General features: G+C 65.2%; 48 protein-coding genes (2 of these 48 only partly in view). 13 read left to right on the forward strand and 35 right to left on the reverse strand.

What is annotated here, in order from left to right; translation table 11 throughout:
- Positions 1–1238, forward strand: the 3' portion of a protein-coding gene (locus H0S73_RS05310) for an HAL/PAL/TAL family ammonia-lyase (RefSeq protein ID WP_181051186.1). It extends 394 nt beyond the left edge of the window; 1238 of the gene's 1632 nt are visible here — the last part of the coding sequence; the start codon falls outside the window, past its left edge; the stop codon is at positions 1236–1238.
- Between the two features lie 45 nt (positions 1239–1283).
- Here the strand turns inward: H0S73_RS05310 and H0S73_RS05315 are convergent, their stop codons facing one another.
- Positions 1284–1592 (reverse strand): hypothetical protein, encoded by a 309-nt coding sequence (locus H0S73_RS05315; RefSeq protein ID WP_181051187.1) that lies wholly within the window; start codon positions 1590–1592, stop codon positions 1284–1286.
- An 80-nt stretch (positions 1593–1672) separates the two neighbouring features.
- Between H0S73_RS05315 and H0S73_RS05320 the strand changes: the two genes are divergently transcribed.
- On the forward strand, positions 1673–2188 hold the full coding sequence (locus H0S73_RS05320) for a GNAT family N-acetyltransferase (RefSeq protein ID WP_202049774.1): 516 nt from the start codon (positions 1673–1675) through the stop codon (positions 2186–2188).
- Between the two features lie 163 nt (positions 2189–2351).
- Here the strand turns inward: H0S73_RS05320 and H0S73_RS05325 are convergent, their stop codons facing one another.
- From H0S73_RS05325 to H0S73_RS05365, 9 genes are all read right to left on the reverse strand, one after another.
- Positions 2352–2795, reverse strand: a complete 444-nt coding sequence (locus tag H0S73_RS05325; protein ID WP_246388735.1) for a GNAT family N-acetyltransferase — start codon at positions 2793–2795, stop codon at positions 2352–2354.
- A 7-nt stretch (positions 2796–2802) separates the two neighbouring features.
- Positions 2803–4041 carry an allantoate amidohydrolase gene (locus H0S73_RS05330; RefSeq protein ID WP_181051188.1) on the reverse strand — a complete coding sequence of 413 codons (1239 nt, stop codon included), beginning with the start codon at positions 4039–4041 and terminating at the stop codon, positions 2803–2805.
- Between the two features lie 115 nt (positions 4042–4156).
- A complete protein-coding gene (locus H0S73_RS05335) occupies positions 4157–5200 on the reverse strand; it encodes an NAD(P)/FAD-dependent oxidoreductase (RefSeq protein ID WP_181051189.1) in 1044 nt (347 codons plus the stop codon).
- Positions 5201–5269: 69 nt separating this feature from the next.
- Entirely contained in the window at positions 5270–5584 is a 315-nt protein-coding gene (locus H0S73_RS05340) for a 2Fe-2S iron-sulfur cluster-binding protein (RefSeq protein WP_181051190.1), read from the reverse strand.
- Positions 5585–5690: 106 nt separating this feature from the next.
- Positions 5691–6407 carry an ABC transporter ATP-binding protein gene (locus H0S73_RS05345; RefSeq protein WP_181051191.1) on the reverse strand — a complete coding sequence of 239 codons (717 nt, stop codon included), beginning with the start codon at positions 6405–6407 and terminating at the stop codon, positions 5691–5693.
- Complete coding sequence (locus tag H0S73_RS05350) at positions 6404–7180, reverse strand: ABC transporter ATP-binding protein (RefSeq protein ID WP_181051192.1); 777 nt, start codon at positions 7178–7180, stop codon at positions 6404–6406. The genes H0S73_RS05345 and H0S73_RS05350 overlap by 4 nt, the downstream gene beginning before the upstream one ends.
- The gene (locus H0S73_RS05355) at positions 7177–9024 is read right to left on the reverse strand and encodes an ABC transporter permease (protein ID WP_181051193.1); all 1848 of its coding nucleotides are present in this window, start codon (positions 9022–9024) and stop codon (positions 7177–7179) included. The genes H0S73_RS05350 and H0S73_RS05355 overlap by 4 nt, the downstream gene beginning before the upstream one ends.
- Positions 9025–9027: 3 nt before the next feature.
- Complete coding sequence (locus H0S73_RS05360; protein WP_181051194.1) at positions 9028–9456, reverse strand: endonuclease domain-containing protein; 429 nt, start codon at positions 9454–9456, stop codon at positions 9028–9030.
- A 94-nt stretch (positions 9457–9550) separates the two neighbouring features.
- Positions 9551–10756 (reverse strand): ABC transporter substrate-binding protein, encoded by a 1206-nt coding sequence (locus H0S73_RS05365; RefSeq protein ID WP_181051195.1) that lies wholly within the window; start codon positions 10754–10756, stop codon positions 9551–9553.
- A 157-nt stretch (positions 10757–10913) separates the two neighbouring features.
- Here H0S73_RS05365 and H0S73_RS05370 point away from each other — a divergent pair, with 157 nt between their 5' ends.
- The 4 genes from H0S73_RS05370 (at position 10914) to H0S73_RS05385 (ending at position 14337) form a co-directional block, all read left to right on the forward strand.
- The gene (locus tag H0S73_RS05370) at positions 10914–12107 is read left to right on the forward strand and encodes an amidase (protein ID WP_181051196.1); all 1194 of its coding nucleotides are present in this window, start codon (positions 10914–10916) and stop codon (positions 12105–12107) included.
- Positions 12108–12183: 76 nt separating this feature from the next.
- Positions 12184–13065, forward strand: a complete 882-nt coding sequence (locus H0S73_RS05375) for an SMP-30/gluconolactonase/LRE family protein (protein ID WP_181051197.1) — start codon at positions 12184–12186, stop codon at positions 13063–13065.
- 6 nt (positions 13066–13071) lie between these two features.
- Entirely contained in the window at positions 13072–14073 is a 1002-nt protein-coding gene (locus H0S73_RS05380) for an aldose epimerase family protein (RefSeq protein WP_181051198.1), read from the forward strand.
- Between the two features lie 87 nt (positions 14074–14160).
- Positions 14161–14337, forward strand: a complete 177-nt coding sequence (locus H0S73_RS05385; RefSeq protein WP_181051199.1) for a hypothetical protein — start codon at positions 14161–14163, stop codon at positions 14335–14337.
- Between the two features lie 34 nt (positions 14338–14371).
- Here H0S73_RS05385 and H0S73_RS05390 read toward each other — a convergent pair whose 3' ends face one another.
- Both H0S73_RS05390 and H0S73_RS05395 read right to left on the reverse strand, forming a co-directional pair.
- On the reverse strand, positions 14372–16450 hold the full coding sequence (locus H0S73_RS05390) for a M3 family metallopeptidase (protein WP_181051200.1): 2079 nt from the start codon (positions 16448–16450) through the stop codon (positions 14372–14374).
- A 45-nt stretch (positions 16451–16495) separates the two neighbouring features.
- A complete protein-coding gene (locus H0S73_RS05395) occupies positions 16496–17287 on the reverse strand; it encodes a dienelactone hydrolase family protein (RefSeq protein ID WP_246388736.1) in 792 nt (263 codons plus the stop codon).
- A gap of 196 nt (positions 17288–17483) precedes the next feature.
- Here H0S73_RS05395 and H0S73_RS05400 point away from each other — a divergent pair, with 196 nt between their 5' ends.
- Positions 17484–19508 (forward strand): AI-2E family transporter, encoded by a 2025-nt coding sequence (locus H0S73_RS05400; RefSeq protein ID WP_181051201.1) that lies wholly within the window; start codon positions 17484–17486, stop codon positions 19506–19508.
- Positions 19509–19521: 13 nt separating this feature from the next.
- Here H0S73_RS05400 and H0S73_RS05405 read toward each other — a convergent pair whose 3' ends face one another.
- From H0S73_RS05405 to bcsN, 18 genes are all read right to left on the reverse strand, one after another.
- Positions 19522–20349 carry an ABC transporter ATP-binding protein gene (locus tag H0S73_RS05405; protein WP_181051202.1) on the reverse strand — a complete coding sequence of 276 codons (828 nt, stop codon included), beginning with the start codon at positions 20347–20349 and terminating at the stop codon, positions 19522–19524.
- Complete coding sequence (locus H0S73_RS05410) at positions 20346–21203, reverse strand: ABC transporter ATP-binding protein (protein WP_181051203.1); 858 nt, start codon at positions 21201–21203, stop codon at positions 20346–20348. The genes H0S73_RS05405 and H0S73_RS05410 overlap by 4 nt, the downstream gene beginning before the upstream one ends.
- 2 nt (positions 21204–21205) lie before the next feature.
- A complete protein-coding gene (locus H0S73_RS05415; protein ID WP_181051204.1) occupies positions 21206–22120 on the reverse strand; it encodes an ABC transporter permease subunit in 915 nt (304 codons plus the stop codon).
- Positions 22117–23127: an ABC transporter permease subunit gene (locus H0S73_RS05420; protein WP_181051205.1), complete on the reverse strand. Its 1011-nt coding sequence runs from the start codon at positions 23125–23127 to the stop codon at positions 22117–22119. Before H0S73_RS05420 ends, H0S73_RS05415 begins: the two co-directional genes overlap by 4 nt.
- Before the next feature lie 65 nt (positions 23128–23192).
- Positions 23193–24794, reverse strand: a complete 1602-nt coding sequence (locus tag H0S73_RS05425) for an ABC transporter substrate-binding protein (RefSeq protein WP_181051206.1) — start codon at positions 24792–24794, stop codon at positions 23193–23195.
- Between the two features lie 218 nt (positions 24795–25012).
- Positions 25013–26911, reverse strand: coding sequence for a response regulator (locus tag H0S73_RS05430; RefSeq protein WP_246388737.1), 1899 nt, complete (start codon positions 26909–26911; stop codon positions 25013–25015).
- A gap of 14 nt (positions 26912–26925) precedes the next feature.
- Positions 26926–28650, reverse strand: a complete 1725-nt coding sequence (locus H0S73_RS05435) for a response regulator (RefSeq protein WP_181051208.1) — start codon at positions 28648–28650, stop codon at positions 26926–26928.
- Entirely contained in the window at positions 28647–29723 is a 1077-nt protein-coding gene (gene cheB, locus H0S73_RS05440; protein WP_181051209.1) for a chemotaxis-specific protein-glutamate methyltransferase CheB, read from the reverse strand. The genes H0S73_RS05435 and cheB overlap by 4 nt, the downstream gene beginning before the upstream one ends.
- A gap of 10 nt (positions 29724–29733) precedes the next feature.
- Positions 29734–31947 carry a response regulator gene (locus H0S73_RS05445; protein ID WP_181051210.1) on the reverse strand — a complete coding sequence of 738 codons (2214 nt, stop codon included), beginning with the start codon at positions 31945–31947 and terminating at the stop codon, positions 29734–29736.
- 27 nt (positions 31948–31974) lie between these two features.
- Complete coding sequence (locus H0S73_RS05450; protein ID WP_181051211.1) at positions 31975–33651, reverse strand: methyl-accepting chemotaxis protein; 1677 nt, start codon at positions 33649–33651, stop codon at positions 31975–31977.
- A gap of 1 nt (position 33652) precedes the next feature.
- Positions 33653–34183 (reverse strand): chemotaxis protein CheW, encoded by a 531-nt coding sequence (locus H0S73_RS05455; RefSeq protein ID WP_181051212.1) that lies wholly within the window; start codon positions 34181–34183, stop codon positions 33653–33655.
- Positions 34184–34254: 71 nt separating this feature from the next.
- Entirely contained in the window at positions 34255–35694 is a 1440-nt protein-coding gene (locus H0S73_RS05460; protein WP_181051213.1) for a CheR family methyltransferase, read from the reverse strand.
- Positions 35694–36200, reverse strand: coding sequence for a chemotaxis protein CheW (locus H0S73_RS05465; RefSeq protein ID WP_181051214.1), 507 nt, complete (start codon positions 36198–36200; stop codon positions 35694–35696). The genes H0S73_RS05460 and H0S73_RS05465 overlap by 1 nt, the downstream gene beginning before the upstream one ends.
- A gap of 99 nt (positions 36201–36299) precedes the next feature.
- Positions 36300–38432 (reverse strand): tetratricopeptide repeat protein, encoded by a 2133-nt coding sequence (locus H0S73_RS05470; protein ID WP_181051215.1) that lies wholly within the window; start codon positions 38430–38432, stop codon positions 36300–36302.
- Positions 38408–39508: a family 8 glycosyl hydrolase gene (locus H0S73_RS05475; protein ID WP_181051216.1), complete on the reverse strand. Its 1101-nt coding sequence runs from the start codon at positions 39506–39508 to the stop codon at positions 38408–38410. The genes H0S73_RS05470 and H0S73_RS05475 overlap by 25 nt, the downstream gene beginning before the upstream one ends.
- Positions 39509–39516: 8 nt before the next feature.
- Entirely contained in the window at positions 39517–42093 is a 2577-nt protein-coding gene (locus H0S73_RS05480) for a cellulose biosynthesis cyclic di-GMP-binding regulatory protein BcsB (RefSeq protein WP_181051217.1), read from the reverse strand.
- 9 nt (positions 42094–42102) lie between these two features.
- The gene (gene bcsA, locus H0S73_RS05485) at positions 42103–44298 is read right to left on the reverse strand and encodes a UDP-forming cellulose synthase catalytic subunit (protein WP_181051218.1); all 2196 of its coding nucleotides are present in this window, start codon (positions 44296–44298) and stop codon (positions 42103–42105) included.
- Between the two features lie 158 nt (positions 44299–44456).
- On the reverse strand, positions 44457–45248 hold the full coding sequence (gene bcsN / locus H0S73_RS05490; RefSeq protein WP_181051219.1) for a cellulose biosynthesis protein BcsN: 792 nt from the start codon (positions 45246–45248) through the stop codon (positions 44457–44459).
- Between the two features lie 521 nt (positions 45249–45769).
- Here bcsN and H0S73_RS05495 point away from each other — a divergent pair.
- The gene (locus tag H0S73_RS05495; RefSeq protein WP_181051220.1) at positions 45770–46957 is read left to right on the forward strand and encodes a multidrug effflux MFS transporter; all 1188 of its coding nucleotides are present in this window, start codon (positions 45770–45772) and stop codon (positions 46955–46957) included.
- Here the strand turns inward: H0S73_RS05495 and H0S73_RS05500 are convergent.
- Positions 46948–47850: a LysR family transcriptional regulator gene (locus H0S73_RS05500; RefSeq protein ID WP_181051221.1), complete on the reverse strand. Its 903-nt coding sequence runs from the start codon at positions 47848–47850 to the stop codon at positions 46948–46950. The two genes, H0S73_RS05495 and H0S73_RS05500, sit on opposite strands and share 10 nt — an antisense overlap.
- Positions 47851–47984: 134 nt before the next feature.
- On the opposite strand from H0S73_RS05500, the gene H0S73_RS05505 reads away from it, so the two are divergent.
- The 3 genes from H0S73_RS05505 to H0S73_RS05515 are packed head-to-tail and all read left to right on the forward strand — an operon-like array spanning position 47985 to position 51183.
- On the forward strand, positions 47985–49181 hold the full coding sequence (locus H0S73_RS05505) for an acyl-CoA dehydrogenase (RefSeq protein WP_181051222.1): 1197 nt from the start codon (positions 47985–47987) through the stop codon (positions 49179–49181).
- A 17-nt stretch (positions 49182–49198) separates the two neighbouring features.
- Positions 49199–50005, forward strand: a complete 807-nt coding sequence (gene dapB / locus H0S73_RS05510; RefSeq protein WP_181051223.1) for a 4-hydroxy-tetrahydrodipicolinate reductase — start codon at positions 49199–49201, stop codon at positions 50003–50005.
- A 5-nt stretch (positions 50006–50010) separates the two neighbouring features.
- Positions 50011–51183, forward strand: a complete 1173-nt coding sequence (locus tag H0S73_RS05515) for a CaiB/BaiF CoA transferase family protein (protein WP_246388738.1) — start codon at positions 50011–50013, stop codon at positions 51181–51183.
- A gap of 12 nt (positions 51184–51195) precedes the next feature.
- Here the strand turns inward: H0S73_RS05515 and H0S73_RS05520 are convergent, their stop codons facing one another.
- A complete protein-coding gene (locus H0S73_RS05520; RefSeq protein WP_181051225.1) occupies positions 51196–51768 on the reverse strand; it encodes a TetR/AcrR family transcriptional regulator in 573 nt (190 codons plus the stop codon).
- Positions 51769–51932: 164 nt separating this feature from the next.
- On the opposite strand from H0S73_RS05520, the gene H0S73_RS05525 reads away from it, so the two are divergent.
- Both H0S73_RS05525 and H0S73_RS05530 read left to right on the forward strand, forming a co-directional pair.
- Positions 51933–53066 (forward strand): efflux RND transporter periplasmic adaptor subunit, encoded by a 1134-nt coding sequence (locus H0S73_RS05525; protein ID WP_181051226.1) that lies wholly within the window; start codon positions 51933–51935, stop codon positions 53064–53066.
- Positions 53067–53075: 9 nt separating this feature from the next.
- Positions 53076–56159 carry an efflux RND transporter permease subunit gene (locus H0S73_RS05530; protein WP_181051227.1) on the forward strand — a complete coding sequence of 1028 codons (3084 nt, stop codon included), beginning with the start codon at positions 53076–53078 and terminating at the stop codon, positions 56157–56159.
- Between the two features lie 108 nt (positions 56160–56267).
- Here H0S73_RS05530 and H0S73_RS05535 read toward each other — a convergent pair whose 3' ends face one another.
- The 3 genes from H0S73_RS05535 to H0S73_RS05545 all read right to left on the reverse strand — a co-directional run.
- On the reverse strand, positions 56268–56720 hold the full coding sequence (locus H0S73_RS05535) for a Fur family transcriptional regulator (RefSeq protein WP_009763185.1): 453 nt from the start codon (positions 56718–56720) through the stop codon (positions 56268–56270).
- Positions 56721–56922: 202 nt separating this feature from the next.
- Positions 56923–57333, reverse strand: a complete 411-nt coding sequence (locus H0S73_RS05540) for a Fur family transcriptional regulator (RefSeq protein WP_246388739.1) — start codon at positions 57331–57333, stop codon at positions 56923–56925.
- Between the two features lie 111 nt (positions 57334–57444).
- Positions 57445–57671 carry the 3' end of a Gfo/Idh/MocA family protein gene (locus H0S73_RS05545; protein WP_181051228.1) on the reverse strand. 949 nt of this gene lie beyond the right edge of the window, so 227 of the gene's 1176 nt are visible here — the last part of the coding sequence; the start codon falls outside the window, past its right edge; the stop codon is at positions 57445–57447.

The raw sequence follows: 57671 nt of genomic DNA on the forward strand, positions 1-57671 counted from the left end.
TCCTCAATGCGGGCCTGCATCCGGTCATTCCGCAGAAGGGTTCCGTGGGAGCCTCGGGCGACCTTGCGCCGCTTGCCCATATGGCCGGGGCGGTCTGCGGTTTCGAGGAGGCCGAGATGGTCTATCGCGGCCGCCGGATGCCGGCGCGCGAGGCCATCAGGGAGGCCGGCTTCGATCCCGATTTCGAGCTCGGCGCGAAGGATGCCTCCGCGCTCATCAACGGTTCGACCACGTCCCTCGCCCTCGGGGCTCTCGCCACGCACGATGCGCGGCGTCTGCTCAAGCAGGCCGACATCGCCATGTGCCTGTCGCTGGAAGCCATGCGCGGCGAGCTCGCGGCCTTCGATCCGCGCGTGCACAAGGCGCGGCCGCATCCGGGCCAGGCGCGCACGGCGCGCAACCTGCTGCGCATTCTCGAGGGCACGAAGCGCTGCTCGCAGGATGCGCGCGACATCGTCTTCCCCGACGAGCCGCGCCAGCCGGGAACGCCCGCTTCTCCCCGCGTGCAGGACGTCTATTCCCTGCGCTGCACGCCGCAGGTTCACGGACCTGCCGTCGAGGCGGTCGAGTATGTGGAGCGCATCATCGGCACGGAGATGAACTCCGCCACCGACAACCCGCTGATCTTCGACGATGGCCAGAGCGGCTACGTGTCGATCTCCGGCGGCCATTTCCACGGGCAGTACATGGCGCAGGCCATGGACTTTCTCGCCATCGCCATGGCGGATCTCGGGGCGATTTCTGAGCGCCGCCTCGCGCGCCTCATCGATCCCACCATGTCCTACGGGCTGCCTCGCAACCTGCTGGCCGGCAAGCGCGGCCTCAACACGGGCTTTGCCACGGTACAGTGCTCCATGTCGGCGCTGGTCATGGAGAACCGCGGGCTTGCGACGCCGGGATCCGTCGATTCCATTCCCGGTAAATCCAATGCCGAGGACCACGTTTCCAACTCCACCTGGTGCGGGCGCAAGGCCCGCATGGTGGTCGAGAACGTGGAGCAGATCGTGGCCGGGGAATTGCTGATGGCCGCGCAGGCGCTCACCCTCGTGGAGCCGCTTGCCAAGGATCATCCGCTGGGCAAGGGCTCACGCGCCGCAATCGACGCGATCCGCAACCTTATCCCGCCGGCGCTCGACGGCGACCGCTGGTACGCGGCGGAAATGCGGCAGGCTCTCGACCTCGTGCGCTCGGGTGCCGTGGTCGAGGCCGTCGAGAGCGCCATCGGCGAGCTGGAATGAAAAAGGGCCCGGTCATCCCGGGCCCTTTCTTTTGGCTAAGCTCGATTAGCGGCAGCGGCGGATGTCGCGATACACCACGCGGCCGTTGGGACGCACCACGCGTTCGCGCACGATGCGGCAGCGTTCCACACGGCGGTTCCAGCCCGGCCGTACGCCGCAATCCCGCACGGTGCGATAGACCACGCTGCCGTTCGGGCGCACGGTCCGCACGCGCCGCGTCACGCAGGCGACATCGTCCACAAGGCTTGGCGCCTGCAGCTGCTCGGCGCCGAAGCGGGCCTGGGCTTCTTGCGGTGCGGCGAAGAAACCTGCGCCGAGGGCAAGGGCGAATGCGGGGAGAATGATGGCTCGCATGGTCCATTCCTTATGTTGTGAGGAGGGGCTGACGACAACGGCATGTCTATGCCATGGTTCCTGAAGATGGGATGAACTTCATGTTGCCACGGGTTGTGATTCGTCTCGTTCACGCCTCGGACGCCACCGAGCTGATCGCCGCCAATCTCGCCAGCATTGATCTGCACGAGCCCTGGGTCTCGCCCTTCCGCGACCATGCGAGCTTCCAGGGCTATCTCGCCCGCTGCGACGGCGACCGCTCCATCGGGTTCATCGCCCGTGAGCGGGAGACCGGCAGGATCGTCGGCATCGTCAACCTGAGCGAGATCGTGCGCGGCTTCTTCCAGAGCGCCTATATGGGCTATTACGGCATGGCCGGCATGGCCGGGCGCGGGCTGATGAGCGAAGCGGTGAGTCTCGTGGTATCGCATGCCTTCGATGAACTCGGGCTGCACCGCATCGAGGCCAATATCCAGCCGGGCAACGAGCCGTCCCGCGCTCTGGTCAAGCGTCTCGGTTTCCGCCAGGAAGGCTACTCGCCGCGCTATCTCAAGATCGGCGGCGAATGGCGCGACCACGAGCGCTGGGCCGTGCTCGCGGAGGAATGGCGTAGATAAAGCATCGAGCGCAAAAGTGGGAACCGGTTTTGCGTGGAAAGATGCAAAGACCAGAGCATCGAGCGCAAAAGTGGAAACCGGTTTTGCGTAAAAAGATGCGGGAATTCGAAAAATTGAAGCATCGGACCTGCGTTCGGATTTCCATCCGATGCTTCAAGGCGGTTCAGGCGACGGGCCCGAGCTTCTTCTGCAGGAAGAAGCGGCTGCTACCGACGGGATAATCCTTCAACTCGCCGAAGACCTCGTATCCCAAGCGCCGATAGAGCGTGAGCGCCTTGGGATTGAGCGTGTCGATCCAGGCCGAATGACAGCCTTTGTTGCGCGCCTCTTCCTCGGCCATCGCGATCAGCCGCGTCGCAAGCCCCATGCCGCGGAAGGCCTCGGGTACGAAGAGAAGCTCGATGGCAAGCCAGCCGCCATTCATGCGGCCGCAGAGGCCCCCGACCGGCTCATCGCTGTCGGGATCGCAGATGGCGATGGAAAGATCCCGGCCGGATGGATGACCGGGGAAGAGAGTTTTGTTGAACCCCCGAACTCCCTGCAGAACGACGGGCTGGAGCGCGGAGGCATCGTCAACGAACGTGATCGTGGGCAACCGGGTCATCATAGGGCGCTCACGCCGAGATCCGTTTGACGGCATCGATCAGCACGCGCGCCGCCACGTCCGCATCCTCGACCGTGATCGATTCCGCCGGGTTGTGGCTGATGCCTCCCTTGCAGCGCACGAAGAGCATGGCCGAGGGGCAGAGATTGGCCATCGCGACCGCATCGTGGCCCGCGCCGGAGGACAGATGCAGCGGCTCGATGCCGAGGCTTCTCACGGCTCGTTCGAGCTGTGCGATCAAAGTCTTGTCCATCGGCGTGGCGGGGGATTCCATGAACGGCTCAATGGTGAAGTCCACATCGCGCCTCTGGGCGGCAGCCCGGCATTCGGTCACGATGTCCTCGACCATGGCTAGGCGCACCGCATCGTCCGGGGAGCGGGCATCGAGGGTGAAATCGACCCGCGCGGGAATGACGTTGATCGCGCCGGGCTGCACCTGTGCCACGCCCACCGTCGCCACCGTGTCGGTGCGCGTGGAGCCTGCGCGCTCCACGATACCGATCATCTCGGCCACGGCCGCGAGCGCATCGCGGCGCATATTCATCGGCACGGTTCCCGCATGGCCCGCCTCGCCGATCACGTGGGCGCGGGCACGGGTGATGCCGTTGATGGCGGACACGATGCCGACGGGCAGGTTCTTGGCCTCGAGCTGCGGGCCCTGCTCGATATGCACTTCGAGATAGCCGCGATAGCGCGCCGGGTCGCGCGCCAAGGAGGCGCCAGCATCCGGATCGCCGCCGAAGCGGATCAGCGCATCGCGCAACGTGGTTCCGTCCTGATCCCGGCCGTCGAGCCAGGCCGGATCGAAGCGGCCGGCCAGGGCCTGGGACGTGGAGAGATTCGTCGGGAAGCGCACGTTCTCCTCGTCGCCGAACGCCACGACCTCGATGGGGCAGGCGAGCTTGATGCCCTGCTGTTTCAGTGCCTCCACTACGGCGATACCGAGCACCACGCCGAGATTGCCGTCATAGCGGCCCGCATCGACGACGGAATCGATATGCGAGCCGATGAGGAGCGCGGGGGCATGCGGATCGGCGCCCTCGATGCGCCCGACGACGGAGCCGAGCGCGTCGATATGGGCGTTCAGCCCTGCCTGCCGCATCAGGCGCAGCGTGGCGTCGGCGGCTCTGCGATGGGCGTCGGAGAGATAGAGGCGGGTGATCCGGCCGGGTTCGTCCGTATACTGGGCCAGCTCCTCGATCATCGCCATCACGCGGCGGCCGAGGGTGAGATCTGTCGCGTTCGTCATGGGACCGAGAGTTTCAGGAACGGGATCGCTTCGCAAGGGGGAAAGGCGCGGCGCTTCCCGAAAGCGGATGGCCGGCACAAGGCCGGCCATGACGTGGAGAGTTTGCGAAACGCCCTCAGGCGGCCACGCCGAGCTTCTTCTGGAGGCTCGTGGAGGAGGTCGTGTATTGGAACAGGAGCCTCTTCTCGGGATAGACGTAGCGGTGCACCTTCTGGGCCGCGAGCGCGCCCTCGTGGAAGCCGGATAGGATGAGCTTCAGCTTGCCCGGATAGGTGTTGATGTCGCCGATGGCGAAGATGCCGGGCACGTTGGTCTCGAACTTCTCCGTATCGACCGGGATCACGTTCTCATGCAGGTTCAGGCCCCAATCGGCGATGGGGCCGAGCTTCATGGTCAGCCCGAAGAAGGGCAGCATCACGTCACAATCGACCGTGAACTCCGAGCCGTCGTCCTTGCGGATTACCGCGCCTTCGAGAACCGGCGCCTCGCCCTTGAGGGAGGTGACCTGGCCGAGATGCAGGTCCATGTCGCCGGAGGCGACCAGCGAGCGCATCTTCTCCACCGTGTGGGGCGCGGCCCGGAAGGCGTCGCGGCGGTGGAGCAGGGTCAGGCGCTTGGCGATGGGCTGCAGGTTCACCGTCCAGTCGAGGGCGGAATCGCCGCCGCCGACGATGAGCACCTTCTTGCCCCGGAACATCTCCATCTTGCGCACGGCGTAGTACACGCCGGTGCCCTCATAGGCCTCGATGTTGTCGATCGGCGGCTTCTTGGGCTGGAACGAGCCGCCGCCGGCCGCGATGATCACCGCCTTGCAGGTGAAGGTGGTGCCGTTCTCGGAGGTCTTGACCCGGAACAGGGGCGCTTCCGGCGTGCCGATGGATTCCAGGCTCTCTACCATCTCGTTGAGGTGGAAGGTCGGATGGAAGGGCTCGATCTGCGCCATCAGGTTGTCGACGAGGCCCTGGCCGGTCACCATCGGAAAGCCCGGAATGTCGTAGATCGGCTTTTCCGGATAGAGCTCGGCGCATTGGCCGCCCACCTTCGGCAGGATGTCGATGAGATGGCATTTGATGTCGAGGAGGCCTAGTTCGAACACGGCGAACAGGCCCACGGGCCCGGCACCGATGATGACGACGTCCGTTTCGATATGGTCGGTCATGAACAGGCTCCTTCGAGAGACCTTCTGGAAACATGGTCTCTCAGTCTAATCAATAGGGCAGGGTGACGGTCAGGCCCCGGTCGGCGCCAGGGTGACCTCCAGGCCGTCGAGTTCGGGGGTCCAGAGGATCTGGCAGGACAGGCGGGAATTGGGCCGCGTGATCACGGTGTCCAGCTGGTCCTCCTCCTCTTCCGTCGGAGGATAGAGCTTGTCCAGCCATTCCTCGGCGACGAAGACGTGGCAGGTCGCGCATTCGCAGGCGCCGCCGCACAGGCCCTCGATGGGCAGGCCCCAGTCGCGGATGATCTCCATCACCCGCCAGCCCTCGATGGCCTCGAGGGTGTGGCGCTGGCCGGCCCGGTCGGTCACATGGATGACGCCCATGAAGCGGGAAATCCTTATGTCGTGCATTCTGGGGTGAGGCGCGGAGGGGTTGCGCCGGAGGGGCTGATATCGTCCTTTCGGCCCGGTCCGTCAACGGTTTAGGGCACTAAACCCCGAGGGTTTCCGCCCGCAGCGCCGTGTCGGCCATCAGCTCGGCCATGGTGCCCTGGAAGCGGATCTCGCCCCGCTCGATGACGCAGGCCCGGTCGCTGATGCCGGACGCGAAGGCCCAGTTCTGCTCGGAGAGGAGCACGGCCACCCCTTCGGCCTTCATGGCCCGGATCGCCTCGGCCATCATCTGGACGATGACGGGGGCGATGCCCTCGGACGGCTCGTCGAGCAGGATCGCGTCCGGGTTGCCCATGAGGGTCCGGGCGATGGAGAGCATCTGCTGCTCGCCCCCCGACATCTGGCTGCCCCGCCGCCCGCGCATCTCGGCCAGGTTGGGAAAGAGCCTGAACAGCCGCTCCGGCGTCCAGGGCTGGCGACCGTCCCCGGCCGGGCGGCGTCCCGTTTCCAGGTTCTCCTCGACGGTGAGGTCGGTGAAGATGCGCCGGTCTTCCGGCACGTAGCCGAGCCCCAGGCGGGCGATCCTGTAGGTGGGGAGCCTGCCCAGGGAATGCCCCTTGAAGGTGGCATGAGTGGCCGTGGCCGAGATCAGCCCCATGATGGCCTTCAGGGTCGTGGTCTTGCCGGCACCGTTGCGGCCGATCAGCGCCACCACCTCGCCCGGGTAGAGATGGAGCGACAGGCCGAACAGCACCTGCGCCCGGCCGTAGAAGGCATCGAGGTTCCGGATGTCGAGGAGCGCTTCGCGTCTCATGCAGGACCCGGTCCTTTCGGCCGCTCCAGGGCATGCTCGTCGCCGAGATAGGCGCGTCTCACCTGCGCGTCCCGACGGATCTCGTCGGGCGTCCCGGCGGCGATGATCTGGCCGCGCAGGAGCACGAGGACCCGGTCCGCATGGCCGAAGACCACGTCCATGTCGTGCTCGGTGAAGAGAACCCCGATCCGCCGCGAGGCCGCGATGGTGGCCGTGAGGTCCATCAGGTCGGCCCGCTCGCGGGGAGCCATCCCGGCCGTAGGCTCGTCCATGAGGAGGAGCTTGGGCTCCCCGGCGAGCGCGATGGCGAGTTCCACGCGCTTCACGTCGCCATAGGCGAGCGCCGAGCAGGGAATGTCCGCCGCCTCCGCCATGCCCACCTGGGCGAGCAGCTCGACCGCCTTCTCGCGATACCGTTCCCGGGCTGGAGCCCAGAGGCCGAGGCTTCGCCGATGGCAGCTGATCAGCGCCATCTGCACGTTCTCGGCGGCATTCATCGAGGCGAAGGTCTGGGCCACCTGGAAGGTGCGTCCCACGCCGCGGCGAAACCGCTTCTGCGGTGCCGCGTGGGTGATCTCCTGTCCGTCGAGTCGGACCTCGCCATGATCGGGCCGCAGCTGGCCGCCGACCATGTTGAACACGGTGGACTTGCCTGCGCCGTTGGGCCCGATGATGGCGAGCATCTCGCCTCGCTCGACGCTGAACGTGACGCTGCGGGCCGCCACCACGCCGCCGAAGGATTTCTGCAGGTCTTTCACGAAAAGAAGCGTCATGCCCGCTCCTCGCGCCAGTGCTGGACCGTGCCGGCGAGGCCGCGCGGGAAGATCAGCACCATGGCGATGATGATCAGGCCCAGCATCAGGCGCCAATGCGCCGTGAGCGGCATGACGAAGTCGCGCAGGAAATGCAGGGTGGCGGCGCCGACGAGCGGCCCCGCCACCGTCTGGATGCCGCCGAGGAGCAGCATGGTGAGCGCGTCGACCGAGGTGGAGATGCCGAGCAGGCTCGGATCCACCGAGCCGCGGGAGAAGGCATAGAGCCCGCCCGCGAGCCCCGCCGCCGCGCCGGACAGGATGAAGGCGAGCCAGCGGTGCGGACGGATCGTCAGGCCGATGGCTTCGGCGCGGGCTTCCGAGTCGCGGGCCGCGCGCAGGGCATAACCGAAGGGCGCGTCGATGATGCGCATCAAGAGCAGCACCGCCATGAGCGTGAGCGCGGCGGTCAGAAGATAATAGGCGACAGGGCCGGACGCCCAGGTCGACGGCCACACGCCGACGATGCCGTTGTCGCCGCCGGTCACGTCGACCCATTGGAAGGCGACCGCATAGATGATCTGGGCCGCCGCGAGCGTCATCATGGCGAGGTAGATGCCGGACAGACGCACCACGAACGCGCCGATCAGCGCCGCTCCCAGGGCGGCGAGCGCTAGCCCGAGGGGAAGGGCCGCCTCCATGGACGCGCCGAACCATTTGACCGCCAGGGCCGATCCGTACGCGCCGAGGCCGAAGAAGGCCGCATGGCCGAAACTCACGAGACCGCCGACCCCGATGAGAAGCTGCAGGCTGAAGGCGAACAGCGCGAAGATCAGGATCTCGGCCGCGACCTTGAGCAGATAGGCGTCGGCCACGAGCGGGAAGCAGGCGAGAAGGGCGGTGATGGCCAGCAGGATGAAATGTCGGCCCGGCAGCGGCTTGCGGCTGGCGATCCCCACCGCGTGGGTCGCGCCGATGATTTCGGCGCGCCCGAAGAAGCCGTAGGGCCTGATCGCCAGCACCACGGCCATGAGCAGGAACACCACCACGAGGGTGCTCTTCGGAAAGATCAGGATGCCGAAGGCCTGCAATTGTCCGATGACGAGGGCCGCGAGGAAAGCGCCTGGCACGCTGCCCATGCCGCCGACCACCGTGACCACGAAGGCCTCCGCGATGATGGAGAGGTCCATGCCGGTATTGGCGGACACGCGCGGGATCTGGAGCGCGCCGCCGAGCCCGGCGAGGAAAGCGCCGAGAAAGAGCGTGCCGGTGAAGAGCATCGCCTGATTGACGCCGAGCGACGCCACCATGTCCCGGTCCTGCGTGGCCGCGCGCACCAGCATGCCGAAGCGGGTCCTGCGCAGGAGAAGCCACACGAGCCCCAGCACGATGGGCCCGGCCGCGATCAGCACGAGCTCGTAGGACGGAAAGCGCCGTCCGAGAATGTCGACGGGCGCGCGCAATCCCGGGGCCCGGGGCCCGAGAATGTCCTCCGGTCCGAACACCTGCACCACGAGATCCTGCACCACGAGCACGACACCGAACGTGGCGAGCAGCTGAAACAGTTCCGGCGCGCCGTAGATGCGGCGCAGGAGCAGCACCTCGATGAGGACGCCGATGAGCCCGACGATCAGCGCCGAGGCCAGGATGCCGGCCCAGAACGAGACGGGCCCGAAGGAGAGTTCGAGCAGGCGCGGCACCAGGGTCGCGGCCGTATAGGCGCCGATCATGTAGAGCGAGCCGTGCGCGAAGTTCACGATCCGCGTGACCCCGAACACGATGGTCAGCCCGCAGGCCGTGATGAACAGCGACGATGCGCTGGAGAGGCCGCTGAGGGCCTGAACGGCCAGGAATGAGGGATCCACTATTTATCCTCCCCTAGAGGGGGAGGGTCGGCCGTCAGGCCGGGGTGGGGTGGGAAGCGCTAGCGATTCCGATTGAAGTGAGCCGTACAAGGCGGCGTATATGGTGTCGAGAACACCGTTCAAATTCTCGAACAGCTCAACATTCCAGAACCGAACGACACGATAGCCTTCTTTCTCAAGCCATTGCGTTCTAGCCGCATCTTTCGCGGCAACATCGTCCTGCGAATGATGACCGCCATCAAGTTCGAGGACGAGGCGCGCCTTCAGGCACGCGAAATCGACAACATAAGGCCCGATGGGCACTTGGCGTCGGAAGTGACTGCCGTGGACGGGAATAGCTTTCAGAGCGCGCCAAAGGCGCTGCTCCGGCTCGGTGGCATTCGAGCGAAGCTGCTTTGCTCTTTCACGTCTGAAGCGGCTGATATCGGCCATGGTCGTTTTCTGTCGCGGTACCACCCCACCCCGGCGCTGAAGCGCCGACCCTCCCCCTCAAGGGGAGGGTACGTGCGCGTCGCGCACCCAAAGACTAATCCTTCCGCACCGCCTTCACCTCGGCCTCGGTCGGCATGAACGACGTGCCGTCCTTGTAGGTCCAGTCCGTCATGCCGCCCGTGGCGCCCTCGAGCGCGAGCCTGCCGACCCAGGCGCCCATGGTGGACTGGTTGTCGATGCCGCGCATAGTGACGGGGCCGATGACAGTGTCGAACTTCGCATCCTCGAGCGCCTTGATGACGGCTTCCGTGTCCGCCGAGCCCGCGCGCTCGAGGGTGTCGCGGATCATGTAGACGACCATGTAGCCCAGCAGCGAGCCGAGACGCGGCGTGTCGTTGAACTTGGCCCGGTAGGCGTCCACGAAGGCCTTGTGCTTGGGCTCGGTGATCTGATCCCAGGGATAGCCCGTCACGGTCCAACCCTCCGGCACCTCGTCCTTCAGCGGCAGGAGCCATTCGGGCTCGCCGGTGAGGAGAGAGAGCACCGTCGCGCCTTGGAAGAGGCCGCGCGTGTTGCCCTCACGCACGAACTGCGTGAGGTCGGGGCCGAAGAGCACGTTGAAGATGCCGTCGGGCTTGGCCTGTTCGAGGGCCGACACGGTGGCGCCGGCCTCGATCTTGCCGAGGGCCGGGTATTGCTCGGCGACGATCTCGGCGCCGGGCACGCGCTCCTGGATCAGGCGCTTGAAGGCCTGCGCGGCCGATTGGCCGTATTCGTAATTGGGCGCAACGATGGCCCAGCGCTTCGCGCCCGAGGCTTTGGCCTGATCGACCAGCATGCCGACCTGCATGGTGTTGTTGGGCCGGATGCGGAAGGTGTAGCGGTTGCCCTGCGCCATGGTGATGGCGTCGGTCAGGGGCTCGGCGGCGATGTAGACGATCTTCTTCTGGTTGGCGAAATCCGCCATGGCCACGCCCACATTCGACAGGAACGAGCCGAAGAGCAGCGAGACGCCCTCGCGGCTCACCAGCTCGTCGGCCACCCGGGTGGCGTCGCCCGTGGTGGCGCCGTCCTCGCGGGAGACGATCTCGATCTTGCGGCCGAGCACCCCGCCCTTGGCGTTGATCTCGTCGAGGGCCAGCTGCCAGCCATTCCGGTAAGGCACGGTGAAGGCCGCCTGCCGGGCGTAGGAATTCAGCTCGCCGATCTTGATCGGGGCCTGCTGCGCGTGAAGCGATGGCGCTCCGAGCGCAAGCGCTGCTCCGAGAGCCAGCCAGCGGATCGTTGAAATCTTCGCCATAGCGCGTTCCTTGCAATCGAGGGACCGCCTGGATTTAGGGCCATTCCAGGTTTGATGAAAGCCCAAACTGCCGAGCTTGGCGAATTCCTGTCTTGCTCGAAGCACGGAGGCAATGACACATTTGCCGCCTTCGTTCCTCAGAGCCCCGACAGGACCCATGTTCCTCGACCGTGACCCCGCCCGTGCCTTCATGCCTTACCCGGCCGTTCCAGTCCCTCATGCCCCGAGCGGCCCGCTCTCGGGCCTGACCTTCGCGGCCAAGGACCTGTTCGACGTGGCTGGCTATCCGACCAGCGCGGGGGCGCCCCACATGCTGGCCATGTCCGGCATCAAGACCCGGACGGCACCGACGGTCCAGAAGCTTCTCGACGCAGGAGCACGGCTCGTCGGCAAGACGATCACCGACGAACTGGCCTTCTCCATGAGCGGCAAGAACGCCCATTTCGGCACCCCGGTGAACGGCGGCGCGCCCGACCGCATTCCCGGCGGCTCGTCCTCGGGCTCGGCGGCGGCCGTTTCCAACGGATCGTGCGATTTCGCCCTCGGCACCGATACGGGCGGGTCCGTCCGGGCGCCGGCCAGCCATTGCGGGCTCTTCGGCATCCGTCCGACCCACGGCCGGGTGAGCCTCGAAGGCTGCCACGACCTGGCGCCCTCCTTCGACACCTGCGGGTACTTCACCCGCGACGGAGCCACCTTCCTGCGCGTCGGCGAGGTCCTGCTCGGCCCGGACAGCGCTCCCCTGCCGCAGAGCCCCCGGGTGATCCTGGCGCAGGATGCGTTCGGCCTGCTCAAGCGGGAGGTGCGGGCCGTGCTCGCTCCGGCCCTGAGCCGGGCGGAGGCCGTGCTCGGTCGTCCCGAGCCGGTCGACGTGGCGCCGGAGGGTTTCACGGCGCTCTATTGGGCCATGCGCTACATCCAGAGCCGGGAGGCCTGGACTGTCGACGGGCCGATGATCGAGCGCTACCACCCGCCGCTCGGCCCCGGCGTGGCCGACCGGTTCGAGTTCTCGAAGGCGGTGACCGATGCCCAGGTCGCGGAGGCCCAGGTGATAAGGGCGGCTTTCCGCAAGCGGTTCAGCGCGCTTCTCGCCGATGGCGCGGTCCTGATCCTGCCGTCCATGCCGGACATTGCGCCGCTCCTTTCGGAGAGCGACGAGTCCCTGAACGATTACCGCAACAACGCCCTCAACCTGCTCTGCCTGTCGGTTCTGTCGGGCCTGCCCCAGGTGTCGATCCCGCTCGCCTCCCGGTCCGGAGCGCCGCTGGGGCTGTCGATCATGGGACCCGCCGGGTCCGACCTGAGCCTCGTAGCGCTCGCGGATCGAATCGCCCGGAGCGCGTCGGCGTAGCGGGACCCATCGCGCCCGGCCGGAGTTACCGGCAGGAGCGGGAAAGCGCACTGGTTATCTCCCGAGGGGAAGACACATGACACATCCAGCCGTGCATCCGGAAACACCCCATGTGGCGGTGGCGAGCGCCTGTATCCTCGGCGAGGGGCCTGTCTGGGACCACCGGTCCGACACCCTGTTCTGGGTCGACATCAAGAACCCGGGCGTCTGGCGGTACCATCCGGACACCAAGGAGCATTACAGGGTCGATGCGCCCGAACGGGTCGGTTTCATCGCCCTGACGCCCGACCAGGATGTGGTCATCGCCGGCTTCAAGTCGGGCCTCGCCCGGTTCAATCTCAGGACCGGCGAGGTGCAGCCCATCGTGTCGCCCGACAGGGACAAGCCGAACAACCGGATCAACGACGGCCATGTGGGGCCGGACGGCGCCGTCTATTTCGGCACCATGGACGACGAGGAGAAGGAAGGTTCCGGGGCCTTCTGGCGCTGGGACGGGAAGGAGCTGACCCAGTTCCATTCCGGCATCATCGTGACCAACGGCCCGGCCTTCAGCCCGGACGGGCGGCGGCTCTATGCGACCGATACGATCGACGGCACGGTCTACGTCCTCGACGCCCAAGGCGGCCGGATCGGCGAGCCGCGCCCCTTCGTCCGCTTCGCGGAGGGGTGGGCCCACCCGGACGGCATGGCGGTCGATGCGGAGGGCTATGTCTGGGTCTGCCACTGGGGAGCCTCGCGCATCACCCGGTTCGCCCCGGACGGTTCCGTGGAGCGCATCGTGCCCGTTCACACGGCCCAGGTGACGAAATGCGCCTTCGGCGGTCCCGACCTCACCACGCTCTACATCACCACGGCGGCCATTGGCCACGATCCTCACATCGACCCCATGGCGGGCCATCTCTTCAAGGTCGAGACCGGCGGCATCCGGGGGCTGCGGGCCCATATTTTCGAGGGGTAAGGAACCATGACCATCGAGCGTTTCGGCACCCTCGACGGGCAGGACGTGCTGCAGGTCTCGCTGCAGGGGCCCGACGGCATGGACGCGAAGGTCCTCACCTGGGGCGCTGTGGTGCGGGACCTGTCCGTGCCGGTGGCGGGCGGTTCCCAGCGGGTCGTGCTGGGGCTCAACTCCATCGAGGACTACGTCGCCCATTCTCCCTACTTCGGCGCCATCGTCGGGCGATACGGCAACCGGATTGGCAGGGCACGTTTCAACCTGAATGGCAGGACCTACCAGCTCGATGCCAACGAGGGCGAGAACCAGCTTCACGGCGGAACCAAGGGCTTCGGCTCGCGGATCTGGAGCATCGTCGACCATCAGCCCTCCAGCGTGACCCTGAGCCTCGTGTCGGAAGACGGCGACATGGGCTATCCGGGGCGCCTCGCGGCGACCTGCACCTACACGCTCCTGCCGTCATCGCGCCTGCGGATCGAACTCGACGCGACGAGCGATGAGCCGACGCCGGTGAATCTGACCACCCACGGCTATTTCAACCTCGACGGCAGCCCCGACATCTCCTCGCACGAGCTGACCATCGCCGGCGATTACATCACCCCGACCCGGCCCGACCTCATCCCGACGGGCGAGATCACGGCGGTTACTGGCACCGACTACGATTTCACGACGGCGCGGACGATCCATGGCCCGGCGCATACGCTCTACGACATCAACTATGTCCTGCGCGGGCCCTATGGCGAGCTGCGCCATGCTGCCACGCTGGCGTCGCGCCGGAATGGTCTTTCGATGGAGCTCTGGACCACGGAGCCCGGCGTCCAGTTTTATGACGGCCACCTGATCGATATGCCCGTCGAAGGGCTGGGAGGTGCCCGGTACGGGCGTCACGGCGGACTTTGCCTGGAGCCGCAGCGTTTTCCCGACAGCCCCAATAATGCCCATTTTCCATCGTCTATCCTGCCGCCCGGGCAGGTTTCCCGACAGGTCAGCGAGCTCAGGTTCTCCCGCTGATCGAGGGAACTTTTGTCGGTGTAAGACTGTTCTTCTTTGTAGGCGTTGCGTTCCCGGACAAACACGAACCAAGAAGGGACAGTCCCCATGCCGGTGCTCGATGCGAAAGCCCTGGAGATCGATCCGAAGGGAGCGGCTTTCCTGAAGAGCGTCTTGCGTCCCATGCCCGCGCCCGAGACCCCTCCGAAAGACACGTCGCGAATCGTCAAGATTCGCTTCTACGCGCTCAAGAGGTCCAGGGAGTTTGCGACCGGTACGGCGTGAAGGGCCGCTTTCGCGGCCCCCAATCTGCCAACCCTCACGCATCTTCGACCACAGGCGCCAAGCCACGCTTGGCGAGAAGCGCGTCCGCCGTGGGCAGGCGCCCACGAAACGCCGTATAGGCTTCGGCGGGATCGCGCAGGTTGCCGGCGGAATAGATGAAACGCTTCAGCTTGCCCGCCATGTCCTTGTTGAAGGCGTCGCCCGTTTCCTCGAAGGCCGTAAAGGCATCCGCGTCCAGCACCTCCGACCAGAGATAGCTGTAATAACCCGACGAGTAGCCGTCGCCTGAAAACACATGCGTGAAATGCGGTGTGCGGTGGCGCATGATGATCTCGCGCGGCATACCGATCTTTTCCAGAATCTGTGCCTCGAAGGCTGATGCGTCGAGATTGCTCAGATCCTTGCGGCGATGGAGTTCCAGGTCGACGAAGGCGGAGGACAGGTATTCGACCGTCGCGAAGCCCTGGTTGAAGTTGCGCGCAGCCATCAGGCGGGTGAGCAGCTCTTCCGGTATCGGCTCGCCGGTCCGGTAATGGGTCGCGTAGCGACGCAGGATGTCCGGCTGCGACAGCCAGTGCTCGTAGAGCTGCGACGGCAACTCCACGAAATCGGTCGACACGGCCGTGCCCGCGAGCAGCGGATAGGTCACGTTCGAGAGCAGGCCGTGCAGGCCATGGCCGAACTCGTGGAACAGGGTTCGCGCATCGTCGAAGCTCAGGAGCGACGGTTCTCCCGCGGCCCCCTTGGCGAAATTCATCACGTTGACGATGATCGGCCGAACGTCGCCGGTGAGTTTTTCCTGTGACCGGAAGGCGCTCATCCATGCGCCGCTGCGTTTGGAGGAGCGCGCGAAATAGTCGCCGATGAAGGTGCCGACAGTGTTGCCGTCCGCATCCGCCACCTGCCAGGCGCGGATATCGGGGTGATAGCGCGGGAAATCCTTCAGCTCCTTGAAGCTGAGGCCGAAGAGCCGGTTGGCCGCCTCGAATGCAGCCTCGATGATCCGGTCGAGCTGGAAGTACGGCTTGATGGTCGCCTCATCGAGATTGTGACGCGTCATGCGGACTTGATCGGCATAATAGCGCCAGTCCCAGGGCTCGATGACGATGTTGTCGCCGATGGACTGGGCTTGAGCCTGCAGGTCGTCCCGCTCCTCCCTGGCGCGGGCGATGGCCGGCGTCCAGACGTCGCTCAGGAGCTTCTGCACGTTGTCTGGCGTCTTGGCCATGGTGTCGGCGAGCTTGAAATCGGCGAAGGTCTCGTAGCCGAGAAGTTTGGCGCGCTCCGCCCGCAGGGCCGCCGTCTCGGCGATGATGGCCTTGTTGTCGGTCGCGTTGCCGTTGTCCCCGCGCGCCGCCCAGGCTTTGAAGGCCTGCTCGCGCAGGTCGCGACGCTTGGAGAACTGCAGGAAGGGTTCGATGCTGGAGCGGGAGAGGGTGATCACATGCTTGCCAGGCAGGCCGCGCTCCTCGGCGGCCTGTGCGGCCGCTTCGCGCAGGAAAGAGGGAAGACCCTCGAGATCCGCCTCGCCGTCGAGAACAAGCTGATAGGATTTCTCGTCCGCCAGCACGTTCTGCGAGAACTGCGTGCCGAGGCTCGCCAGCCGTTCGGTGATGGCGGCAAGGCGCTTCTTCTCGTCCGGTCCGAGCTTGGCGCCGGCGCGCACGAAAATGGTGTGATAGCGGTCGAGGACGCGGGCCTGCTCGGGTGTCAGGCCGAGGGTGTCGCGCTTCTCGTAGAGAGCCGCCACGCGCCGGTAGAGTGCCTCATTCATGAAGATGCTGTTGCGATGCTTGGCGAGGATCGGCGCCATCTCGCGCTCCACCGCCTGGATCGCATCGTTGGTGTGCGAGCCCGCCAGGTTGAAGAACACGCCGCCGACTTTCTTCAGCGCCTGACCGCTTCTCTCCAGTGCTTCGATGGTGTTCGCGAAGCTCGGCTCCGCGGCGCTCTCGGCAATGGCCGCGATCTGTTTCTGCTGCTCGGTCAGCGCCGCGTCGAAGGCAGGCTTGTAATGCTCCGGCGCGATGGCCTCGAAGGGCGGAAGTCCGAACGGGGTTTCCCACGGCGTGAGAAGGGGATTGCCTGCGTGAGCCGCGTCTGAAACCGTCATGATCGCTCCTGCCTGATGATCGTCGAGTTGCAAGTTTTAATCATCTCACCCGCCGACGGGAAGGGCCCTCGCCCCCGACGAGGCGTCCACGCTGGCCAGATATCGCTGCAGGAAGGCGAGGGATCGGGCGGAGGCATCGTCTTCCGCCTTCCCCCTGAAGCCGTGGCCCTGGCCGGGGTAAACCTTGATCTCATGCGGCACGTTCTGCTGGCGCAGCAGCGCCTCGATCGCATAGGCGTTCGACACCGGCACGATGGGATCGACCGAGCCGTGCAGGACCAGGGTCGGCGGCAGGTTGGACGTGGTGGCGATCGCACCCTGCGGCAGCGGTCCGAAATAATTCACCAGCGCTTTCACACGGACGTCCGAGCTCGCGACGGCGAGCCCCAAAGCCGCCCCGAGGGAGATGCCGATGATGCCGATGCGATGCGGGTCGGCTCCCGGGTGGTTCGATGCGAAGGCGAGCGCATCCTGGACGGTGCCCATCCACGGCATGAAGTTCTGGAAAAGGGTGCCGAAGGAAGCTCGCTTCTCGCCGGTGCGGTCGAGATAGTGGACGAGGTGAACCTGGTACCCGGCGGCCGCTACGTTGCGGGCGCCCTCGCGATATTGTGTGTTGTAGCTCAGGCCGTCCGCACCGTGCAGCATCAGGACCGCCGGGCGAGGCTGGGAGCCAGCCGCCTGGAAGGTCTCGACGGCAATGGCCTTGCCTCCACTTTTGAAGCTGTTTCGTTGGGTCGTGACGGGCATCGCGTTCGGCTTGTCCTGTTGGGCATGAGCGGTCGACGAGGCAGCCAGGGCTGCTCCGATCAGAAGATTGCGTCTGGTGAAGGGCATGGAGGTTGGAACGGAAGGGCAAAAGTCTCAGGGATTTTCATGAGATGGGAGCGGATTTCCGCGCATGGAGATGGCAAAAGGTCCCAGCTTTTCCGGGCGGAAGAGCCTTGTTGCCACGCTCAAGGATCGTTTGGCCGTCGAAGACGTTGTTTGCAGGTCGGCGAGAGTGTCTCGCGGCCCAGCAGAGATCCCTCACATGCGTCCTGGCCCTCCCACCTTGCCTCCTTCGGAGACGGAGATCGAGCCTCCTGCGGTTCCTGGGCTCTCCGGGCTCATGACCCTGGCCGTCGGGGTCGTGGTGCTCGCGGGCCTCTATGTGGGCCGGGAAGTCTTCCTGCCCGTCGTGATGGCGATCCTGCTGGCCTTCGTGCTGGCTCCCTTTGTCGAAGTGCTGCGCCGGTGGCGCTTCGGCCGGGTTCCGTCGGTCATTGTGGCCGTGCTGGTCGCCGTCGGGATCATCGTATCTCTCGGGGCGGTCATTGGTTTCCAGCTGGCCGGCCTAGCGAGCGACCTGCCGCGCTATCAGACCACCATCGAAACGAAGGTCGGCTCCCTTCGTGAGGGAACGCTCGGAAAGCTGCCGAGCCTCCTGAAGGATTTCGGCCGCCGCTTCGACCGGGCCGTTGCGGAGCCGCCGCCGGAACAGGCCCCCGCGAGGCCTGCCGCATCGGCGCCGCCGGCATCCACGCCGGCAGAGCCTTCCGGCCCGCTGCCGGTCGAAGTCCACGAGCCTGAACCGACGCCGTTCCAGATGGCCCGCGACGTGCTGCTGCCGGTACTCGGGCCGCTCGCCACCATGGGCATCGTGTTCGTGGTGCTCGTCTTCATCCTCATGCAGCGGGAAGACCTGCGCGACCGGATGATCCGCCTCTTTGGGGCGAGTGATCTTCATCGCACCACGGTCGCCATGGACGATGCGGCGCGCCGGCTCAGCCGGTACTTCCTGACCCAGCTTGCCCTGAACGCCTCCTTCGGCGTCGTCGCGGGCATCGGGCTGTGGCTGATCGGCGTGCCGAGCCCGGTCCTGTGGGGCGTCTTCGCCGCGCTCATGCGCTTCGTGCCCTATATCGGCTCGTTCCTCGCGGCCCTGCCGCCCATCCTCCTGGCCGCCGCCGTCGATCCCGGCTGGTCCATGGCCCTCATGGCCATGGCGCTGTTCCTGATCGGCGAGCCGCTCATGGGCCATGTGATCGAGCCGATCGTCTATGGACAGAGCACGGGCCTCTCACCCTTCTCGGTGGTTATCTCGGCCATCTTTTGGACCTGGCTCTGGGGACCGGTCGGCCTTCTTATCGCCACGCCCCTGACCCTCTGCCTCGTGGTGCTGGGCCGGCATGTGGAGAGGCTCGAATTCCTCGATGTCCTGCTCGGCGACAGGCCCGCTTTGACGCCGGCCGAGAATCTCTACCAGCGCATGCTCGCCGGAGACCCGGACGAGGCTCTGGATTCGGCGGAGCTTCTGCTGAAGGAGCGTTCGCTCACATCCTATTACGACGAGGTCGCCCTCAAAGGTCTTCAGCTCGCGGCCAACGATGCGACGCGCGGGGTTCTCACCCAGCGCCAGCTCGAACAGGTCAAGGATGTGATCCGGGCTCTGGTTCAGGATCTCAGCCCTCACAGCGACGTGGAGCCGCATCCGCAGGAGACCAAGGATGAGCCGGTTGCGTCTCCCGCGAGCGAAAAGCCGGACAACAAGGAGCCGGCGATCAAGCAGCCTATGCCGCCGGACAGCAACATCCCCGACGCCTGGCGCGCAGATGGGGCGATCCTCTGCGTCGCCGGGCGCGGTCCGCTGGACGAAGCCGCGTCGGAGATGCTGGCGCAGCTTTTGAGCAAGCATGGACTCGGCACCCGCGTCATCCCGCATTCGGCCGTGTCGCGTCGGAAGATCTTCAATCTCGACATGACCGGCGTGCAGATGGTGTGCATCAGCTATCTGGAGATCAGCGGTACGCCTGCGCACCTGCGCTATCTCCTGCGCCGCCTGAAGCAGAAGGCGAAGGCGCCTGCCCTGGTGGGGCTCTGGCCGGCTGAAGACGCTGTCCTGAAAAGCGAGGCGATGCGCGCAACGCTCGGCGCCAATTACTACGTCTCGTCGTTAAGGGATGCAGTGGTGCAGTGCCTGAAGACGGCGACCGGCGAGGATAATCTGCCGGAGCCGGCCAATGCGCCGGCTGTCGAAGAGGCAATGGCAGCCAAGCGGCTGCCGTTGCCGGCATGATGTGAAGACCCGCTCAGGCCGCGTTCTTGCGGGCCAGACGCGCCTTGATGCTCGCGGGATCCGCGCGCGGCGTCGCGGCGAAAAGCGTCTTGGTGTAGTCGTGCTTCGGGCTCGAGAACACTTCGTCGCGGGTGCCGTACTCGACCGCTTCGCCGAAATACATCACCATCACCTCGTCGGCGATGTAGCGCACCACCGACAGGTCGTGGCTGATGAAGACGTAGGTCAGGTTGAACTCGTCCTGGAGATCGGCCAGCAGGTTCAACACCTGCGCCTGAACCGAGAGGTCGAGGGCTGAAACCGGCTCGTCGAGAACGAGCAGGCTCGGATTGAGCATGAGGGCGCGGGCAATCGCGATGCGCTGGCGCTGGCCGCCGGAGAACATGTGCGGATAGCGGTTGTAATGCTCCTCGCCGAGGCCGACCTTCTTCAGCATCGCCATGGCACGGTCGCGGCGCTCGGACGCCGGCACGTTGCCGTGGATCACCAGCGGCGCGCCCAGGACGTCGCCGATCTTCTGGCGGGGATTGAGCGAGCCGTAAGGATTCTGGAACACGATCTGCACTTCGCGCCGAAGATCCTTCGTAAGGTCTCCTTTGGCGATGTCGACCTTGTTGCCCTGGATGAGAAGATCGCCGGAGGTCGCGGGGTCGATCAGCGTGAGAATGCGTGCGAGCGTGGACTTGCCGCAGCCGCTCTCGCCGACGATGGCGAGGGTTTTCCCCTTCTCGACCGTGAAGCTCACGCCCTTAACGGCGTGGACGGTCCGGCCCTTGGAGAAGAGACCTCCGGGGACATGGTAATCCCGGACGATATTCCGGGCTTCGAGAACAACACTCATGATACGGCCGCTCCGGCGATCTCGCTTCCGTCCTTGAAATAATCGGCGATTGTAGGCAGGCGGTCGCCCGTCGCATTGTCGGGCAATGCCGCCAGGAGGGCCTTCGTGTAGTTGCTGCGCGGGTTCTCGAACAGCGTCAGAACATCCGCCTCTTCCATCTTGCGGCCCTTGTACTGGACCACGACGCGATCGGCGGTCTCTGCGACCACGCCCATATTGTGGGTGATCATGATCATGCCCATCCCATGCTCGGCCTGAAGCTTCACGAGAAGGTCCAGGATCTGCTTCTGGATCGTGACGTCGAGCGCGGTGGTCGGCTCGTCGGCGATCAGCAGCTTCGGATTGCAGGCGATGGCCATGGCTATCATCACGCGCTGGCACTGGCCGCCGGACATCTGGTGCGGGAACGAGCTCAGGCGCTCGGCCGGATTGGGAATGCCGACCGCGGTCAGAAGCTCGATGGCGCGGGCGCGCCGCTCCCGGCGTCCGAGACCGAGATGGAAGCGCAGGACCTCCTCGATCTGAAAGCCGACCGTGTAGCACGGGTTGAGGCTTGCCACCGGCTCCTGGAAGATCATCGCGATGTCCTTGCCGACGATCTTGCGCCGCTCGGAATCGGACAGCGTGAGAAGGTCGCGGCCGTTGAAGGCCATCTTGTCGGCCGTCACCTTCGCGGTCCATGGCAGAAGGCCCATCACCGCGAGCATCGAGACGGATTTGCCCGAGCCGGATTCGCCGACGATCGCCAGGACCTCGCGCTCGTCGACCTTGAGCGACACCCCATCGACGGCCCGGAACATGCCGGCCGTGGTCTGAAACTCGACGACGAGGTTCTCGATTTCAAGAAGTGCCATGATCAGGACCTCTTCAGTTTCGGGTCGAGGGCATCGCGAAGGCCATCGCCGAGAAGATTGAAGGCGAGCACCGTGATCAGGATGGCGAGACCCGGGAAGGTCACAACCCACCAGGCACGCAGCACGAACTCGCGGGCATCGGCCAGCATGGTGCCCCATTCGGGCGAAGGCGGCTGCGCGCCGAGACCGAGGAAGCCGAGCGCGGCGGCATCCAGGATGGCGGTCGAGATGCCGAGCGAAGCCTGCACGATCAGCGGAGCGGTGCAGTTCGGCAGCACTTCCTTGAACATCAGGCGCATCGTACCGGCGCCGCTCACCCGGGCTGCCGTTACGTACTCCTTCGAGGTTTCGGTGATCACCGCCGCGCGGGCAAGGCGCACGTAATGCGGCAGGATCACCAGTGCCACCGCCAGCATGGCGTTCATCAGGCCGGGCCCGAGCACCGCCACGATCACGATGGCGAGCAGAAGGCTCGGCAGGGTGAGGACGATGTCCATCAGGCGCATGATGAAGATCTCGGTCAGGCCGCGGAAGAAGCCCGCAACGAGGCCGAGCACCGTGCCGATGACGATGGAGATCGTCACCACCACGATGCCGATCAGGAGCGACAGGCGCGCGCCGTAGATCATGCGCGAGAGAATGTCACGGCCGATCGGGTCGGTGCCCAGCGGATAGGCGAACGAGCCGCCCTCCTGCCAGAACGGCGGCTTTAGGGCGATGGTGGTATCGGTGACATAGGGCGAGTGCGGGGCCAGCACGTCGGCGAGCAGCGCCACGAGCACCACCACAACGATCACGACGAGCCCGGCAACGGCGCCGTGGTTGGCGCTGAAATAGCTCCAGAACTCGCGGAGCGGGTGGGGAGGGGTGGCCGTCGGAGCTGCGACAGCCGGAGCTTCCATGGTTTCAGTGGTCATCGCGTATGCCTGATACGAGGATTGATGAGACCGTAGGCAAGGTCGACGAGAAGGTTCACGCTCATCACGACAACGCCGAGCAGCAGGGCTCCGCCCTGGAGCACCGGATAATCGCGGCGGAAGATGGCATCGATGAGCCATTTGCCGACGCCCGGCCAGGAGAAGATGGTTTCCGTGAGGATCGCGCCGGTGAACAGCACGCCGACCTGCAGGCCGATCACCGTCACGACGGGGATCAGGGCGTTGCGGAGGGCATGCAGGGCGATGATCCGGAACCGGGGCAGGCCCTTGGCCTTGGCGGTGCGGATGTAATCCTCGCCCAAAACCTCGAGCATGGCCGAGCGCGTCATGCGGGCGATCACGGCCAGGGGCACCGTGCCCAGGACGATGGTGGGAAGGATCAGGTGGTTCACCGCGGACCAGAAGGCTTCCGGCTCATCGGAGAGGAGGGTGTCGATCAGGAGAAAGCCGGTGATCGGCTCGATGTAATAGAGCACATCGATGCGGCCCGAGACCGGCGTCAGGTCGAACTGCACCGAGAAGAGCAGGATAAGGATGAGCCCCCACCAGAAGATCGGCATGGAATAGCCGGTCAGTGAGATGCCCATCACGCCGTGGTCGAAGATCGAATTTCGTCGGATGGCCGCGATGATGCCCGCCGGAAGCCCGATCACAAGAGCGAAGAGGATCGCACAGAGCGCCAGCTCGACCGTTGCGGGGAACAGCGACGAGAATTCGTTGAGAACGGGCTCCTGGGTGATCATCGACTTTCCGAGATCGCCCTGCAGAACGCGGGACAGATAGATCCCGTATTGCACGAAGATCGGCCGGTCGAGGCCATATTCCTTCAGGAGTTGCTCATGGCGGGCAGGATCGATGCCGCGCTCGCCAGCGAGTGTTTCGATGGGATCGCCCGGGACCAGGCGGATCAGGAAAAAGGCCAGCAGCGTGATCCCGAGGAAGGTCGGTATGATCAGGCTGACGCGAGTGAAAATGAATCTGAGCATCGTCTGAACGTAAAAAGGCGGAGCGGCTTTTTTGAGCCGCTCCGCCGTAGGTTGAAGGGATGAGCTTACTTGCCCTTGATGTCCACGCCGTAGAAGGTGTGGCGACCGAACGGCGAGAGCTTGAAGTCTACGACTTCCTTGCGGATCGGCTTCAGCTGCACGGCGTGAGCCACGGTGAACCAGGGAGCCTGCTCCTTGAAGACTACCTGGGCCTGCTCGTAGAGCTTGGTACGCTCGGCCTGATCGGTCGTGACCTTCGCCTTCGTGACGAGATCATCGAACGGCTTGTAGCACCACTTGGCAATGTTCGAGCCCGAGTTGCTCTGTGCCGAGGCACAGCCCAGCAGGGTGTGCAGGAAGTTGTCCGGATCGCCGTTGTCGCCCGTCCAGCCCAGCTGAGCCATCTGGTGCTCACCGGCCTGCGCCCGCTTGCGGTACTCGCCCCATTCGAAGCTCTTGATCTCGGCCTTCACGCCGATCTTGGCGAGATCGGCCTGCATCAGCTCGGCGATGCGGCGGGCGTTCGGGTTATAGGGACGCTGCACCGGCATGGCCCACAGGTCGGTCTCGAGACCATTCGGGTAGCCGGCTTCCGCCAGGAGCTTCTTGGCGGCTTCGGGGTTGTACTCGTCTTCCTTTACGTTGTCGTTGTACGACCACATGGACGGCGGGATCGGGTTCTTGGCCGGAACGCCCGAGCCGAGGAACACGGCGTCGACGATCGCCTTCTTGTTCATGGCCATGTTGAAGGCCTTGCGGACGCGCACGTCATCGAAGGGCTTCTTCGTGGTCTGGTAGGCGAGATAGCCGATGTTCAGGCCGGGCTGCTCGAGAATCTGGACGTTCGGGTCCTTCTTCATGGCCTCAAGGTCAGCCGGGTTCGGATACGGCATGACGTGGCATTCGCCCTTCTGGAGCTTCGCCCAGCGCACGGAGGCGTCCGGGGTGATCGAGAAGACGAGGTCGTCAAGAGCAGCCTTGCCGCGGAAATACTCGGGGAAGGCCTTGTAGCGGATGATCGCGTCCTTCTGGTACTGCACCAGATAGAACGGGCCCGTGCCGATCGGCTCCTGGTCGATCTTTTCAGGGCTGCCGGCCTTCATCATGGCATCGGCATATTCCTTCGACTGAACGCTCGCCCACATCATGGCGAGGTTGGCCAGGAACGGGGCCTCCGGCTGGTTCAGGGTCACGCGGACGGTGTAATCGTCAACCTTCTCGACCGACTTCAGGAGCTTGGGCATGCCCATGTCGCTGAAGTAGGAGTGGTTCGGGCTGGTGACCTTGAAGTAAGGATTCTCTTCCTTCCACTGACGCTCGAACATGAACACGATGTCGTCGGCGTTCATGTCGCGGGTCGGCTTGAAGTTCTTGTTGGAATGCCACTTCACGCCCTTGCGCAGGTGGAAGGTGTAGACCGTGCCGTCAGCGGAGACGTCCCACTTCTCGGCGAGGCTCGGCTGAACCTTCGTGCCGCCGCGCTCGAACTCGACGATGCGGCTGTAGATCTGCTCGCTGGCATCGAACGAGGTGCCGGTGGTGTTCACGCCAGGATAGAAGTTCTCGGGGCTGCCCTCGGAGCAATAGACGAGGGTTTTGGCAGCCAGCGGGGCGGCGGCCAGAAAAGCCGGAACGCAGATGGCTGCGAAAAGGGCTGATTTTTTCATTACCTAGGTCCTCTGAGACGGCTCTACTCGTGGCCGTTCTGTGACGGAGTTAAGGTGCGAAGCCCCGATAATGTCAATCTGTCCATGAAACAATGGATAATTTTTAAAGGAAATTTACCATTTTCTGCCGTTGGGGCAGCCGGAATCGGGGGCGGTCAGGGTCAATTTTCCGCGATTCCGAACACTTTTTGTCCACAATCCGAAGATCCTGAGATCTGTCAGGCGGGAGTGCCGCAAGCCTGATCCAGGTGAGCGGCCTCGGCTACCTTCGCGGCGAGGTCGGCGCGGCTGAAGGGCTTGTGGAGCATCAGGTAGTCGTCCGGCAGCCGCTTCGGGTCGGCATATCCCGTCACGAGCAGGATTCCGAGGCCGGGCCGGACCTCCCGCGCCTTGCTGGCGAGGTCGGTTCCCGTCATGCCGGGCATCGCAAAGTCGGCGATGAGGAGATCCAGCTGATCGTCCGCCTTCAGGATATCGAGGGCCGACGATCCGTCCGCGGCCTCCACGACCCGGTGCCCCATTTCGGTCAGGTACGCAGCCGTGACCGTCCGGACGTCCGCATCGTCGTCGACGAGAAGAATGCGCACCTTGGGCGCGTTAGGTGAGATCGCCTGCTGCTCCTGCGGCCCTTTCTCCTGTTCTGCAGCGGCACGGGACAGGTAGAGCTCCACCATCGTTCCCGATCCGACCGTGCTGTGGATGGTTACGGTGCCGCCGGATTGCTGCGCCAGCCCATACACCATGGGCAGCCCGAGGCCGGTGCCCTTCCCCACCTCTTTGGTCGTGAAGAAGGGTTCGAGCACCCTGGTCAGAACCTCCGGGGGAATGCCGCTTCCGGTATCCGCGACCGAGATCACCACGTATTCGCCGCCGCTCAACTCAGGGATCCGACCTTCGTTCACCGTCTCGTTACGGGTCGAGAGGGTCAGAATGCCGTTCTCGGCCATGGCGTCGCGGGCGTTGATGCAGAGGTTGAGGATCGCGAGTTCGAGCTGGTCCGGGTCGACCATGGCGGTCCAGAGACCTTCGCTCAGATGCCGCTCGATCCGGATCACGCCGCCAAGGGTGCGGGTCAGCAGGTCGTTCATGCCGGTGATGACCTGGTTCACGTCCACGGCCTGAAGCCGCAGGTCGCGCTGGCGGCTGAAGCTCAGGAGCCGCTGGGTCAGGGAGGCGCCCCGCTCCGCGGCGTAAGTGGCGTTCTGCAGGAGCCGGGTCAGCCGGGGATCGTCGGGAGCCCGGCGGGAGGCGAGATCCAGGCTGCCGAGGACCGCCATCAGCAGGTTGTTGAAATCGTGGGCGACGCCGCCCGCGAGGGTTCCGAGAGCCTGCATCTTGTCCGCCTGCCGCAGGCGCATCTCCATCAGCTTGCGCTCGGTGATGTCGCGCTCGATGGTGGCCAGGTTCGTGACGGTTCCGGCTTCGTTCAGGATCGGGATGTGGTTGATGAGGATCCACTGGGTCGTGCCGTCGGGCGTGGTCCGCTCCTCGATCACCTCGTCGGGCGCGCGCGCCGAAACGGCCCGGCGTTCCGCCTCCTCGATCATCGTGGCCCGCTCCGGCGGGACGTAATCCCGCTCCTTGCGGCCAAGGCAGTCCTCCGTGCCGCAGCCGAGGCTTCGCGCCTTGCTGGCGTTCAGGCGGACGAAGCGGCCCTCCAGATCCTTGAACGAGATCAGGTCGCCCGTGCTTTCCATCAGTCCGCGCAGAAGGGCTCGTTCCGTGTCAAGCTTGCGGGCCAGCATGCGCCGCTGATAGGCCGCGGCCACCATGTTGGAGAGGGCGGCCGGATCCCAGGGCTTCGGCACATAGGCCATGATGCGGCCTTTGTTGACCGCCCCGATGACGGCCTTGAGATCCGCATATCCGGTGAGAAGGATCGCATCGGCATCGGTCTCGTGGCGGGCCTGAGCCAGGAATTCGTCTCCCTGCATCTCGGGCATGCGCTGGTCCGAGATGATGATGGCAATGTCGGGCTCGTGCCGGATGATGTCGAGCGCCTGGAGGGGCGAGGAGGCCGTCAGGACCCGGTAGTCGTTCTCGAACAGATCCTCGAGCGCAATCAGGATGTCCGGTTCGTCATCGACGACCAGGATCGTGCCATTTGTTGATTTCATCTCGCTCGGCAGGGTCATGAAACAATACGCCTCGGGATCGTGATAGTGAAACGCGCGCCCCCCTGGGGGCCTGCATCCACCGCAATCGATCCTTTGTGGGCCTGGACGACGCTATAAGCGATGGCAAGGCCAAGTCCAGTTCCAGACCCTACGGGCTTGGTGGTGAAGAACGGTTCGAAGATGCGCTCCCGCAATTCTCCCGGAATTCCCGGCCCAGTATCGCTGATCTTGATGCTATAGGTTGTCTCGTCGCTCTCAGTTTCAATGTCTATGCCGCCGGTTCCCTTGATCGCATCGGCGGCATTGCCGACGATGTTCATGACCACCTGGTTCAGAAGGGCGGGCGAGCAGTAAAGATCGGGAACCGCGTTGTAATGGCGGCGCACATCGATCCGGGTGCCGAGCCTGTGGCCCAGAAGAGCCAGGACGGTTTCGATCGATTCCGGCACGTTGACCGTCTGGAAATCACCTTCGTCCAGGCGGGAGAAGCGTCTCAGGTTGAGGACGAGCTCCTGAATCCGGGCAAGGCCCAGCTTCATGGCGCCGACCCGGTCGCGGGATTTCTGCACTTGCCGTTCCAGACCGGCTTCCGGCGGGGGCTTTGCGGCGATCTCCGTCAGCAGGTTCTCCACGGTTCCCTGGTGCGCCTGGATGAACGCGAGGGGATTGTTGATCTCGTGGGCGATGCCCGCCACCAATTCGCCGAGGGACGCCATCTTGGCGGCTTGGACGAGCTGCGCCTGCGTGCCTTTGAGGAGATCGTTAGCCTCCGCCAGCTCGCGATTGGCATTGGCGAGCGCCTCGGCGGAGGCTGCCTCCGCCCGGGCCTTCGCAAGGGCGAGCTCTCGCTCGCGCAGTTCAGCCTCGATGCGCCAGTTCTCATCCTGCATGAGCTTGCGCCGGACGAGCGCGCGGATGCGCACGCGCATCACGTCGGCCTCGACCGTTGAGGGAACGATATCGTCGACACCTGCGGCAAAGGCACGGGCGAGCAGGTCGCCGCCATCTTCGTGGCCGAGTCCCACGATGGCAAAGCTAGGGGCATCCGCTCCGGGCAGGGGCGCAAGGCCGCGATAGAGGTTCAGCTGACGGCATAGCTCGATCCCATCGAAACCCGGACTGAGCAGGTTGACCAGAACGCAATCCCAGGTGGCATCCACTCCGCGGACGAGCCGGAGAGCCTCGGTCGGCTCCGAGGCCGGCGTCACCGCGTAGCCTTCATGGGCCAGCAGGTTCTGGAGGTAGGTGCGGTGCGTCGTGCTGTCGTCCACGATCAGGACGCAGGCGCGGCGGAAGGTGCCGAAACTCGGGGATTGCCGCTCTTCCTGGGAGTTCCCGATGGGAGACGAGCGCCGACGCAGCAGCGCCTTGATCCGCAGAACGATGAGTTCCTGCTCGGCGGATTTGGAGATGTAGGCGTCCGCGCCGCTCTCCAGTCCCTGCCGCTCGACGGTCCGTTCCCTGGCTTCGGTCAGCATGATGACCGGGATTGCCCGTGTCCGGACGTTGAGGCGCATCTGACGGGTCAGCTCGTCTCCGTTCATGCCGGGAAGATGGTAGTCGGCGATGACGAGATCGGGCAGCTTCTCGTTCAGGCTGTCGAGGGCCGCTTCCGCCGTGGATCGCCAGGAGACGTTGAACCCGTTCGTCTCGAGCATGTGGCGCAGCTGAAGGGCCTGGGTTTCCGAATCCTCGACCAGGAGAATCTCGGCCGCCTGTGCGACGGAACCGGCACTCATTCGCCCTCTCCCCGCGCCAGCCTCAGGATCCGGGGGGCAATCAGGTCCAGGGGCAGGCTGACATTGGCGCCGCCCAGGCGGGCCGCAGCGGCGGGCATACCGTAGACCACGGCGGTGCTTTCGTCCTCGGCCAGTCCATAGCCTCCAGCCTGGCGCAGCTCGACGAGGCCCTGCGCGCCATCTTCGCCCATGCCGGTGAGGATGACGCCCAGGCCCCTCCGGCCGACGGATCGGGCCATCGATTGAAACAGCATGGTGGCGGAGGGCCGCTGGTTGCCCAAAGGAGGCTCGGCGCTCACCTTCAGGGTGCCCGCAGGGGAAAGCAGCAAGTGCCGGTCGCCGGGCGCCACATAGACATGGCCTGCAACCGGGATTTCCTGATCCTGCGCCAAGCGGACCTTCAAGGGCAGCAGCCCGTTCAGCCAGGAGGCGAAGCCCTCCATGAACGGCGCGCCCATATGCTGGACGAGGAGGACCGGCAGGGAGAAATCCGCCGGGAGAGCCCCGAGGACCTTCGCGAGAGCCGGCGGTCCGCCCGTGGAAGCGGCAATCCCCATGATGCTCGGGCGCGCCGCGCGCCATTCCGGGTCGCGTCTGACCGGCGCGACGGCCGTCTTCTCGCGCCATGGCGCGAAGGAACGCTGCCGGACCACAGGCACCTGGCTCATGATGTAGAGCTGGGTGCAGATGGTGCTGGCGATCCCCGCATAATTGGCGCTGGAAAGACCCACGGGCTTTTCCACCACCGTGAGCGCGCCGGCCCGCAGCGCGTTCATGGAGATCTTGAGCGAGGAATCCTCGATGCTGTCGGCGATGACTACGATGGGCGTCGGATGTTCCGACATGATTCGGCGCGTGGCCTCGAGCCCGTCCATCCCGGGAAGCCGGATATCCATGGACACCACATCCGGCTCCACGCGGCCGATTTCCTGGAGGGCCTCCTCGGCCGAGCTGACGGCGGCGGCCACCACGAGGCGGGGATCGCTGGCGATGATATGGACGAGCAGCTGACGGACGACGAGGGAATCCTCGACGACCATCACCCGCACCCTTGGCTGAGACGCCATGCTCATCGCCGCAAACTCACAACACCTGCCCGATCGTCGCCAGGAGCTCGCGCTGATCGAACTTCTGCTTGGTAATATAGGCGCTCGCGCCCAGATCCAGACCCTTGCGCACGTCCTCCGGATCGGCCCGCGACGTCATGAGAATGACCGGCAGGGTGGACAGCCGCGGATCGTTCTTGATCGCCTGCAGCAGCCCGAATCCGTCCATGCGCGGCATTTCCACGTCGGCGATGACGAGATCGACCATGGCCTCGCCCGACCGCAGGACGTGTAGGGCATCGATGCCGTCGACGCTGAGGAGGACTTCATAGCCCTGCGCCTCCAGAATGCTCTTCTCGAGAGTGCGGGTGGTGATGGAATCGTCGACCACGAGAATCGTCCGCGCCCGCCGTTCTTCCTCGGGAGCCCACCGGGCAAGCCCGAGGCCTCCGGCCGCGAGGCTGCCTTCGTTCTTCACCCAATGCTCGACCAGCTTGTCGGGGCTCAGCACGAGGGCCGGCATCTCGCTTTCCAGAAGAACGGTGCCCGAGACCAGCTCGTTCATCCCGACCGCCTGGATGTCGCTGACCAGCATCGTCCGGACATCGTGGAAAGTATTGACGGCGAGCGCGCAGGTGCGCGCGCCGTGGCGGACGAGCACGGCCTTCACGTGTCCAGCCTCGGTGGGGAGGGGGGCATTCGGGGATCCTGTCAGGGCTGCGAGGGCGACGACTGGAACGATAACGTCCTGTCCCCCGATCTCGATCCGTGCCGTAGGACGGCCTTCCACACTTTCCAGCGTGTCGGCGGGCAGCCGCAGGAGGCGCACCACCGCGTGGGAGGGCAGGCCGAACATCCGCTCCTCCGCTTCCAGGAGCAGCAGCGGCTGGCGCGCCGCCGTGAAGGGCACGTTCAGCAGGATCTCCGTCCCATGGGGATAGCGCGGCCGCATCAGAACGGAGCCCTGCAATTTGCGGGCGGCCTCGGCGACCACGGACAGGCCCATGCCCCGGCCCGACAGCCGGTCGACCTCGCCGGCCGTCGAGAAACCGGGGGCGAAGACGAGGGACAAAAGCTGGTCCATCATCGGCGGCGGATGGCCTGCGGCCCGTGGCTGCAGCAGCCCGCGTTCGACGGCGACCTCCTCGATCCGCGCCAGGTTCGGTCCCCGTCCGTCGTCGCGGACGGCGATGACCAGACGCCCGCCGCGGGAGGCCAATTCCAGGGTGACCTCGGCCCGCTCCGCCTTGCCTTTTGCAAAGCGTTCCTCCGGCGGCTCGATTCCGTGGCTCACCGCATTGCGCAGGAGGTGCATCACGGGATCCTTGAGAGCCTGAAGCACCTGCCTGTCCGCCTGGATGTCGAGGCCGATGCTGCGGACGTTCACGTCGCGTCCCGCCTTGCGCGCGATCTCCCTGACCATATGGCCGAAGCCGCCGAAAACCGTCTCCGCCGAGACGAGGGAGACGCGATCGATGTTGTCGCGAACCTGACGTGCCGCCTGTTCGATGGACCAGCTCGACTGCCGTCTGTCCCGGGATAGGGCGGACAGCCTGCGGAACAGCGCTTTCAGCCCCTGGTCGAAATCGCGCAGGCGCGGGGCGAAGGACGGGATGCTGCGGGAGCCGGCGCCGTCGGGACCGCGCTGTGCGGTCGAACTCAGCGTGTTGACCTGCCCGTGAAGCTGATCCCAGCTTCGCCTGAGGCCCCGGACCTCGAGTTCGATCTGCCGCAACGTGTCGTCGATTCCCTCATTGGCCTGCAACTCGGCCAGAAGCTGATGCATGGAATCGGACAGTTCCTCCATCTGTCCGGTGGCGACACGGAGATAGGCTCCCGCGCCGGCATCAGCATGTGCATCAGCCTTCGGGACCGTTGGTTCCGGCTCGATCGGCGCTGGCTTCGAAACCGGGGCCGGCGCCGTCTCCTGTTCCGGCGGCTTCAGGACATCCGCGACGAGATCCTCGATGAGGTCGAGGTTCTGCCTCACCGTTGCGATGGCGGGCTCATCCAGGGATAGCTGGCCGTCGAGCACCTGGGAGAAGAGCGCTTCGAGCTGATGGGCCACTTCCTCCACGGCCGGCAGGTCGACGGCGCGGGCCGCGCCCTTGAGGCTATGCGCCCGGCGAAAGACGTCGGTCAGGTCAATCTCGCCCCCGCCCGCGTGGTCGAGCGCGGCCCGGATCGCCTGAAGATGCTCCCGGTGCTCGGCCTCGAAGGCTGCCAAAAGCTGCTTGCGAATATCCGTCACGACACGCGCGTCCCCACCCTCTGCCGGTTACAGGCGGTAGCGCTCGGCAAGGCCGAGAAGCTGCTGTGCGAGGGACGACAGGTTGGCGGCGGCCGTATCGAGCTGGCGGGTGCCCGCGGCCGTCTGCTGGCTGGCCTGGCGGATGTTCTGGAGGGCTCCCATCACCTGCTCGATGCCGAGCTGCTGCTGGTTGGTCGACGCGATGATCTGCTGGAAGGTCTGGACGCTCTCCTGGATCTGTCCGGAGATGCCGGTGATGGTCTGCTGCGTGGTGTCCGTACGCTCCTTGCCGGCGGCCACGCGCTTCACGGCCTCTTCCGTGAGCATCACGGACGAATTGATGCCGCGCTGGATGTCGCCGAGGATCGAGCGGACCTGCAGGGTCGCGTCCTTCGCCTGGTCGGCGAGCGTCTTCATCTCGGAGGCCACCACCGCGAAGCTGCGTCCGTTCTCGCCGGCCGCAGCCGCCTCGATGGCGGCGTTGAGGGCGAGAAGATGCGTGCGCTCGGAGATGTCGTTGACGGACGTGATGATCTCGCCGACGGCCTGCGTCTTCTCGCTCAGGGCGACGATGTTCTCCGCCACCGCTTCCGCCTGCTCGCGGATGGCATCCATGGCGCGGGCCGTTTCCTCGACCGCCTGCAATCCCGAAACGCTGGTCTGCGCCGCGGCCTGGGCCGATGCGATGACCTCCTGCGCGCGCTTGCCGATCTGGGTTCCCGAATGGGTGATCTCGTCGACCGTTGCGGCGGTTTCCTGGACGGCTGCCAGCTGCTCCTCGACGGAGGCCGCCTGCTCCTGGGTCGAGGCACGAATTTCCGCCGCGGCGGCGTTCAGGTTCTCCGTCGCCTCTCGGCTCTGTTGCGCGAGTTGGCGCAGGCCGTCGACCATGGTGTTGAGCGTGGCGCCGAGATGCCCGATCTCGTCCTTGCCGGCCATGGCCTTCTGGCCGCCGAGTTCCCCGCGCCCGACCCGCTCGACGAAGCTCATGAAGTTGCCGAGAGGGCCGGTAATGGAGGAGCGCAGCGCATAGGTGATCAGGACGCTCAAGAGCGCCGCGATCGCTACGGCCAGAATGATCGACATCCGGCTCTGCTCATAAACTTCGCCGATCCGTCTCTGCCCGATCGTGATGGCTTCGCCGAGGACGCTGCGGGCTTGAACGAGATTCCTGTTCCAGGATTCACGGCTGGCGTTGAGGCCGTTCTGGGTCGCGGCGACGGCGGCGAGGTCGTTGCTCTGCTCGGCGGCGAACTGTCTCTCCGTCAAGATGCGGATCTGGCGCAGGTCCCCGCTGGCGCGGCTGAAAATCTCGGCGATGCGCCGCCAGGCGTCGGCTCTCTGCGTGGTGACAGATCGGGTGACGAAGTCGTTCACCGTCGCGATGGCCTGCGCCATCGCGGCTTCCGTCCCAACGGCCTGCTGCTCCCACGCGCGGGTCAGGTCCTCGCCCGACGATTGCTGCTGGCCCAGGGAACGCAGGTAGAAGCGGGAGAGAATTTCCTCGCGCAGGCCCCGCATGTTGTTCTGCAGATCGCCGAGCTCCTCGATCTGACGCATCAGCGCCAGATCGCGGGTCACGATCGTCTCCGTGGACTGGCGGACATCGTCCAGCTGGTTGATGGCATAGACGCAGAGCCCGACCATCAGCGCGACGATGAAGGCGAAGCCGAGAAGAATGCGGTTGGCGATCGAGATCGTCACGTCAGACTCCAGGAACAAGAGGTGTGGGCAGGAAGGGGCGCAGAAGGCGCTCGGTATCGAGAAGAGAGAGCGTTTCGTCCTGCCCGTCCGGGCCGGATTGAAATTTACCGTACCCGGTGACCGCATCATTGCGGAAACCGGTCGCATCGTCGCCCGCCAGGGGGAGGATATCCTCGACGGCATAGGCACGCTCGACCCTCAGCGCCACCTGCGGCTGCTCGTGCCGGAGCAGGACGAAGTGCTGGTTCTCGTTCTCCGTGGCGGACGGCTCGAGGCCAAGGGCGAGAGCGAGATCGATCACGCTCACCAATCGACCGCCCCGGCCGAACAGGCCGATGAGGGCCGGCGGACCATCGGGAACGGGCATGCATTTCTGGGGCGGCATGACCTCGGCCACGGCATCGACCGAAAGGCCGAAGCGCTCTCGGCCCGTACCGCAAACCAGGGCGCGGAGAAGGATTTCCGCCGGAGCCCCTGCGCCGTCTTTTCGTGCCGCGAGGCGTTCCGTGCGCTCGTCAAGAATATGTTGCATGCGCTCCTCGGCGGAGCGGACACGGACACGTTCCATCAGTTTCAGCTTCCGGCGCGCGGATCTCGCCACGATCAGCTCCTGTGCCTGGGCGGAGTCGCCGCTTCGAGGTGGATCCGGACCAGGTTGCGCAGATCCCCGGCGGTCAGCCCGTCGGCCTCGTTGAGCGGAGCGTCTTCGGGCATCGCGGCGGCGATGCGGGCCGCATTGGTCAGGGCACGCCGGCCGGGGGTCGAACGCCCTTCCGCAAGCAGCAGCAATCCAAGATGGTAATGGGCCATGGCAAAGCTTTTATCGAGATAGATGCTCTTAAGGAAGCTTTTCTCGGCATCGTCCGGCCGTCGGAGCCCGTGCAGGATGAGGCCATGGTAAAAATGAAGGGCGGCGCTCAGGGGCTCCATGACCAGGGCCTTTCGGCACAGAGCGTCGGCCGCGGTGAAATCGCCCGTATTGGCGCTCGCCCTGACCTCGTCCAGCAGGGAGCCAGATGCCGGAGGAGGCTGGGTGACCTGCGCCTGAGGCCGCAAAGCCGTGGGCGGAGCGGGACGCGGGCGCTCGACCGGCTCGACGTGCTTGGGTGGGGGAAGCAGCGGCACCCAATGCCCCGGGACAGGGCTGGCTCGTTCGACAGGGTAAGCCTCAGGCGCCGTCCCCGCGCCCGGCCGGTAGGCCACGGTCCCCGGCAGGTTCAGGGTCTGCATCATGGCCGAAAAGGCAGGGTTGGGCTCCGCATGGCCCAGCAGCATCCAGCCGCTCTCCGTGAGACGGTCGCGCAGGGCCTCGACGATCCGGACCACTTTGTCCGGATGAAAATAGATCAGGACGTTGCGGCAGAGAATCAGATCGAAATCGGTGAGCTCGAGGGGGGATGTGCCGTCGAGGAGACTCAGGAGATTGTGCTTCTCGAAACGGACCAGGGAACGGAATTCCGGCCTGACCTGCCACTGGCCCTTCCCGGCATCCAGGAAATAGCGCTCCCGTTCCGCGGCCGGCATGGAGCGGAGGGCCCATTTCCCGAACCGCGCCTGCCTGGCGAGGTTGAGGAAGCTGTCGTTGATGTCCGTGCCGACGATGCCGACGCGCCATGTGCCGAGGCGCTCGCTGAGGATCTCCTTGACGAGGATGGCGAGGGAATAGGGCTCCGCTCCGGTCGAGCATCCGGCGCTCCAGATGCGCAGCCGCCGGGTGTCGCCCTTCCTGTCGATGATCTCGGGCAGGATCGTCTCCCGCAGGGCCGCGAACTGCTCCGCGTAACGGAAGAAGAAGGTCTCGCCGATGGTGATCTCGGCTTCCAGCTTGCCCCATTCGGCCGGGCCCGAGATCGCATCGTCCAGGAGATTCAGATATTGCGTCGAATCGGCGAGGCCCGTGGCGCGCAGGCGCTTGCGCACCCGCTCCCAGAGGAGGTCGTCCTTGTCCTGGTAGTAGAAATGTCCGGTGTGCTCGATTATGCGGCTTTTCAGGTTTGGAAAGCCGGGATCGATCAGCGGGACAGCGATGGCCCGTGTGGCCATCAGGCCTCGACCGCCCATTCGCTGAGCCGGTTCTGCGCCTGGCGACCGAGCTCCGCCAGGGCCTGCTGCTCTTCTGCGAGGAGAATGCGTTCGACGGAAAGCAGGTGGACGAGCCGCTCGTCCCACGTGACCTCCGCCTCGACACAGCCGTTGAGGGTGCCCTCCTGGCTGACGGGCGACAGCTGCGACGGCGCGATACTTGCGACATCGAGAACCCTATCGACGAGAAGCGCCGTCGTTCCAGGCCCGGTGAACCGGTCGACGAGGATCAGATGCCGATAGAGGTTCGCCTCGGCGCCGTCGCCCATCTTCTGAAGGCCGAACAGCACGTCGAGCCGAAGCACCGGAACCGCCTGGCCACCCAAGTTGAAGAAACCCGCCACCGGACGAGGCAGGGCCGGGGGACGCCACAGGTGGGGCAGGGGCAGAAATTCGCGCACGGCGCTTCTATGCAGGGCACAGGCGGTGCCGCACACGTCGAACACTATGATCTGCAAGCTGGCCATGGATTCGGATCGAGGGAGAAAACCGGGTTTGGGCATAAGCCCATTCGGCCATTAGATAGGGGCGGGACAGGCTCTGGCAACAGGCCTGAGTACCGCTCGCTAATACCGCATCTGGCCGGTGACTTCCGCGATGGCGTTCAACCCGGCGGCGGCTTCGTCCGAATATCCCGTCTGCTGCACGGCACGGAAAACCTTCGCGGCATCGTCGTAGCGGCCGAGCTTGAGATAGGACCAGCCGCGAATGAGCAGAAGGTCGTTCTGCTCCGGGACGATACGGGCCCGCTCGGTCAGGGCGAGAAGGGTTTCCACGTAGCGCCCGTCCCGATAGGCCGCCAGCGCCCGCTGCGTCAGGATCGAGGCGCCGAGCTCCACCCGGCGCTCTCGGGTCTGCGGCGCCTCGGCGGCCGCGATGGCCGCCTCGGAGGTCAGGTTCTTGCGCAGATAGGCGAGAGACTTGCCGTAAGCCGCTTCCTCGCGGGTACGGCTGCTGCCGGAGGCGATGGCCTGATCGAAAGCCGCCACGGCTTCCATGGGGCGGTTGATCTCCATGAGACACCAGCCCCGGGTGAGGGCGCTGTCGCCGGCCAGACCGGCCGGATTGCGCGTCATGGCGCAGCTGCGCCCCAGGGTGGACCGGGCCTGATTCTGTCTGCGCCGCACATTGGCTTCCGTCCGGGTGAACGTCTGCTCGGTCTCGACCCGCTCTACCGTGACCCGAGGGGCAACCGGGCGAGGCTGCACCGGCGGGGGAGCGCTCTCGACGGGCTGAGCCATGGGGATCTGTGCGACAATGGCCGGCGTAGCGGCAGGCTGCCGCCTAGCGGCCGGGTTCGTGCCATCCGCCAGTTCGGCGATGCGTTGCGAGCGGCCGCGCCACTGCGCGACCACGGCGTTGAAGCCTGCCCGGTCGTTCAGGCGCTGGGTCGTCAGGGCCAACCCATAGGCGGAGGCCTCGTCGTCGGCCTTCCAGGTGAGGGCCGTGCGGAACCAGTCGCGCGCCGTGCGGATCTGCTCTGTGTTGTAGGAATACCAGCCGAGCGCCTGGGCCGCGTCCGAGAAGCGCTGCGCGGTGACGACCGGGACGATCCGGGCAAGTACCTGCGGTTCGAGGCGCGGCGGCGGATCCTGGCTGAGGAGCGCGGTCGTCACGTCGAGATAGATCTTCATGTTCTCGGGTGCGCGCTCACGCCATTCATAGGCAAAAGCTTCGGCGTCCGTGAGGCGCTCGAGGGCGCGCAGCGCCATGGCATAGCCTTCCGCCGCCTTCGGCCCGCCGTCGCGGTCCAGGGCGGTCTTGAACAATTCGAGCGCTCGCGCCGGGTTTCCGTGGTGATAGTTGTACCATCCGAGGATCAGCACGGGGCCGGCTTCGTTCGTGTTCTGGATCATCCGCTCGACCACGGCGAGATCCTCGGCCGAGGCCGTGAGCTTGCTGTCGAGGGAGGCGCGCTCGACACGGCGACGGGCCAGTTCGTCCCGGATGGACGTGAAATCGTCCGGGCTCTCGCCGGTCTTGCGCTCGAATTGGAGCAGGGCGGTCACCTGCGGCTCGGGCAGCAGGGTCAGAGCCTTTTGAAGAGTCGCCAGACGTTCGCCCGGGTTGGCGCAATTCTGCAGGAGATAGGTGTAAACGTCCCGCGTCCGGTTCGGCTGGTCCGTCCGGGCGAAAGCTTCCGCTACCCGCCACATCACGTCCACGTTCGTGCAGGTCAGGAGGCCCGGCGTTTCCGTCGCCACCTGCAAGACTGTCCGCCATTGGCCCGTATCGGACGCATTGGTCAGGCGGCGGCGCGCCTCGACCATGTCGAGGGCCGTGACGAGCTCCTCCGGCGGTTTCCAGTTCGGGTCGGAGGTCTGGCGCTCGGTGATGGCGGCGCGGACCTCGGCGATCCGGTCTTCGCGATAGAGGTTCCACAGGCGCTCGATGAGCGGGTCGGGCATTGCGGCTCCGGCGGCGCCGGAGAGCTGCGAGAGGTCGCTCGGCGGCGTCCAGTTGGGATAAAGCGCGCGCAATCGCGCGATTTCCGCATTCACGCGGCGAGTATCGCCTTGGGACGCGAAATAGCGCAGAGCGGATTCGTCGACCTGAGGCTGGGATCCGTTCGCAGGTGGCGTCGGGGCCGGCGGCGATCCGGCGGGCGGCTGATTATTGCCGGTGCCTGTTTGCTGCGCGATGGCTGCGAAGCCCAGGATTGCGACCGCAATCGTTATGGCACTGCCGACGAGACGCATTGCGGATATTTTTCACCAAGCAGGGATTTCGCCAAAAGATACAGGGTCGACGGATAATAGAGGGTCGGCTCGAAGGTTTTCAAAGCCTCGGGAACAGGCGTTCCGTCGAGAGCGCAGGCCAAGGCCGCGGGCAGGATGGCGTAGCCCTGGTCGGTCAGTCGCTCCCGGATCTGTCCGGTCACCACATTGACCACGGCAACTCCCTCGTTATCCGCAGACCAGCGCTGCCTGAGAGCCCTCAGCCACTCCATATCAGTCATTCCTGCTCTCAACAGGTAAAGCGGTATCCTTAACGAGTTGTAACCAAACTCGGGAGGAAAGCCATCCGCCGGTTGCGGCTGGAGCCCGTTGTGCAGCGAGATCCAATCGGCCGGGAGCCTGACGCGGCCTGAGATCGTCTGCTGCAGCAGCATCACGCCGTCCCGCCAGACCCGGTTCCATTCATATTCGGGCGCCAGGGCGGCCATCACCGGAAAGGCTTCGAAGACCCAGTAGGAAAGGTTGACGACGGGACCGTCGGGGCGGTCGGACGCGCCGAAGCCGTGAGCGCCGGGCAGGAGGGTCAAGGATTGCCCGTTGCGGGCGAACGTGGTCTTGCCGATGGCCCTCGCGAGTTTCTGCGCGGCCGTCGTGTAGCGGGGCTCCTGCCAAGCCGCGCCGGCCTTGGCCAGGGCGTAGGCGATGAGCAGGTCGCCGTCGGTGGCGTTGTTGCGATCCGTCACCCGCGGCTTCGCGGCCGGATCCCATTTCCAGGCAGCCAGACCATCGTCCCGGATGAGAAGCTCGGTAAAGGTGAAGTTCCAGATCTGCTCGAACGAGCTCCTGTCGGCGGCCGCCAGGGCAAGCAGCAGCCCGTATCCCTGACCCTCGCTGTGGCTGATATTGCCGTTGGCCGTATCGACCACGCGCCCATTGTCCTCCACGAAGCGCGAGCGATAGGCCTCCCAATCGGCCGGGGAGACGGTTCCCACCACATTCAAGGGCTGAACGGACAAGGTCTGGGAGGATGCCATCGGCGCCATGAGAAGGAACAAGGCGGCACAGAGCCTGGGCAGAAGCGGGTTGGGCCGGCGCATTCTCACTCTCATGAGCGGCGTCCCAGGCGGTTCAGGAGCAGCGAGGTCGCGATGCCCAGGAAGGTACAGCATGCCAACATGAGAAGCGCGTAGGGAAGAATGTTGGCGGACATCCAGTTCGCCGCGACCAGGCGCAGGTTCGTCAGCGACGGGGGCTGCGTCTGCACGAAGCGGTATTCCTTGATGGGCTCGACCTGCAGCTTCATCTCGCTGGGGTCGAGCGCGACGGCGCGGCCGGCAATCTGGGACCAGATCATCGGGTTCGCCAACCGGGCTGTCTCGGCGGCAAGGGCCTTGTCCGTACGGGCCGTCACGAGAGTCCAGACGCCGGACGATTCGGTGCGGCTCTGCGCCACGAGCAGGGATGCCCGCTGCGGCGGCTCATAGGGCGCATCGGCGCGCTCGTTCAGAGACAGGGATTTGAGGGAGAGGCTGAACGTCTTCTCCATCCAGTCCTGCACGGTGCCGATCGTCTGCTGAAGAACGCCGCGACGCTGGAACGTCTCCGACCAGCGCTTGCGGACCTCGTCCGTCGAGGCGGCCGCCATGCGGTCCGGTGAGCCCTGGGGAGCAGGGAGGCTGAAATCCGTGTTGGCCGTCTGCGGCCCGGCCCGGTCGCCCGCGGTCGGCGTCGACGGCCAGATCATGCGCAGATGCTCCGACACCTTCACCCGGTTGAGGAGGCCGGCGGGAATCTGATCGACGGCGCCGATGAAGAGCACCGATTCGTCGTCCGCCGAGGCCGCGTTGGCAAATTGCGCGCGCACCGGCGCGCCGGCGCTGCGCGCCATGCGTGCGAGCAGGGTTCCGGCTGCGGAATAGTTCAAGGAATCGGGCCGGGCCAGAACCACGGTCGTCGGAAGATCCTCGTCGGGGAAGCGCCCCGAACTCAGGACCGCGAGATCCGGCAGGCGCCCGATGCGCCCATAGGTGGGAAATTCGATCGTGGTGGTGTCGAACAGGACGAAGCGGTTCGTCTCGGACAGGGTCTCGCCCGGGGTGCAGCGCTCATCGGCATCCGTCAGCAGCGCGGCCTCGATGGTGATGTGGTTGAGCCCGGATCTGAAATTCTTGAGCGGTACGCGGACATTGTAGCGCTTGACGATGTCTCCCTGGGACGTGATCGTCATCTGCGTGCTGATCATGCCGTTGACGAACACGTTCACATGGCTGCCCGGCCGCACAGCCGACGTGTACGCCGCATCGAGATGCAGGATGGTCTCGCCGTATTCGGTGGCGTAGAAATCCGGCGGCAGGTTGATGGAAAAGCCCACCTTCAGCCGCCGCCCGGAGAATTCCTGCGTCGGGACGCCGAGATCGGCAAAGCGGAAGCTCTGGGCGCCGAAGGCCGTCGGGACTTCCGGCCACTGCCATGAGGCGGTGTCGATCATGCCGCGCTCGGCCTGGGAGGCGCCCAGGCTGCGGGTTCCGACGATGCCGATGGCGGTATCGAGGTCCTGCCAGGACGGCCCGGAAACCACCAGGGTGGAGCCCAGGGAGCCCGGTTCCTGCATCATCATGGTCAGCGGCTGGATCGAGGCGGCGTCCGGCACACCCGTGATCAGGCCGCGCAATTCGCTGGCCAGGCCCATGGCCACCTTGATCGTGCCGACCGGGGAGGGACCCGGATCGGACTCCACCACCTGGATCACCGGATGGGCATAGCGTCCGCGCAGGGCGACGAGCTGCACGAGACGCAGCAGGCGGTCGCGGATTTCGGGGCGGTAGATCTTGGGGGCGACCACGCGGATCGTCGTCACGCCTTCATTGTCGACGCCGACGGCGGGCAGATCGTCCAGACCGCGCAGCGTCTTGGTGGCGCCTTCGGCGAAAACGAGCTTTGTGGAGGCCGAGTCCACATCGGTCCAAAGCTCGTATGTGGCGTCGACCGTGCAGTCCGTCCGGTGGCGCTGGAAGGCTTCCATGCGGACGATGTTCTGCCCCGCCCGCAGGAGGCCGGGACGGATCGAGGCCGTCAGGCGCTTGATGTCCGTGGACGAAGAGATCGGCGTATCGACGACGGATTCACCGTTGATCGCGATCCGCAGTCGCGAGCCTTCGGGCATCACCACGACCGCATTCTTGTAGCCGAGCGCGATGCTGGCGCCGCTCGATGCCTCGTCCTGTGTGAGGTGGACGGTCCAGGACCGGGCATCGGTTTCGCCTTCGAGGCGGAGCGTCTCGAAAGGAAGGATGGGGCGTTCGATCCGCGCCGTGCGGCGGGCCGCAGGGGCTCCCGCGGCAGGGGCGGCCGATCTGGCGGGGGCCGGAGCGCCGGCCTGAGCCGGAGGAGCCGGGCGCTGGGGCGTGGCGTTGAAAGGCGTCGTCCCGCCGGACGGGGGAGCGGCCGGCGGTGCCGTGGATGGGCTGGACGGCGCCGCGCCTTGCTGGCGCATCTCGAAGGGAGCCGCAGCCGGAGCCTGCTGCACCGGAGCCTGCTGCGCCGGTTGCTGCTGCGGAGCTGGCTGGGCTGCCGGCGGCGTGCTCGGTGCAGCGGGCGACATGCTGAAGGGCGTCTGCGCGACGGCGCCCTGCGCGCCCAGCGCCTGGATGGCCAGCAGAGAGGAGATCAGGACCCGACGCACGATAGACCTCTATTTGGCAGCCGAAGGGACGGCCGGCACCTGAGGCTTCGAGGCGCCGATCTTCTGCAGGCCGAAGAAATAGGAGAGACCCCGTCCCGTCTGGTAGAACGCGACCATGAAGAACCAGAGCGTTCCCCGGAGGACCCCGATATCGTGGTGCCGGTTCTTCTGGAACTGACTCCACTGGTCGGCATTCGCAAAGACCAGATCGGCGATCATCCGCCGATGCTCCGGCTTCTCGATCAGGAAGCGGCAGCCGAGCAGCAGCCCCTTGTCGTCCATGCCGACCTTGCGGATCTCCATGGGCAGATGCTGGACGGGCAAGCTGGAGAACGGTTGGAACTCGAGGGTGCCGGAGGTTCCCTTCTTCAGCTTCGGCTCGGCCGAGGGCGGAACATGAACTCTTGCGCCTCCCACCGAGACGTCCCTCACGACCGCGTCGATGGCCTCGTCGCCCATGATGAAGCGGCACGGACGCTCGACCCGGACACGATGGCTGTGGCGCCTCGTGGCCCGCTCGGACACCACGCCCAGGGCGCAGCCCGCAATGATGAGGTTGAGGACGTTCCAGGCGCCCGTCACAAGGGTGAGATCCGCCTTGTAAGGCTCCGCCCAGACGCGGACCCCGGTCGCGATGACGCCGAGGATCAGGATGCCGAAAATGATGAAATACGGCGTTCCCAGCTCCGAGACGCGGCTCTCCGCCATGGACTCGTTCTTCGCCGTGACCTTGAAGGTGGGCTTGCTGGGATTGGCGATCACCGACAGCACGGCCGGCAGGAGGTAGATGGTCTGGATGTACTCGTAGAGATCGGAAATCCACGGCCAGCGGTAGCGGCCGTAGAGGTAGTTCTGCATCATGAAGTTCACCATCATGTAGGTGAACGTGTAGGCGAGGAACTCGCCGCCCGATGCGGTGAAGATCTCGAGCGAGAAGAAGAGATAGCAGAGCGGCGAAACGAGAAAGCAGAACCGCGAGAACGGGAACAGCCAGAACATGCTGCTCGACATGTAGCAAAGTCGCTGCGAGATCTTCAGTCCGCGCTTGAGGGGCGGAAACTTGTAGCGCAGGATCTGCATCATGCCCTGCGCCCAGCGCGAGCGCTGACCGATGAAGCTGGCGAAGCTGTCCGGCTGAAGGCCCGCGATCAGCGGCTTGTCCACGTAGACGCTCGTCCAGCCGCGGGAGTGGAGCTCGAGGGCGGTCTCGCAATCCTCGGTGATGCTGACACCGCTGAAGCCGTTGGTTTCCTGAAGGGCTTCGCGCCGAAGCACGGCGGCCGAGCCGCAGAAGAACGCCGCATCCCACTTGTCGAGACCGCGCTGGATGACGCCGTAGAACATCTCGTTCTCCGACGGCATGGTCTGGAACGTGCCGAGATTGCGCTCCAGCGGATCGGGATTGATGAAGAAGTGCGGAGTCTGAACCAGAAACAGGTTCTTGTCCTTGGTGAAATAGCCGACCGTCTCCATGAGGAAGCTGCGCGCGGGAGCGTGGTCCGCATCGAACACGGCCACCAGGTCACCGGTCGAGTTGTCGAGGCCGTTGTTGAGATTGCCGGCCTTCGCGTGCAGGTTGCGCGCCCGGGTCAGGTACTTCACGTCCATGACCTCGCAGAGCGCCTGCAGTTCCGCGCGGCGCTCCCGGGCCTCCTGGGCGGTCTTGGCGTTGCTCGAATTGCACTTCTCGTCCGTGCCGCCGTCGTCCAGAAGCCAGACCGTCACCTTGTCCTCAGGATAGGTCATGGCCTTGGCGGCGGCCAGGGTCGTCGCCAGGAGGTCGGCGCCCTCGTTGTAGCTCGGCACGAAAACGTCGACGGTCGGCAGGTTCTCAGGGTCGATCTGCGGAGCCGTGCGGGATTTCAGGGGGCTCGACACCACGAAGAGGCTCAGGAACAGCATCATCACGCTGTACATCTCGGCCAGATAGAGCAGGAAGCCCGGGATGAAGCTCGTGATCTCGGTGATCGGCGGGATCGTGCTGGTGGTGCGCCAGAAGACGTAGCGCAGGACGATGGCGGTGCCGAGAGCCAGCGCGATCAGCCGCCAGATGCCCTGGGCCCGGAAGAATTTCAGGATGATCATGCAGGCCACGACCGTGAGGCCCGCAACGAGATGTGCCTGGATGCTGATCGGAAGAGCAACGATCGAGATGATCAATACCGCCGCCACAGCCCAAAAGGCCACGATAAGACCTGCTCGCATCGTCTGGATTCTCGGCTCAAGGTTTGCGTGGGAGATCGCACGCTTAGTTCAAGACTAAAGTCGGGTCTATTAATATATCTATAGTGACGTTTAGGCCTAATGTCACAGCAGTAAACGGAACATTACTTTAAGTAATGTTATTTCAATAAAATATGGCGCTACTGAGCTGGGGGCGGCGGTACGATGGGATAGCCGCTCGACGCTGCTGGTTCCGTTGCGGCAGGGGGCGGCACGGCGGGGACTATCGTGTCCTTGTCGATGGTGCGCCGGGGAGCCTGCGCGGAAGGCGTGATCTGCCGCGTCCTCTCAGTGATGGTCCGCCGCCGGACAACCGAGGCCCTTCCTTCGCTGTCACCGAGGCCCAACGGATACATCGGGGCGTCCTTCTCTCCGAGGTGCTGAGGCGGCGAGGGCGGATTCCCGTAAGGGTTCCAGGATTCCTGACGGTAATAGGCGGCAATCGTATAACCGTAAAAGACGCGTAGCAGCTGATCCACATTGGCGTCCGCATCGCAGAGGCGCAGGCGCACGGAGACCGCCCCGCCCGGCACGAAGATGGCGGGCTCGCCTGGCTCGATCTTCTGCCAGGCGTACAGGCACAGGTCGCCCGTGGAGGAACGCCCGGTGGCAAAGCCGAAGGGGCCGAACCGGTTCTGCACGTAGACGAGCGAGGTTTCCATCTCGACGCCCGGCATCCGCTCCTCCATCTCGCGCTGGAGGCGGTCCGGGGTCATGGAGGGAAGGGACAGGGAGTTCGGGACTTCCATGTTGCCCGCGGTGTTGTTGAGCAGGCTTACGTAAAACGCGTTCTGACCCGTGGTCAGGGAGGCTGTCGAGAGGGCGATCTCCTGTGAAAGGCCGTCCTGGTATTGCTGTTGCAGCACAGCGACCACGGAGGGGCCGCCGGGTGGAGGAACGACGATCGCCCGCGTCGCCGGAACTTCGGACATGAGGCTCGCATACCCCAGATCGGACCGGCCAGCACAGGCGGACACGGCCATCAGGATGGCTCCGGCAGAAAGGCAGCTCAGCACTTTGCGTCCGCGCACCCAAATCGAACCGGTGTGTGGCGCGGAATGCGGAAGAGCGAGACGCGTCTGATTCGGGGGCATCGAGGCGGTCATGAAGAACTTCGATATCTCTAGGATTGACCAGGCGGCCGGGCTGGCTGCCGTGAAGGAGGACGGGACTTCGCGGATCGGCCCATCCGGCTGGATGGTTAATCAGCTATGACCATTCATGGTTAACGAAACGTAAGTGTTATAGCCAGGGCGGACTATAATCCAATGTCGGATAACGTCCGTCTTGAACCGTGGCGCAGGAGGGCCTAAAAGGAGCGCCTATCCTGCGGTGCTCCTGACCTTAGGTGAGCCGGGGTCATTTCCGTTCAAATTGATTGACCTGTTCCTCCCATGGACAGGCCGTTTTCTCAATCCCGGCTCGTCGGTCGGGGCTACGAAAGCCGTTCCCCATGAAGTCCGCCTTTTTGCGCAACGCGCTCGTCCTCGGCATGCTCTCGGCTGTCGGGCCTTTCGCCATCGACATGTACCTGCCGTCCTTCCCGGCCATTGCCCGCGAGTTCCAGGTGGATGTCAGCGCCGTGCAGATGAGCCTGATGAGCTTCTTCCTGGCGGTGGCGGTCTGCCAGATCGTCTACGGGCCGCTCTCGGACCGGTTCGGTCGCAAGCCGCCGCTCTATTTCGGCCTGGGCCTTTTCGTCCTGGCGGGCATCGGCTGCAGCTTCGCGCCGAATGTCGAAACCCTCATCGCGTTCCGGTTCCTGCAGGGTGTCGGGTCCTGTGCGGCCATGGTCATCCCCCGGGCCATCATCCGGGACCTCCATACGGGCCACGAGGCGGCCCGGCTGATGGCGACGACGATGCTCGTCTTCAGCGTCTCTCCCATCCTGGCGCCGCTCGCCGGCAGCACCCTGACGGCTTTCTTCAGCTGGCGCGCGATCTTCTGGGCCATTGCCGTGATCGGCCTTGCCGGCCTCGCCGTCGTTCTCTTCCTGCTGCCGGAAACCCACAAGCCGAACACGGAGCGCAAAGGCATCGGACATGCCTTTTCCACCTACCGAAGCCTTATGAAGGATCGTCGCTTCCTGGGCCTCGCCTTCATCGGCGGCTTCAGCCAGGCCAGCTTCTTTGCCTATCTTGCCGGCTCGTCGGTCATCTTCATCGAGCATTACGGCCTCACGCCGTCCGCCTACAGCATGGTCTTCGCGTCGAACGCCATCGCGTTCATCGGCAGCGCGCAGTTCAACAGCGTCTTCATGCGCCGCTTCGGCGCCGAGCGGGTGGTGAGAACCGCCATCTCGTGCTTTGCCGCCCTGGTGATCCTGCTGTTCGCCCTGACCATTCTGGGCGTCGACAACGTCTATGTTCTCTGGGGCCTGCTCTTCGTCTCCTTCGGCTGCCTCGGCTATGTGATTCCCTCGACGGCCGTGCTGGCGCTCGAGGAGCACGGCCCGGTGGCCGGAACCGCATCGGCACTCATGGGAACGCTCCAGCTCAGCACCGGCGCGGTGATCATCGTGCTCGTCAGCGCCTTCTACAACGGCACCCCGCTCTCGATGGTCAGCGCCATCGTTGTCTGTGGGATCGTCGCACTCACCCTGAGCTTGCGCATCATGAAGCCGAATCGCGTCTATCCCTGACGGATCTCGCTCAGGATCCAGTCGCGGAACGAGCGCAGGAGCGGCGTCTCCGCCTTGTGCTCCGGATAGACGAGGTAATAGGCGCCACTGCTGACGAGGCTCTGGGGAAACAGGATCTCGAGGCGGCCGGACGCCAGTTCGTCGGCGATGAGGAAGTGCGGGATGAGCGCGGCGCCGAGCCCTGCCGCGGCCGCCTGGGCCACCATGGCGAATTGCTCGAAGCGCGGACCGCGCAGCGGATTGCCGATCGTCACGTCGATGCTGGCGAACCACTCCGCCCAGGCCGTCGGGCGGGTGCTCTGCTGGAGCAGGGTGGCGCGGGTGAGATCCTGCGGCGTGCGCAGGTTCTCCCGCTCCCGATAGGCCGGGCTGCAGACGGGCACGACCTCCTCGTTCCGCAGCAATTCACAGACCGCGCCCGGCCAGTGCGGCTCGCCGAAATGGATGGCCGCGTCGAAGGGATCCGTGTCGAAATCGAAAGGGACGAGGCGCACGCCGAAATTCACCGTCGCGCCCGGGTGCAGGGCGAAGAAGCCTGGGATGCGCGGGATGAGCCAGCGGGTGCCGAAGGTCGGCAGGGTGGCGAGATTCAGGACGCCGCTCGTGCCCGACAGCGCGATGGCCTGATGGGTCGCGTCGGACAGCTCGGACAGGGTGCTGCGGACCTGGGAGGCATACCTGCGCCCCACATCGGTGAGCACGACCCGTTGCCGGGAGCGACTGAACAGGGAGACGCCGAGGGATTCCTCGAGCTGCTGGATCTGGCGCGAGACGGCGCTCTGCGTCAGGTTCAGCTCCTCGGCGGCTCTCGACACGCTGCCATGGCGGGCTGTGGCCTCGAAGGCCAGGAGATTGCCCACATTGGGCAGAAAGCCGCGACGAAACACGTTCATTCCATTTGAGAATAACCTGCTGCGAAGATGTCGATTTACATTTTCCCTGTCCAGCGCGATTTTGCCGCTCAAATTCAATGGCTTTGGTCGGCCTGGGAGGCTGGCCGCGCAAACTTTCGGGAAGGATGACCGTCATGGCCGGTGCTCAGGAATATGCGAAGTTCAAATGGGATGACCCGTTCCTCCTCGACGAGCTGCTCACCGACGACGAGCGCATGATCCGCGATACGGCCCGCGCCTATGCCCAGGACAAGCTCATGCCGCGCGTGATCGAAGCCTATCGCGAGGAGAAGACCGACCGCGGGATCTTCAACGAGATGGGCGAGCTGGGCCTCCTCGGCGTGACCCTGCCGGAGGATTACGGCTGCGCCGGCGCCTCCTATGTGGCCTACGGTCTCGTGGCCCGCGAGGTGGAGCGGGTCGATTCCGGCTACCGCTCCATGATGAGCGTGCAATCCTCCCTGGTCATGTATCCGATCTACGCCTACGGCTCCGAGGAGCAGCGGCGGAAATACCTGCCCAAGCTCGCCTCGGGCGAGTTCGTCGGGTGCTTCGGCCTGACGGAGCCGGATGCGGGCTCCGACCCGGCCGGCATGAAGACCCGCGCGGTGAAGACCGATGGCGGCTACCGCCTCATCGGCTCCAAGATGTGGATCTCCAATTCCCCCATCGCGGATGTGTTTGTGGTCTGGGCCAAGTCTGAGGCGCACGACAACCAGATCCGGGGCTTCGTGCTGGAGAAGGGCATGAAGGGCCTCTCGGCTCCGAAGATCGGCGGCAAGCTCTCGCTCCGCGCCTCGATCACCGGCGAGATCGTCATGGACAACGTCGAGGTGGGCGAGGATGCGCTGCTCCCGAACGTGTCGGGCCTGAAGGGTCCGTTCGGCTGCCTCAACCGGGCGCGCTACGGCATTTCCTGGGGTTCCCTGGGGGCTGCCGAGGATTGCTGGCACCGGGCGCGCCAGTACACGCTCGACCGCAAGCAGTTCGACCGGCCGCTCGCCGCGACCCAGCTCGTGCAGAAGAAGCTCGCCGACATGATGACTGAGATCACCCTCGGCCTTCACGCTTCGCTGCGGGTCGGCCGCCTCTTCGACGAGGGCCGGGTGGCGCCGGAGATGATCTCGCTGGTCAAGCGCAACAATTGCGGCAAGGCCCTCGATATCGCCCGCCAGGCCCGCGACATGCATGGCGGAAATGGTATCCAAGAGGAATATCATGTCATGCGCCATGCGCAGAACCTGGAAACCGTGAACACCTATGAAGGCACGCACGACGTGCACGCCCTTATTCTGGGCCGGGCGCAGACGGGCCTGCAGGCGTTCTTCTGAGAGAGGACTGGTAGCTCATGCCACTTCGGATCACCCTGGCAGGATCGACCGGCTGGGTAGGCCGGGCCCTCGTGGCGGCGATCGCCGCCGCCGACGATCTCACCCTGGTGGGGGCGGTCGGCCGCAGCGCCGCCGGCCAGGATGCGGGCGAAGCCGCGGGGCTGTCCCGCCTGGGTGTTCCGGTCAGCGCGACCCTCGAAGAGGCGCTTGCCGTACCGTCCGACGTGGTGATCGACTACACCAAGCCCGGAGCCGTGAAGGCGCATGCCCTTACGGCACTGACGCAGGGGCGGCATGTGGTCATCGGCACGTCCGGCCTCTCGGCCGAGGACTATGCGGAACTCGACCGCTATGCCCTGGCGGCGGAGCGCGGGGTGCTGGCGGCCGGCAATTTCTCGATCACGGCGACGCTTCTGCGCCGCTTCGCCTTGGAGGCGGCCCGCTACGTGCCGGACGTGGAGGTCATCGACTACGCGTCCGCCAAGAAGCCTGACACCCCCTCCGGCACGGCCCGGGAACTGGCGGAGCTTCTCAGCGAGGTGCGCCAGCCCGCGACGTCGAAGGCGGTTGAGGAACTGGCCGGCGTGCAGGAGACCCGCGGCGGCGCTCTGGGGGCTAGGGAGCCGGTGCAGGTCCATTCCCTGCGCATGCCGTCCTTCGTCCTGTCCTGCGAGGCGGTGTTCGGCGCGGACAACGAGCGGCTGGTGATCCGCCACGATGCGGGTTCGTCGGCAGCCCCCTATGTGGCGGGCACGCTTCTCGCCGCCCGTCGCGTTTCGTCCTTCATCGGATTGAAGCGCGGCCTCGATGCCGTGATGGATTGATGCTCATGAAGCCGCTTGAAGGCCTCAAGGTCCTGGAACTCGCGCGCATTCTGGCAGGCCCCTGGGTCGGTCAGCTTCTCGCCGATCTCGGTGCCGACGTGGTGAAGGTGGAACGGCCCGGCGCCGGGGATGACACCCGCGGCTGGGGCCCGCCCTTCGTGGAAGGCGCAGAGGGCGACCATCTCTCGGCCGCCTATTTCCATTCCTGCAATCGCGGCAAGCGCTCCATCGCGGTCGATTTCGAATCGCCCGACGGGCAGGAGCTCGTGCGCAAGCTCGCTTCTCATGCGGATGTGGTGATCGAGAACTTCAAGGTCGGTGGCCTGAAGAAATACGGGCTCGATTACGAGAGCCTCAAAGCCGTCAATCCGCGCCTCGTCTATTGCTCGATCACCGGCTTCGGCCAGAACGGCCCCTACGCCTCCCGGGCCGGCTACGACTTCATGATCCAGGGCCTCGGCGGCATCATGGACCTGACGGGAGACCCGGAAGGCGAGCCGCAGAAGATCGGCGTGGCCTATGTGGACATCTTCACCGGGGTCTATTCCGTCGTCGGCATCCTCGCTGCCCTGCGCAAGCGCGACGCCACAGGGGAGGGGGCGCATCTCGACATGGCGCTCCTCGACGTGCAGACGAGCGTGCTGGCCAATCAGGCCATGAACTACCTGGCCTCCGGCAAGGCGCCCCGGCGCATGGGCAACGCCCATCCCAACATCGTGCCCTATCAGGTGTTTCCGGTGGCCGACGGTCATGTGATCGTGGCGGTCGGCAATGACGGCCAGTTCGGCCGCTTCGTGTCGGTCCTGGGCAGGCCCGAGCTGGCGCAGGACGAGCGTTTCAGGACCAACGCGGGCCGCGTCGGCCATCGCGCCGAACTCGTGCCCGTGCTGACGGAGCTAACCCTCAAATTCACCCGCGAGGATCTCCTGGCCGCCCTGGAAAAGCAGGGGGTTCCGGCCGGGCCCATCAACACGGTGGCGGACGTCTTCGACGACCCGCAGGTGATCGCCCGGGGCATGAGGATCGACCTGCCCTCGCAGGCCGCCAGGGGCGGGTCCATCCCGTCCGTCCGCTCGCCCATCGTCATGGACGGACAGGCGATGGCGGCCAGCCGGCCTTCGCCGCGCCTCGGCGAGCATACGGACGAGGTTCTGAGCGATCCGTCCTGGATGGCTTGAGAGGGGGAAACTCTACTCGGCGATGCCCTTGACCACGACCCGGTCGATAGCCTTGACGATCCGGTCGCGGTCCTCGTCCGTGAACGGGCTGAGATTGTGCATCTCGAGATTGCTGAGGCCCTCGGTCGCAAGCCAGCCCACCAGGGCGGCGTCGAGATCGTCCGAGCTGGCCTTCAGCTGCTTCAAAGTGTTGCCAATCACCTGACGGACCGGGTCGAGGAGGCCGGGGTTCTCGGCTGTGGCGGCCATCATGCCGGTGGCGAATTCCTGCATCTTGCCGCCGCAGCAGATGTTGAGCAGAGTCTTGGTGACCACGCGCGCTTCCAGGTTGGGCCCGGGCTCGACCGTCTCCCTCAAGGCGTCCTTCTCGGAGGTGACCTGGTCGATCATGCGCTGGATCATGCCCTGCAGCAGCGCTTCCTTCGTGGGGAAATTATACAGAAGCCCACCCTTGCTGAGACCGGCCTTCTCGGCAACGGCATCCAGGGTGAGCCGGCCGGCGCCGATTTCGGCGACGAGTTCAGCCGCCGCGTCGAGGATTTTCTCGCGGGAACTCTTGCGGCCTCTGGTACAGGGAAACAGCATCTACATCTCTTGTCTTGTGCGCGGACGCACTTGCAACTAAACCGTCCAGCCGGTATATAAATTCCCTCTCACGGCATGGGCGTCAAGGTAAAGTACGCTGTTGCCGCACCCACCATAGTCGTACAGGGCTCTCAGGAATGGGCCCTAACTCTCGGAAAAAGCCTATGAAACGGCGCATTGTAGTTGCTCTCGTCTTTATTCTTGCAATCGGACTTTGCGCCGGACTGATCTGGTTCAACTTTTTCCGCGACAAGATGATCACCCAGTTCTTCGCCACCATGCAGCAGCCGCCGCAGGTGATCTCGGCCGCCAAGGTCGAGGCCAAGACCTGGACGCCGAGCATCAGCGCCATCGGCACGGCCAAGGCCGCCAACGGCGTCGAGCTGGCCTTCGAGACGGCGGGCATCGTCAGCGAGATCAAGTTCAAGGCGAACCAGAACGTTCGCCAGGGCGAGGTCCTCGTCCAACTCGACGATTCGGTCGAGCGCGCGGACATCCAGGACGTCCAGGCGAACGTCAAGACCGCCGAGAGCAGCTTCGAGCGCGCCAAGACGCTCTCGTCCCGCGGCTACGGTACGGAAGCCAACCTCGATCAGGCCAGCGCCCTGCTCGCGGCGGCGCGCTCCCGCCTCGCGCGCCTGCAGGCGACCATCGAGCAGAAGGCCCTGAAGGCGCCCTTCTCGGGCGTGATCGGCATTCCGCGCGTCGATGTCGGCCAGTACCTGCAGCCGGGAACGGTCATCGCGAGCTTCCAGGACCTGTCGTCGATGAAGGTCGATTTCACCGTGCCGGAGCAGCGCGCCGGCGAGGTCAAGCTCGGCCAGGAGATCCACCTCGGCACCACCGAGGGCAACCTGCCCTTCAAGGGGCGCGTCACCGGCAAGGATCCGCGCGTCGATCCCAAGACCCGGCTCGTCGCGGTCCAGGCCCTCGTCGAGGACAACAAGGACGGAGCCATCCTTCCCGGCCAGTTCCTCCATGTGGAGGTGATCCTGCCGGAGCAGCCCAACGTCATGACCGTGCCGCAGACGGCCGTTATCGCCAGCCTCTACGGCGATTACGTCTACACGATCGACGAGGAGCAGAAGGACGGCAAGGCGGTTCTGGTCGCCAAGCAGGTCTTCGTGAAGACCGGCCGGCGCCGCGGCGGCGCTCTCGAGATCGTCTCGGGAGTCAATGCGGGTCAGCAGGTGGTCGCCTCCGGGCAGAACAAGCTGCAGTCCGGCGCGACGGTCAAGATCGACAATACCATTGATGTGACGAAGCTCGACGCGTCCAAGCTGGCGAGCGGGCAATAGGCATAAGCCATGAGTTTCACCGAACTTTTCATCCGCCGCCCCGTCCTGTCGATGGTGGTGAGCCTCCTGATCCTGCTGCTCGGCGCGCAGGGCCTGATGAGCCTCCAGGTTCGTCAGTATCCTGAGGTCGAGGAAACCACGATCACGATCACGACGACCTATACGGGCGCCAGTGCCGATCTGATCCAGGGCTTCATCAGCACGCCCATCGCCAAGTCCGTGTCTAGCGCGGAAGGCGTGGACTATGTGACGACGCAAAGCCGCCTCGGCATCAGCACGGTGTCGGTGCGCATGCGCCTGAACACGGATCCGAACGCCGCGCTCACCGAAGTCACCGCGAAGGTGCAGCAGGTGCGCGCGCAGCTTCCCTCGGAGGCCGAGGATCCGGTGATCATGAAGGGCACGGGCCAGAGCTTCGCGCTCATGTACCTGACCTTCGGCAGCACGGAGATGAATCCGGAGCAGGTTTCCGAATTCCTCACCCGCGTGGTGCAGCCGCGCTTCGCGACGCTCGACGGCGTCGGCAATGCCGAAATCCTCGGCGGTCGCGACTTCTCCATGCGCGTCTGGCTCGACCCCGTGCGCCTGGCGGCTCGCGGCGTCACGGCGGGCGATGTCGTTCAGGCGATCAATGCCAACAACTTCCTCGCGGCGCCCGGCAAGACGCAGAGCGATTACGTAGCCTACCGGCTCGACATGCAGACGACGCTGCAGACGCCCGAGACCTTCGGCATGCTGCCGATCCGCTCGGCGGGCGACCAGGTCGTGCGCCTGCGCGACGTGGCGGATGTGGAGCTCGGCCCCAAGAGCACGGATACCATCGTCAGCTTCAACGGCAGCCAGGGCACCTTCATCGGCATCACGCCGACGCCGTCGGCCAACCCGCTGACCGTGGCGGCCGAAGTCACGAAGGCCATCAACGAGATCCGCCCGACCCTGCCGAAGGGCATGAGCGTCGAGATCGTCTACGACGCGTCTAACTTCATCTCGGCCTCCATCGAGGAAGTGTTCAAGACCATCGGCGAGGCGGCCCTCATCGTCGTGGTGGTGATCCTGCTCTTCCTGGGCTCCTTCCGCTCGGTGCTGATCCCCATCGTGACGATCCCGCTCTCGCTCATCGGCGTGTGCTTCTTCCTCTATGTGCTGGGTTATTCGATCAACCTCCTGACCCTGCTGGCAATGGTGCTCGCCATCGGTCTCGTGGTCGACGACGCCATCGTGGTGCTGGAGAACATCCACCGTCACATCGAGGAGGGGCTCAAGCCCGTCGACGCGGCCATCGTGGGCATGAAGGAGATCTTCCTTCCCATCGTGTCCATGACGGTCACGCTGGCGGCGGTGTACGCACCCATCGGGTTCACGCAGGGGTTGACCGGCTCGCTCTTCCGCGAGTTCGCCTTCACGCTCGCGGGCGCGGTGATCATCTCGGGCATCATCGCGGTGACGCTCTCGCCCATGATGTCGTCGAAGCTGCTGAAGGCGCATGGCGGCCAGGGTCGCTTCGCGGCCTTCGTGGACCGCACCTTCACGCGGCTCGAGAACTGGTATGCGCGGCGCCTGAAAGGCTCGCTGGATTATCGCGGCGTGACCCTGGTCATCGTCGCCGTCCTGCTCGGCACCACGGCGTTCCTGTTCACCAAGACCTCCTCCGAGCTCGCGCCGGAAGAGGATCAGGGCGCCTATCTCGGCATCGTCAACGTGCCGAAATACGCCACGGCCGAGTATACCCAGGCCTTCTCCAAGCAGTTCACGAAGGCGGGCGAGAAGATCCCCGAGATCGAGGACAGCTTCCTCATCGTCGGCATCGACGGCGGCGGCGGCGGCTTCTTCGGCTTCAAGCTGAAGGAGTGGAGCGAGCGCGACAAGAAGGGGGCCGCGACCAAGCAGGAGATCCAGAACCTCCTGAACGAGAACGCGGGCGTACAGGCCTTCGCCTTCGCGCCGCCGTCTCTTCCCGGTGGCGGCGACGGCCTGCCGGTCCAGTACGTGCTGCGGACCATCGGCGACTCGTCCCAGGCCTACGAGGTGGCCGAGGAGATTCGCAAGCGCGCGATGAAGTCCGGCAAGTTCATCGTGGTTCAGAACTCCATCTCCTACGAGACCCCGCGCGCCCGCATCACGGTGGACCGCGACCGGGCCGCCGCTCTTGGCGTGCCGGTCTCGGAGATCGGCAACACGCTCGGCGCCCTGGTGGGCGGCGCGCCGATCTCGAAGTTCGACCGCGACAGCCGGAGCTACGACGTGGTCAGCCAGGTCCGGCAGCAGGACCGCCTGAATCCGGAACGCCTGGCCGAGTACTATGTGCGGGCTTCCGACGGGTCCATGGTCCCGCTCTCCGCGCTCGTCAGCATCAAGACGGACGCGGCCCCGGCGGTCATCGAGCAGTTCAACCAGCTCAACTCGGCGACCGTCTCGGCGCTGCCCATGCCCGGCGTGACCACCTCTGAGGGGCTGGCGACGCTGCGCTCCATCGGCAAGGAGGTCATGCCCCAGGGCTTCTACGAGGATTATGCCGGCCAGTCGCGCCTGGAGATCCAGGAAGGAAGCTCGATCTTCCTCGCCTTCGGTCTCGCGGTCATCGTGATCTATCTGGTGCTGGCGGCGCAGTTCGAGAGCTTCCGCGATCCGTTCATCATCATGATGTCGGTGCCGCTCTCCATGTTCGGCGCCATGATCTTCCTGAATGTCGGGCTCGCGACGCTGAACATCTACACGCAGGTCGGGCTGATCACCCTCGTGGGTCTGATCACCAAGCACGGCATCCTGATGGTGGAGTTCGCCAACGATCTGAAGGAGAAGCACGGCGTCAACAAGCGAGAGGCCATCGAGGAGGCGGCGCGCGTGCGTCTTCGCCCGATCCTCATGACCACGGCCGCCATGGTGCTCGGCGTCGCGCCGCTGCTCTATGCCAGCGGCGCGGGCGCGGCGGCGCGCTTCTCCATGGGCCTCGTCATCGCCTCGGGTATGTCGATCGGCACGATCTTCACGCTCTTCGTGGTGCCGATGTTCTACACCTTCATCTCGAAGGAGACGGTGCGGGCCGGCCGGGCCGAGGATGCGCATCCCCATCGCCAGGCCCTGGCGGCCGAGTAGGGCATCCGCTCCATCGCGACAAGGAAAAGGCCGGGCAATGCCCGGCCTTTTAAGTTTCAAGACAGGAAAGGCAGGGTTCCGAAATCGTTCCCGCCTTCCTGCCTGCGATCAGTGGGCGATTTCGCCCTCGACTTCCATGAAGGGCGAGACGGACTTGAAGCCGGCCTGCTCGGCGGCCTTCTTCACGGCCTCCGCGACCTCGGTGGAGTGGACCTCGATGGTCTCGCCCGTCTTGGAATCGACGAACATGATCTTCATCGCGTTCACGTCCGGCTGGCCGTGGGAAATGACGTAGGAGTTCTGGGTCGCCAGACGGTGGACGAGACCGGCATCGCGCAGGAAGTCGAGCGCGCGATAGATCGTCACCGGGGCGAGCCGCTTCTTCTCGCTGCTGAGACGGTCGACGAGATCGTAAGCTCCGACCGGGCCGCCGCTCTGAACCAGCTCGCGATACACGCGCTCGCGAATCGGCGTGAGCCTGAGATTGTTCTGGCGGCACAGATCGTCTGCACGACGGAGGAGGTTTTCCTCTTCTTCTTTCCTGAGGGCCTTTGTGCTCATGAGCCACACTCCTGTTATTACGGAACCTACATATTTATATAGGGAAAATGTGCGGCTGACAATGTGCTATCGTTACTGGAAGGGCTTGCAGCTGTGCATATTCCGTAAAGGAATTTGGCGTTGGAGTAAAAGCACGGCCTATTATGGGGAATTGTCGTCGAAATAAAGTAACAATATAGGTCGACGTTCCTGAGGATAAGCTTTACTTGGCGCAGCTTTCGCACAGGCCGCGGATCTCGACCGTGACTTTCTCGGTGCGGAACGCATGGTCATCGCCCCAATGGGAGAGGCGCTCGCTGATATGCGGGTCCGTGAATTCCTTCACGAGGCCGCAGCTCTCGCAGATGGCGAAGGCCGCCATGTCGTGCTCGTGGTGGGGGTGCTTGCAGGCCACATAGGCGTTGAGGCTCTCGAGCCGGTGGGCGAGGCCCTTCTCGATCAGCTTGTCCAGGGACCGGTAGACCGTCGGCGGCGTGACGGCGCCCTTGGCCCGCATCTTGTCAAGGACCTCATAGGCCGAGAGCGGGTTCTGGGCGGAGCACAGAATCCGGTGCACCCGCTTCTGGGTGTCGTTCAGGTCCTCGAGGCCGTTGTGGTGATGCGTGGAAGCCATCTTGAAATCGTCTGATCCGCGTATGGGCGATGAACCTATACGTCATGATTGCGGAGGCGATTTCAAGGGAAGAGGGGTGGGGGCCGGTGAAGCCGGCCCCCTGTTCCCCGTCTAAAGATCGACCCAGGCGGCCTTGCGCTGCGACGAGCGCACCGCCGCTTCGATGAACCGCACGCCGCGCACGCCGTGCTCCACGGTCGGCACCTGGAGCGAGAAGGGGTTGGGCTCGCGGTTCTCCATCCGGGCGGCGATCTGCTCGGCCACGTCCGTGTAGAGCTGCGCGAAGCCTTCCAGATAGCCTTCCGGATGCCCGCCCGGGATGCGCGAGGCCGCGCGGG

Origin of the sequence: Microvirga mediterraneensis, assembly GCF_013520865.1 — a bacterium.
GTDB lineage: Bacteria > Pseudomonadota > Alphaproteobacteria > Rhizobiales > Beijerinckiaceae > Microvirga > Microvirga mediterraneensis.

What these genes read in the sequence shown, in the direction of transcription:
- H0S73_RS05315 (WP_181051187.1), bottom strand. Translation starts at nt 1,592, where the DNA reads ATGCGAGCCATCATTCTCCCCGCATTCGCCCTTGCCCTCGGCGCAGGT.
- H0S73_RS05320 (WP_202049774.1), top strand. Translation starts at nt 1,673, where the DNA reads ATGTTGCCACGGGTTGTGATTCGTCTCGTTCACGCCTCGGACGCCACC.
- H0S73_RS05325 (WP_246388735.1), bottom strand. Translation starts at nt 2,795, where the DNA reads ATGATGACCCGGTTGCCCACGATCACGTTCGTTGACGATGCCTCCGCG.
- H0S73_RS05330 (WP_181051188.1), bottom strand. Translation starts at nt 4,041, where the DNA reads ATGACGAACGCGACAGATCTCACCCTCGGCCGCCGCGTGATGGCGATG.
- H0S73_RS05335 (WP_181051189.1), bottom strand. Translation starts at nt 5,200, where the DNA reads ATGACCGACCATATCGAAACGGACGTCGTCATCATCGGTGCCGGGCCC.
- H0S73_RS05340 (WP_181051190.1), bottom strand. Translation starts at nt 5,584, where the DNA reads ATGGGCGTCATCCATGTGACCGACCGGGCCGGCCAGCGCCACACCCTC.
- H0S73_RS05345 (WP_181051191.1), bottom strand. Translation starts at nt 6,407, where the DNA reads ATGAGACGCGAAGCGCTCCTCGACATCCGGAACCTCGATGCCTTCTAC.
- H0S73_RS05350 (WP_181051192.1), bottom strand. Translation starts at nt 7,180, where the DNA reads ATGACGCTTCTTTTCGTGAAAGACCTGCAGAAATCCTTCGGCGGCGTG.
- H0S73_RS05360 (WP_181051194.1), bottom strand. Translation starts at nt 9,456, where the DNA reads ATGGCCGATATCAGCCGCTTCAGACGTGAAAGAGCAAAGCAGCTTCGC.
- H0S73_RS05365 (WP_181051195.1), bottom strand. Translation starts at nt 10,756, where the DNA reads ATGGCGAAGATTTCAACGATCCGCTGGCTGGCTCTCGGAGCAGCGCTT.
- H0S73_RS05370 (WP_181051196.1), top strand. Translation starts at nt 10,914, where the DNA reads ATGTTCCTCGACCGTGACCCCGCCCGTGCCTTCATGCCTTACCCGGCC.
- H0S73_RS05375 (WP_181051197.1), top strand. Translation starts at nt 12,184, where the DNA reads ATGACACATCCAGCCGTGCATCCGGAAACACCCCATGTGGCGGTGGCG.
- H0S73_RS05380 (WP_181051198.1), top strand. Translation starts at nt 13,072, where the DNA reads ATGACCATCGAGCGTTTCGGCACCCTCGACGGGCAGGACGTGCTGCAG.
- H0S73_RS05385 (WP_181051199.1), top strand. Translation starts at nt 14,161, where the DNA reads ATGCCGGTGCTCGATGCGAAAGCCCTGGAGATCGATCCGAAGGGAGCG.
- H0S73_RS05390 (WP_181051200.1), bottom strand. Translation starts at nt 16,450, where the DNA reads ATGACGGTTTCAGACGCGGCTCACGCAGGCAATCCCCTTCTCACGCCG.
- H0S73_RS05395 (WP_246388736.1), bottom strand. Translation starts at nt 17,287, where the DNA reads ATGCCCTTCACCAGACGCAATCTTCTGATCGGAGCAGCCCTGGCTGCC.
- H0S73_RS05400 (WP_181051201.1), top strand. Translation starts at nt 17,484, where the DNA reads ATGCGTCCTGGCCCTCCCACCTTGCCTCCTTCGGAGACGGAGATCGAG.
- H0S73_RS05405 (WP_181051202.1), bottom strand. Translation starts at nt 20,349, where the DNA reads ATGAGTGTTGTTCTCGAAGCCCGGAATATCGTCCGGGATTACCATGTC.
- H0S73_RS05410 (WP_181051203.1), bottom strand. Translation starts at nt 21,203, where the DNA reads ATGGCACTTCTTGAAATCGAGAACCTCGTCGTCGAGTTTCAGACCACG.
- H0S73_RS05415 (WP_181051204.1), bottom strand. Translation starts at nt 22,120, where the DNA reads ATGACCACTGAAACCATGGAAGCTCCGGCTGTCGCAGCTCCGACGGCC.
- H0S73_RS05420 (WP_181051205.1), bottom strand. Translation starts at nt 23,127, where the DNA reads ATGCTCAGATTCATTTTCACTCGCGTCAGCCTGATCATACCGACCTTC.
- H0S73_RS05425 (WP_181051206.1), bottom strand. Translation starts at nt 24,794, where the DNA reads ATGAAAAAATCAGCCCTTTTCGCAGCCATCTGCGTTCCGGCTTTTCTG.
- H0S73_RS05430 (WP_246388737.1), bottom strand. Translation starts at nt 26,911, where the DNA reads ATGAAATCAACAAATGGCACGATCCTGGTCGTCGATGACGAACCGGAC.
- H0S73_RS05435 (WP_181051208.1), bottom strand. Translation starts at nt 28,650, where the DNA reads ATGAGTGCCGGTTCCGTCGCACAGGCGGCCGAGATTCTCCTGGTCGAG.
- cheB (WP_181051209.1), bottom strand. Translation starts at nt 29,723, where the DNA reads ATGAGCATGGCGTCTCAGCCAAGGGTGCGGGTGATGGTCGTCGAGGAT.
- H0S73_RS05455 (WP_181051212.1), bottom strand. Translation starts at nt 34,183, where the DNA reads ATGCAACATATTCTTGACGAGCGCACGGAACGCCTCGCGGCACGAAAA.
- H0S73_RS05460 (WP_181051213.1), bottom strand. Translation starts at nt 35,694, where the DNA reads ATGGCCACACGGGCCATCGCTGTCCCGCTGATCGATCCCGGCTTTCCA.
- H0S73_RS05465 (WP_181051214.1), bottom strand. Translation starts at nt 36,200, where the DNA reads ATGGCCAGCTTGCAGATCATAGTGTTCGACGTGTGCGGCACCGCCTGT.
- H0S73_RS05470 (WP_181051215.1), bottom strand. Translation starts at nt 38,432, where the DNA reads ATGCGTCTCGTCGGCAGTGCCATAACGATTGCGGTCGCAATCCTGGGC.
- H0S73_RS05475 (WP_181051216.1), bottom strand. Translation starts at nt 39,508, where the DNA reads ATGCGCCGGCCCAACCCGCTTCTGCCCAGGCTCTGTGCCGCCTTGTTC.
- bcsA (WP_181051218.1), bottom strand. Translation starts at nt 44,298, where the DNA reads ATGCGAGCAGGTCTTATCGTGGCCTTTTGGGCTGTGGCGGCGGTATTG.
- bcsN (WP_181051219.1), bottom strand. Translation starts at nt 45,248, where the DNA reads ATGTCCGAAGTTCCGGCGACGCGGGCGATCGTCGTTCCTCCACCCGGC.
- H0S73_RS05495 (WP_181051220.1), top strand. Translation starts at nt 45,770, where the DNA reads ATGAAGTCCGCCTTTTTGCGCAACGCGCTCGTCCTCGGCATGCTCTCG.
- H0S73_RS05500 (WP_181051221.1), bottom strand. Translation starts at nt 47,850, where the DNA reads ATGAACGTGTTTCGTCGCGGCTTTCTGCCCAATGTGGGCAATCTCCTG.
- H0S73_RS05505 (WP_181051222.1), top strand. Translation starts at nt 47,985, where the DNA reads ATGGCCGGTGCTCAGGAATATGCGAAGTTCAAATGGGATGACCCGTTC.
- dapB (WP_181051223.1), top strand. Translation starts at nt 49,199, where the DNA reads ATGCCACTTCGGATCACCCTGGCAGGATCGACCGGCTGGGTAGGCCGG.
- H0S73_RS05515 (WP_246388738.1), top strand. Translation starts at nt 50,011, where the DNA reads ATGAAGCCGCTTGAAGGCCTCAAGGTCCTGGAACTCGCGCGCATTCTG.
- H0S73_RS05520 (WP_181051225.1), bottom strand. Translation starts at nt 51,768, where the DNA reads ATGCTGTTTCCCTGTACCAGAGGCCGCAAGAGTTCCCGCGAGAAAATC.
- H0S73_RS05525 (WP_181051226.1), top strand. Translation starts at nt 51,933, where the DNA reads ATGAAACGGCGCATTGTAGTTGCTCTCGTCTTTATTCTTGCAATCGGA.
- H0S73_RS05530 (WP_181051227.1), top strand. Translation starts at nt 53,076, where the DNA reads ATGAGTTTCACCGAACTTTTCATCCGCCGCCCCGTCCTGTCGATGGTG.
- H0S73_RS05535 (WP_009763185.1), bottom strand. Translation starts at nt 56,720, where the DNA reads ATGAGCACAAAGGCCCTCAGGAAAGAAGAAGAGGAAAACCTCCTCCGT.
- H0S73_RS05540 (WP_246388739.1), bottom strand. Translation starts at nt 57,333, where the DNA reads ATGGCTTCCACGCATCACCACAACGGCCTCGAGGACCTGAACGACACC.